Origin of the sequence: Nostoc sp. DedQUE05, from assembly GCF_034530955.1 — a bacterium.
GTDB lineage: Bacteria > Cyanobacteriota > Cyanobacteriia > Cyanobacteriales > Nostocaceae > Nostoc.
Genome location: NZ_JAVRCB010000028.1, coordinates 57,672 through 115,342 on the forward strand (window position 1 = coordinate 57,672; position 57,671 = coordinate 115,342).

General features: G+C 40.5%; 52 protein-coding genes and 3 pseudogenes (2 of these 55 cut by a window edge). 24 read left to right on the forward strand and 31 right to left on the reverse strand.

The window, feature by feature from the left end:
- From RMZ42_RS20745 to RMZ42_RS20765, 5 genes are all read left to right on the forward strand, one after another.
- Positions 1–948, forward strand: partial view of a lipoxygenase family protein gene (locus tag RMZ42_RS20745; RefSeq protein ID WP_322673175.1) — the 3' portion only. 693 nt of this gene lie to the left of the window's left edge; the window shows 948 of its 1,641 coding nt (coding positions 694–1,641); its start codon lies off the left edge, out of view; the stop codon is at positions 946–948.
- 29 nt (positions 949–977) lie between these two features.
- Positions 978–1,283 (forward strand): putative quinol monooxygenase, encoded by a 306-nt coding sequence (locus tag RMZ42_RS20750; RefSeq protein WP_322673176.1) that lies wholly within the window; start codon positions 978–980, stop codon positions 1,281–1,283.
- A 19-nt stretch (positions 1,284–1,302) separates the two neighbouring features.
- Positions 1,303–2,355 carry a saccharopine dehydrogenase family protein gene (locus RMZ42_RS20755; protein ID WP_322673177.1) on the forward strand — a complete coding sequence of 351 codons (1,053 nt, stop codon included), beginning with the start codon at positions 1,303–1,305 and terminating at the stop codon, positions 2,353–2,355.
- Positions 2,356–2,694: 339 nt separating this feature from the next.
- Positions 2,695–4,248 carry a cation:proton antiporter gene (locus RMZ42_RS20760; protein WP_322673178.1) on the forward strand — a complete coding sequence of 518 codons (1,554 nt, stop codon included), beginning with the start codon at positions 2,695–2,697 and terminating at the stop codon, positions 4,246–4,248.
- Positions 4,241–4,375: a hypothetical protein gene (locus RMZ42_RS20765; RefSeq protein WP_322673179.1), complete on the forward strand. Its 135-nt coding sequence runs from the start codon at positions 4,241–4,243 to the stop codon at positions 4,373–4,375. Before RMZ42_RS20760 ends, RMZ42_RS20765 begins: the two co-directional genes overlap by 8 nt.
- 105 nt (positions 4,376–4,480) lie before the next feature.
- Here RMZ42_RS20765 and RMZ42_RS20770 read toward each other — a convergent pair whose 3' ends face one another.
- The 6 genes from RMZ42_RS20770 to ruvC form a co-directional block, all read right to left on the reverse strand.
- Positions 4,481–5,035: a DUF3124 domain-containing protein gene (locus RMZ42_RS20770; protein ID WP_322673180.1), complete on the reverse strand. Its 555-nt coding sequence runs from the start codon at positions 5,033–5,035 to the stop codon at positions 4,481–4,483.
- Positions 5,036–5,487: 452 nt separating this feature from the next.
- Positions 5,488–6,165: a TrkA family potassium uptake protein gene (locus tag RMZ42_RS20775; protein WP_322673181.1), complete on the reverse strand. Its 678-nt coding sequence runs from the start codon at positions 6,163–6,165 to the stop codon at positions 5,488–5,490.
- A 163-nt stretch (positions 6,166–6,328) separates the two neighbouring features.
- The gene (locus RMZ42_RS20780; protein ID WP_322673182.1) at positions 6,329–9,334 is read right to left on the reverse strand and encodes an MFS transporter; all 3,006 of its coding nucleotides are present in this window, start codon (positions 9,332–9,334) and stop codon (positions 6,329–6,331) included.
- Between the two features lie 388 nt (positions 9,335–9,722).
- Positions 9,723–10,256, reverse strand: coding sequence for a translation initiation factor IF-3 (infC, locus tag RMZ42_RS20785; RefSeq protein ID WP_322673183.1), 534 nt, complete (start codon positions 10,254–10,256; stop codon positions 9,723–9,725).
- A 236-nt stretch (positions 10,257–10,492) separates the two neighbouring features.
- Positions 10,493–10,627, reverse strand: coding sequence for a hypothetical protein (locus RMZ42_RS20790; RefSeq protein ID WP_322673184.1), 135 nt, complete (start codon positions 10,625–10,627; stop codon positions 10,493–10,495).
- A gap of 32 nt (positions 10,628–10,659) precedes the next feature.
- Positions 10,660–11,151 carry a crossover junction endodeoxyribonuclease RuvC gene (gene ruvC / locus RMZ42_RS20795; RefSeq protein WP_322673185.1) on the reverse strand — a complete coding sequence of 164 codons (492 nt, stop codon included), beginning with the start codon at positions 11,149–11,151 and terminating at the stop codon, positions 10,660–10,662.
- A gap of 174 nt (positions 11,152–11,325) precedes the next feature.
- Here ruvC and RMZ42_RS20800 point away from each other — a divergent pair, with 174 nt between their 5' ends.
- Entirely contained in the window at positions 11,326–12,726 is a 1,401-nt protein-coding gene (locus RMZ42_RS20800; RefSeq protein ID WP_322673186.1) for a gluconeogenesis factor YvcK family protein, read from the forward strand.
- 72 nt (positions 12,727–12,798) lie between these two features.
- Positions 12,799–13,254, forward strand: coding sequence for a tRNA (adenosine(37)-N6)-threonylcarbamoyltransferase complex ATPase subunit type 1 TsaE (gene tsaE, locus RMZ42_RS20805; protein ID WP_322673187.1), 456 nt, complete (start codon positions 12,799–12,801; stop codon positions 13,252–13,254).
- A 913-nt stretch (positions 13,255–14,167) separates the two neighbouring features.
- Here tsaE and RMZ42_RS20810 read toward each other — a convergent pair.
- A pseudogene (locus RMZ42_RS20810) lies at positions 14,168–14,366 on the reverse strand (Tn3 family transposase); the annotation flags it as partial.
- Between the two features lie 107 nt (positions 14,367–14,473).
- The gene (gene topA / locus RMZ42_RS20815) at positions 14,474–16,639 is read right to left on the reverse strand and encodes a type I DNA topoisomerase (protein WP_322673188.1); all 2,166 of its coding nucleotides are present in this window, start codon (positions 16,637–16,639) and stop codon (positions 14,474–14,476) included.
- 432 nt (positions 16,640–17,071) lie between these two features.
- Here topA and RMZ42_RS20820 point away from each other — a divergent pair, with 432 nt between their 5' ends.
- From RMZ42_RS20820 to RMZ42_RS34770, 3 genes are read left to right on the forward strand one after another with little or no spacing between them, the layout of a single operon-like run.
- Positions 17,072–18,436 (forward strand): AAA family ATPase, encoded by a 1,365-nt coding sequence (locus tag RMZ42_RS20820; protein ID WP_322673189.1) that lies wholly within the window; start codon positions 17,072–17,074, stop codon positions 18,434–18,436.
- Positions 18,433–18,855 (forward strand): DUF4435 domain-containing protein, encoded by a 423-nt coding sequence (locus tag RMZ42_RS34765; RefSeq protein WP_416211827.1) that lies wholly within the window; start codon positions 18,433–18,435, stop codon positions 18,853–18,855. Before RMZ42_RS20820 ends, RMZ42_RS34765 begins: the two co-directional genes overlap by 4 nt.
- Positions 18,856–18,876: 21 nt before the next feature.
- Positions 18,877–19,320, forward strand: coding sequence for a hypothetical protein (locus RMZ42_RS34770; protein WP_416211828.1), 444 nt, complete (start codon positions 18,877–18,879; stop codon positions 19,318–19,320).
- Positions 19,321–19,332: 12 nt separating this feature from the next.
- Here RMZ42_RS34770 and RMZ42_RS20830 read toward each other — a convergent pair whose 3' ends face one another.
- Entirely contained in the window at positions 19,333–20,250 is a 918-nt protein-coding gene (locus tag RMZ42_RS20830; protein ID WP_322673190.1) for a DUF928 domain-containing protein, read from the reverse strand.
- A gap of 429 nt (positions 20,251–20,679) precedes the next feature.
- The gene (gene ftsH, locus RMZ42_RS20835) at positions 20,680–22,569 is read right to left on the reverse strand and encodes an ATP-dependent zinc metalloprotease FtsH (protein WP_322673191.1); all 1,890 of its coding nucleotides are present in this window, start codon (positions 22,567–22,569) and stop codon (positions 20,680–20,682) included.
- 394 nt (positions 22,570–22,963) lie between these two features.
- Here ftsH and RMZ42_RS20840 point away from each other — a divergent pair, with 394 nt between their 5' ends.
- Positions 22,964–23,509, forward strand: coding sequence for an NADPH-dependent FMN reductase (locus RMZ42_RS20840; protein WP_322673192.1), 546 nt, complete (start codon positions 22,964–22,966; stop codon positions 23,507–23,509).
- A 48-nt stretch (positions 23,510–23,557) separates the two neighbouring features.
- On the opposite strand, the gene RMZ42_RS20845 is transcribed toward RMZ42_RS20840, so the two are convergent.
- The 4 genes from RMZ42_RS20845 to RMZ42_RS20860 form a co-directional block, all read right to left on the reverse strand.
- On the reverse strand, positions 23,558–24,676 hold the full coding sequence (locus tag RMZ42_RS20845) for a ferrochelatase (RefSeq protein WP_322673193.1): 1,119 nt from the start codon (positions 24,674–24,676) through the stop codon (positions 23,558–23,560).
- A 273-nt stretch (positions 24,677–24,949) separates the two neighbouring features.
- Complete coding sequence (locus tag RMZ42_RS20850; protein WP_322673194.1) at positions 24,950–26,446, reverse strand: DUF3137 domain-containing protein; 1,497 nt, start codon at positions 26,444–26,446, stop codon at positions 24,950–24,952.
- On the reverse strand, positions 26,412–26,999 hold the full coding sequence (locus RMZ42_RS20855) for a hypothetical protein (RefSeq protein WP_322673195.1): 588 nt from the start codon (positions 26,997–26,999) through the stop codon (positions 26,412–26,414). Before RMZ42_RS20855 ends, RMZ42_RS20850 begins: the two co-directional genes overlap by 35 nt.
- Before the next feature lie 11 nt (positions 27,000–27,010).
- Positions 27,011–27,568 (reverse strand): LemA family protein, encoded by a 558-nt coding sequence (locus tag RMZ42_RS20860; protein ID WP_322673196.1) that lies wholly within the window; start codon positions 27,566–27,568, stop codon positions 27,011–27,013.
- A 192-nt stretch (positions 27,569–27,760) separates the two neighbouring features.
- Between RMZ42_RS20860 and RMZ42_RS20865 the strand changes: the two genes are divergently transcribed.
- The 3 genes from RMZ42_RS20865 (at position 27,761) to ilvB (ending at position 31,858) form a co-directional block, all read left to right on the forward strand.
- Complete coding sequence (locus tag RMZ42_RS20865; RefSeq protein WP_322673197.1) at positions 27,761–28,354, forward strand: hypothetical protein; 594 nt, start codon at positions 27,761–27,763, stop codon at positions 28,352–28,354.
- A gap of 219 nt (positions 28,355–28,573) precedes the next feature.
- Positions 28,574–29,836 (forward strand): MFS transporter, encoded by a 1,263-nt coding sequence (locus tag RMZ42_RS20870; protein ID WP_322673198.1) that lies wholly within the window; start codon positions 28,574–28,576, stop codon positions 29,834–29,836.
- 126 nt (positions 29,837–29,962) lie between these two features.
- Entirely contained in the window at positions 29,963–31,858 is a 1,896-nt protein-coding gene (gene ilvB / locus RMZ42_RS20875) for a biosynthetic-type acetolactate synthase large subunit (RefSeq protein WP_322673199.1), read from the forward strand.
- A gap of 107 nt (positions 31,859–31,965) precedes the next feature.
- Here ilvB and RMZ42_RS20880 read toward each other — a convergent pair whose 3' ends face one another.
- On the reverse strand, positions 31,966–32,091 hold the full coding sequence (locus tag RMZ42_RS20880) for a DUF4351 domain-containing protein (RefSeq protein ID WP_322673229.1): 126 nt from the start codon (positions 32,089–32,091) through the stop codon (positions 31,966–31,968).
- A gap of 1,046 nt (positions 32,092–33,137) precedes the next feature.
- Positions 33,138–34,172, reverse strand: coding sequence for an L-histidine N(alpha)-methyltransferase (gene egtD / locus RMZ42_RS20885; RefSeq protein WP_322673200.1), 1,035 nt, complete (start codon positions 34,170–34,172; stop codon positions 33,138–33,140).
- A 710-nt stretch (positions 34,173–34,882) separates the two neighbouring features.
- Here egtD and RMZ42_RS20890 point away from each other — a divergent pair.
- Positions 34,883–35,644 carry a DNA polymerase beta superfamily protein gene (locus tag RMZ42_RS20890; protein ID WP_322673201.1) on the forward strand — a complete coding sequence of 254 codons (762 nt, stop codon included), beginning with the start codon at positions 34,883–34,885 and terminating at the stop codon, positions 35,642–35,644.
- Between the two features lie 240 nt (positions 35,645–35,884).
- On the opposite strand, the gene RMZ42_RS20895 is transcribed toward RMZ42_RS20890, so the two are convergent.
- The 3 genes from RMZ42_RS20895 to RMZ42_RS20905 all read right to left on the reverse strand — a co-directional run bounded on the left by RMZ42_RS20895 (position 35,885) and on the right by RMZ42_RS20905 (position 38,278).
- Positions 35,885–36,265 (reverse strand): DUF423 domain-containing protein, encoded by a 381-nt coding sequence (locus tag RMZ42_RS20895; protein ID WP_322673202.1) that lies wholly within the window; start codon positions 36,263–36,265, stop codon positions 35,885–35,887.
- 129 nt (positions 36,266–36,394) lie between these two features.
- Positions 36,395–36,874, reverse strand: a complete 480-nt coding sequence (locus tag RMZ42_RS20900; RefSeq protein WP_322673203.1) for a hypothetical protein — start codon at positions 36,872–36,874, stop codon at positions 36,395–36,397.
- A gap of 420 nt (positions 36,875–37,294) precedes the next feature.
- A complete protein-coding gene (locus RMZ42_RS20905; RefSeq protein ID WP_322673204.1) occupies positions 37,295–38,278 on the reverse strand; it encodes a helix-turn-helix domain-containing protein in 984 nt (327 codons plus the stop codon).
- Positions 38,279–38,645: 367 nt separating this feature from the next.
- Between RMZ42_RS20905 and RMZ42_RS20910 the strand changes: the two are divergent.
- The 4 genes and pseudogenes from RMZ42_RS20910 to RMZ42_RS20925 all read left to right on the forward strand — a co-directional run.
- Positions 38,646–39,806: pseudogene (locus RMZ42_RS20910) on the forward strand (AMP-binding protein); the annotation flags it as partial.
- Positions 39,807–39,920: 114 nt separating this feature from the next.
- Positions 39,921–40,256: an AMP-binding enzyme gene (locus RMZ42_RS20915; protein ID WP_322673230.1), complete on the forward strand. Its 336-nt coding sequence runs from the start codon at positions 39,921–39,923 to the stop codon at positions 40,254–40,256.
- A 414-nt stretch (positions 40,257–40,670) separates the two neighbouring features.
- Positions 40,671–41,039: a hypothetical protein gene (locus RMZ42_RS20920; RefSeq protein ID WP_322673205.1), complete on the forward strand. Its 369-nt coding sequence runs from the start codon at positions 40,671–40,673 to the stop codon at positions 41,037–41,039.
- A gap of 249 nt (positions 41,040–41,288) precedes the next feature.
- Entirely contained in the window at positions 41,289–41,720 is a 432-nt protein-coding gene (locus RMZ42_RS20925) for a GFA family protein (RefSeq protein WP_322673206.1), read from the forward strand.
- A gap of 78 nt (positions 41,721–41,798) precedes the next feature.
- Here the strand turns inward: RMZ42_RS20925 and RMZ42_RS34775 are convergent.
- A pseudogene (locus tag RMZ42_RS34775) lies at positions 41,799–41,970 on the reverse strand (efflux RND transporter permease subunit); the annotation flags it as partial.
- An 880-nt stretch (positions 41,971–42,850) separates the two neighbouring features.
- Here RMZ42_RS34775 and RMZ42_RS20930 point away from each other — a divergent pair.
- A complete protein-coding gene (locus tag RMZ42_RS20930; RefSeq protein ID WP_322673207.1) occupies positions 42,851–43,207 on the forward strand; it encodes a hypothetical protein in 357 nt (118 codons plus the stop codon).
- Between the two features lie 190 nt (positions 43,208–43,397).
- Here the strand turns inward: RMZ42_RS20930 and RMZ42_RS20935 are convergent, their stop codons facing one another.
- From RMZ42_RS20935 to RMZ42_RS20945, 3 genes are all read right to left on the reverse strand, one after another.
- Positions 43,398–43,745: a cupin domain-containing protein gene (locus RMZ42_RS20935; protein ID WP_322673208.1), complete on the reverse strand. Its 348-nt coding sequence runs from the start codon at positions 43,743–43,745 to the stop codon at positions 43,398–43,400.
- Complete coding sequence (locus RMZ42_RS20940; protein ID WP_322673209.1) at positions 43,742–46,636, reverse strand: glycerol-3-phosphate acyltransferase; 2,895 nt, start codon at positions 46,634–46,636, stop codon at positions 43,742–43,744. The genes RMZ42_RS20935 and RMZ42_RS20940 overlap by 4 nt, the downstream gene beginning before the upstream one ends.
- Positions 46,637–47,025: 389 nt before the next feature.
- Positions 47,026–47,166, reverse strand: coding sequence for a hypothetical protein (locus RMZ42_RS20945; protein WP_190240958.1), 141 nt, complete (start codon positions 47,164–47,166; stop codon positions 47,026–47,028).
- Between the two features lie 305 nt (positions 47,167–47,471).
- Between RMZ42_RS20945 and RMZ42_RS20950 the strand changes: the two genes are divergently transcribed.
- The gene (locus tag RMZ42_RS20950; RefSeq protein WP_322673210.1) at positions 47,472–48,437 is read left to right on the forward strand and encodes an SGNH/GDSL hydrolase family protein; all 966 of its coding nucleotides are present in this window, start codon (positions 47,472–47,474) and stop codon (positions 48,435–48,437) included.
- Between the two features lie 295 nt (positions 48,438–48,732).
- Here the strand turns inward: RMZ42_RS20950 and RMZ42_RS20955 are convergent, their stop codons facing one another.
- The 5 genes from RMZ42_RS20955 to RMZ42_RS20975 form a co-directional block, all read right to left on the reverse strand.
- The gene (locus RMZ42_RS20955) at positions 48,733–49,626 is read right to left on the reverse strand and encodes a lysophospholipid acyltransferase family protein (RefSeq protein WP_322673211.1); all 894 of its coding nucleotides are present in this window, start codon (positions 49,624–49,626) and stop codon (positions 48,733–48,735) included.
- 120 nt (positions 49,627–49,746) lie between these two features.
- Positions 49,747–50,370 carry a class I SAM-dependent methyltransferase gene (locus tag RMZ42_RS20960; protein ID WP_322673212.1) on the reverse strand — a complete coding sequence of 208 codons (624 nt, stop codon included), beginning with the start codon at positions 50,368–50,370 and terminating at the stop codon, positions 49,747–49,749.
- Positions 50,371–50,417: 47 nt separating this feature from the next.
- Entirely contained in the window at positions 50,418–50,912 is a 495-nt protein-coding gene (locus RMZ42_RS20965) for a DUF1772 domain-containing protein (protein WP_322673213.1), read from the reverse strand.
- Positions 50,913–51,164: 252 nt separating this feature from the next.
- Positions 51,165–52,841, reverse strand: a complete 1,677-nt coding sequence (locus RMZ42_RS20970) for an alpha-amylase family glycosyl hydrolase (RefSeq protein ID WP_322673214.1) — start codon at positions 52,839–52,841, stop codon at positions 51,165–51,167.
- A 430-nt stretch (positions 52,842–53,271) separates the two neighbouring features.
- Positions 53,272–53,703, reverse strand: coding sequence for a nucleoside deaminase (locus RMZ42_RS20975; protein WP_322673215.1), 432 nt, complete (start codon positions 53,701–53,703; stop codon positions 53,272–53,274).
- 15 nt (positions 53,704–53,718) lie between these two features.
- Here RMZ42_RS20975 and RMZ42_RS20980 point away from each other — a divergent pair, with 15 nt between their 5' ends.
- A complete protein-coding gene (locus RMZ42_RS20980) occupies positions 53,719–54,642 on the forward strand; it encodes a nucleoside hydrolase (protein WP_322673216.1) in 924 nt (307 codons plus the stop codon).
- Positions 54,643–54,799: 157 nt separating this feature from the next.
- Here RMZ42_RS20980 and RMZ42_RS20985 read toward each other — a convergent pair whose 3' ends face one another.
- The 3 genes from RMZ42_RS20985 to RMZ42_RS20995 form a co-directional block, all read right to left on the reverse strand.
- The gene (locus tag RMZ42_RS20985) at positions 54,800–55,135 is read right to left on the reverse strand and encodes a hypothetical protein (RefSeq protein WP_322673217.1); all 336 of its coding nucleotides are present in this window, start codon (positions 55,133–55,135) and stop codon (positions 54,800–54,802) included.
- A gap of 8 nt (positions 55,136–55,143) precedes the next feature.
- Positions 55,144–55,527 carry a hypothetical protein gene (locus RMZ42_RS20990; protein ID WP_322673218.1) on the reverse strand — a complete coding sequence of 128 codons (384 nt, stop codon included), beginning with the start codon at positions 55,525–55,527 and terminating at the stop codon, positions 55,144–55,146.
- A 220-nt stretch (positions 55,528–55,747) separates the two neighbouring features.
- Positions 55,748–56,299 carry an NUDIX hydrolase gene (locus RMZ42_RS20995; RefSeq protein ID WP_322673219.1) on the reverse strand — a complete coding sequence of 184 codons (552 nt, stop codon included), beginning with the start codon at positions 56,297–56,299 and terminating at the stop codon, positions 55,748–55,750.
- 128 nt (positions 56,300–56,427) lie between these two features.
- Between RMZ42_RS20995 and RMZ42_RS21000 the strand changes: the two genes are divergently transcribed.
- Both RMZ42_RS21000 and RMZ42_RS21005 read left to right on the forward strand, forming a co-directional pair.
- The gene (locus RMZ42_RS21000; RefSeq protein WP_322673220.1) at positions 56,428–57,480 is read left to right on the forward strand and encodes a dipeptide epimerase; all 1,053 of its coding nucleotides are present in this window, start codon (positions 56,428–56,430) and stop codon (positions 57,478–57,480) included.
- On the forward strand, positions 57,464–57,671 hold the 5' end (the start) of the coding sequence (locus RMZ42_RS21005; RefSeq protein ID WP_322673221.1) for a DUF1611 domain-containing protein. Its footprint extends 839 nt past the window's final position; the window shows 208 of its 1,047 coding nt (coding positions 1–208); it begins with the start codon at positions 57,464–57,466; the stop codon falls past the right edge of the window. Before RMZ42_RS21000 ends, RMZ42_RS21005 begins: the two co-directional genes overlap by 17 nt.

Sequence of the window (57,671 nt, forward strand, 5' to 3'; positions counted from 1 at the left end):
TGCGTTCAAATTGCTGATGGCAACCATCAAGAATTGGGTAGTCATTTTGCCTATACTCATGCAGTTATGGCTCCCTTTGCGATTGTAACTGCGCGGCAACTAGCAGAAAATCATCCCATCGCCTTACTGTTAAAACCCCACTTCCGTTTCATGCTATTTGATAACGATTTGGGACGTACTCAGTTTTTACAGCCTGGAGGCCCGGTTGATGAGTTTATGGCAGGTTCATTGGCGGAGTCTCTTGGATTTGTGGCAAAGGTTTATGAAGAATGGAGTGTGGAAAAGTTTACCTTTCCTCGGTTAATAAAAAGTCGTCAAACAGACGATCCAGAAATTTTACCGCACTTTCCTTTCCGGGACGATGGCATATTAATTTGGAATGCTGTCGAAAAGTTTGTGGCTGAATACTTGCAACTCTATTACAAAACCTCACAGGATATCAGTGACGACTATGAGTTGCAAAATTGGGCTAGAGAATTAGTAGCTCAAGATGGTGGTAGAGTCAAGGGAATGCCAGCCAAGATTGAGACTCTAGAACAACTGATTGAAATCATCAGTGTGGTAGTATTCACTTGCGCTCCTCTACACTCTGCTTTGAATTTTTCTCAGTACGAATATATGGCTTTTGTACCCAATATGCCCTATGCAGCCTACCACCCAATTCCAGAAACTAAAGGTGTAGATTTGGAAACTATCATGAAGATACTTCCTCCTTTTAAACAAGCTGCCGATCAGGTGATGTGGACTGAGATTTTAACATCGTACCACTATGACAAATTGGGTTTTTATGATGAGGAGTTTGCCGATCCATTGGCGCAGGAAATTGTGGTGCAATTTCAACAGAATTTGCACGAAATAGAACGGCAAATAGATATTAGAAATCAAACTCGTCCCATACCTTACAACTACTTCAAGCCTTCGGAAATTATTAATAGCATTAATACTTGAATTAGTTTTACTAAAAAAGAGGAATCACAATGTCAAATCAGAAAGTAACCGTCACCGCTCGATTAAAAGTGAAGCCAGGTTTAGAAGACAATTTTAAGCAGGAATTTCAACCTGTAATAGCTCTTACACTTGCAGAAGAAGGTTGTATTAATTACGATTTGCACCAATCTGCTGACGACCCATCTTTGTTTCTGTTGCATGAAAACTGGGTCAGCCAGGAAATTTTAGCTCAACATCTACAGCAGCCGTATATTAAAGCTTTGAACGAAAAGTCAGAACAATTTTTAGTTGAACCACCTGAAGTCAGGTTATGGCAGCAGATTGCGAACAATTAATTCCTAGCTGGTGATAATAATGACATCAAGGGTGTTATTGTATGGTGCAACTGGCTATGCTGGAAAACTCATTGCTGAATCTGCTAAAAATAACGGACTGGAATTAATTTTAGCTGGACGCAATCAAAGTTCACTAGCAGCTGTAGCCAATGAATTAAGTTTGAACTTTCGGGTTTTTGGCTTAGACGATCCGCAGGCGATCGCTCGCTCTCTTGAGGATATAATTGCTGTCATCAACTGCTCTGGGCCTTTCTCCAAAACCTCAAAGCCACTTGTCGATGCCTGCCTCCAAACTAAAACTCATTATTTAGACATAGCTGGCGAAGTACCTGAATTTCAGGCGCTACAAGCACGAGATACTGAGGCTAAAAGTGCAGGGATAATGCTTCTTCCTGGTGTGGGATTTGGTGTTGTCCCTACTGATTGTGTAGCTGCTTACCTGAAACAGAAGTTAGCAGCTGCAACGCGACTGATTTTAATCTACGAAACAGTGGGAGGCGTATCTCAGGGAACTGCAAATACAGTACTGCCAACTTTACATCATATCGGGGTAGTCCGAGAAGCAGGTAAGCTCATCTCATCTCGCCCAGCATCGAAAAGACGTAAAGTTGATTTTGGTTATGGGCCCGAGACAGCAGTAACAAACCCTTGGCGTGCTGATATTATCACTGCGTTTCAGACTACGGGTATTCCTAATATTGAGGTTTATACCGTATTTCCTAATCCTGTGGGCTTCCTGATGGAGTCGAGCCAGTATTTGGGATGGTTATTTAACTCGTCTCTATTCCAAAGTGCTTTAGCAAGTCTAATTAAAACTCTACCCACTGGGCCAACGGCAGCAGAACGAGCCAAGGGGCAAGTTAGAGTAATTGGTATTGCTGAGGATGAAACTGGTCAACAAGTAACTGCAAAGCTTTTAGGGCCGGAAGCATACGATTTTACGGCGTTGGCGGCTGTAACAGTGAGCAAACGTGTGATTCAAGGCGAAGTTAAAGTAGGATTCCAGACTCCTGCATCTGTATATGGGGCAGATTTTGTCCTTGAAATTCCGGGAGTTATCGGGTTTCAGTAAAGATACAACAGAAAGCTGGGTTTTTTAGGCTTGATAGCGAAAAAACCTGGCTTTTTTTTTCTGACTTTGTGCATTTATTTTAAACCGTTTTGTTCACAAGGTTAGTGGAGAAAGTGCGAGGTCTTCTCTACGAGAGGCTTTGCCAACGACGGGTGGTTCCTGAGCGCAGCCGAAGGACTGCGCCTACGCTTTGACTCTGGGTTTGCTGGTAAGATTGCCGAGCTATGGTAGTGAGTACTGGCTCGTTCTATTCTGAACCCACACCCTGAACTTGCTAATTTGGCATGAATGAAGAGAGAATCTATCAGTCAAGTCAAATTAACTCTCTAAAACGCAATAGTGGATGTTACCGAATTAGTCAAAGTTTCAATTATTCTTTTGGTTGTGGCTACAGGTGTAGCTTTGCTGTCCCGGCGGTTGGGAATCCCTTATGTTACGGGTTTAGTAATAGCAGGTTTGCCCATCACTGAGTTATTGTCTCGTCGGATTGGTTTAAGTCCAACCCTTGTTTTGGATCTTTTCCTGCCAATTCTCATCTTTGAAGCTGGTATTAATACAGATGTCAGTCGCCTACGCAGCACCTTTAAACCAATTGCCCTACTAGCTGGGCCAGGGGCTGTGATTTCCAGTGCGATTATTGCTGTCCTGTTGAAATTTGTCCTGGGACTGAGTTGGATACCTGCATTATTTGTCGGAGTAATTCTGGCAAACACTGATACTGTTTCCATGATTGCTGTATTTAAGGATATACCAGTACCCTCGCGGCTTTCCACCATTGTTGAAGGAGAAACTCTATTCAATGATGCCGCTGCCCTAGTTTCCTTCAACCTGATCGTGCAAGTATATTCAACAGGCTCACTCACATTTGTAGAGGGAATCCAACAACTGCTATTTATCTCTCTAGGAGGCTGCGTTGTGGGTTTAGTCTTGGGCTACTTGAGTATACCTGTATTCGCCCGTTTAGATGATGCCCTTGGCAGTCTTTTGCTGACAGTCGCAGTTGCATTAGGAACTTTTCAGGCTGGGCAATTTCTCGGTGTATCAGGCCCTGTGGCTGTAGTTGTTGCTGGATTGATTTTCGGGAATTTTGGGCTTTCTCGGAATACTTCTGCTTCTAGCCGCATCACTTTATTGAGTTTTTGGGAATATGCCAGTTTTACTGTCAACACCTTTATTTTTCTGTTGATTGGTGTAGAAATAAATTTGGTAACACTCTGGAAAACTTTACCTGCAATTCTACTTGCAGTTTTGGCTTTTCAAGTCGGGCGAGTTCTTACAGTTTATCCGCTACTAGCATTAGTTCGTTGGATTGACCGTCCAATTCCGCTGCGCTGGCAACATTTACTGTTTTTAGGCAACATCAAAGGTTCACTCTCAATGGCTCTGGCATTGAGTTTACCTACAACACTGCCAGGGCGAGAAGTTTTGATAGCTATAGTCTTCGGCTGTGTGCTGGTGTCGTTAGTGGGACAGGGTTTAAGTTTGCCTTGGGTGGTTAAACGCTTAAAGTTATCTAAATTTTCTGAAGTTCAGCAACAGGTTGAAGAGTTGCAAGCCCAGCTGATGACGGGTAAGGCGGCACAAGATGAATTAGATAGCCTATTGAAATCAGGGGTATTACCAAAAGCCGTTTATGAAGAGATGCGTTCAGCTTATCAGGTACGAATTGCCGGTGCAGAAAAAATACTGCGGGAACTATATAATCGTCGCCCTGATGAGGTGGAAGGTAGAAGTGGCAAGAGCAGTAAACTTGAAGCTATTCGCCGACGTTTACTCTTGGCAGAAAAAGGAGCGCTCAATGAAGCAATGCGGAAGCGAATTCTCTCAGAAGAAATTGTGCGTGGGCGGATACAAACTCTTGATGAACAATTATTGAAATTAGAGGATGATTAAAGATGGGGCATTGGGCATTGGGCATTGGGCATTGGGCATTGGGGATAGTCTGGCCTTCGTGAATGAACCTTTAAGCTTCGTTGATGAACCTTTGAGCTTCGTTGATGAACCTTTGAGTTTTGGCTGATTAGTATCTGTTGCCTCCAGCTATAGATGCAGTCTGAAATTTAATGAATGCATTCCCGTGCGGAACATGGGAACGAGGAAATGATAAATTAGCTTTTTAAAATTTCTATTTTAAAGGCGATCGCTTATTGTTATTTTGACTTTTAATTACCCTACTAGGACTGATAAAAGAAATTCCTTGTTGAAAGTCAGTACCAATCATGACTGCCTCTACTATCGGTTCGGATATTTCGGTTTGGGCTACCCATTCGACAATGAAGTTTGCGCCTAAACCTCCACTGGTGTCATTTCTATTGATAAAAAAATCTGTCGAAGCTAGGGCATCAAGTTGAATAGGGCGCTCTAAATACTGTTTAACTAGTTTCCCTTCTGAGTTATAGTAGCGCACAGAAGTAATAACGATCGGATTAGTCAAATCTGTATTCCGAATACTAAGCGTAACTGCTAACTCAAAAATCTCTTGGCGATTGTGATGATAGATATGAGAGTAGACCGGAACATAAAGAGTTTCACCGCTGGCTATCTTAAAATTCTTATCCAGCGTCACTGTTTTTTGCAATGGGGCTGCTGGAATGGCATCGGGTTGTGATTTGGGTGTTGATTGACAAGATACAAGAAAAATAAGAGCGATCGCTAAAATAATATATCTATACAGCTTCATCAAAACTCACCATTTTTTTATTATCGTAAATCAAGGGGTTTAAGAACCCAACCATTAGACGTAGTGCAGAGGCAAAGTGGCTCCGACTCCAGTCAGTTTCTGTAAATAGACGACGCGGTAGGAGCGCAAGGCCTTGCGCCCCTACAACAGATGTAGTTCAAATATATGAAAACTGCTGTAAGAGGATGTTTGAAAAGTCCTCTTATCGGTATCAAAAGTTTTAGATCCCCCTAAATCCCCCTTAAAAAGGGGGACTTTGATTCCGGTTCCCCCCTTTTTAAGGGGGGTTAGGGGGGATCAACAAGTGCCTAAAATCACAGCCAAAGACTTTTCAAACAACCTCTAAATCCCCGTCTGAAAATGTCTTGAATTTTGAATTTTGAATTTTGAATTTTGAATTGTTAAATGTGTAGCTAACCCTACCTAATAAACAGTTTAGGTAGGAACTGTGCTCAACATTTTTGTTCAATAAAATCAATGACTTGATGTAAGCATCTTGGTTTAGTCACAATCAGCACAGTTGAATGAGGTTCCAGTATTGTACTGCCGTTAGGAATCATCAAATCTTCGTGGGGATGAGATTGATAGCCAATAATTAGCGAACCAGTAGGGAATTGTGAATCTTGAGCAATTTCGGCAACGCTACGACCAGCAACATAGCAATTGTTGGGGATGGAAAGTTTCAGAACCTCAATCTGTCCCTGCTCAAAATGCATCATTGATTCTACTTGTGGATACTCAATGGCGTTCACCATTGTTGAAACTGATAGTTCAACAGTACTGACAATATGGTTGGCTCCAGCTATCCGCAATGGTTCGACAAAATCGGGGTGGCGCATTCGGCTCAAAATATGGGTGACGCCGTAGTGTTTAGCAAGAGTTACCATTGCCAAGTTTAAGGCATCACTTCTGAGAACTGCTGCCAAGGAACCGGCTTTGCGAATCCCAGCTTCTAACAATACTTCTGTACTCACAGCACTGCCTTCAAAAGCCATTGCTCCTACTTGTTCGCGGGCGTAGCGGCAAGCGATAGGGTCAATGTCAATTACAGCAACAGTATGCCCTAGTTCTACTAGTTTTTGCGCTAAACTTAAGCCGACTAAGCCTGCTCCACCGATGAGTACGTACATGATTCCTGATATTCTTTGAATTTTTACTTCAGTTTACAGGTTAACAAATAGTCATTTGTCATTTGTCATTTGTCATTTGTCATTAGTTATTGGGCATTGGGCATTGGGCATTGGGCATTGGGCATTGGGCATTAATTCTACTTCTACAGCGATTGGAGGATTTTTAATTGTAATTTTTGAATTGGTATTTTTCGATTAACTCTTTAACTTGAGCGGACACCAAAGGATGTGGATCTTTTTGTAGCTGGGGGAGGATTTGCAGGAGAACGCGATATGAAACCATATTTAAATATGCGATCGCAGCTTCTCTGACAAAGCCGGTGGGATGACGCAAACTCACTAATATCTCAGAACTGGTCAGTCGGATGCGTGTCACTTGAGCATAATGAAAACAGCAAGCTAGACACCAGTCAGAAAGGAAATTACCTAACATCAGCAATCTGTGGAGGCGATCGCTAACTACCATGTTCTCATATTCTACGATCTTGGCTTCGACAAGATATTGCAATTTTTCTGCCTGTGGTCGATTATCTAAAATATTCAGCAATAAAGATTTTGAAGATAAAGTTACGGTATGCTCTAAGATTTCTAAGCCCCGCGCTAAGTTTACCACTGAGAGCGATCGCAGATTGAAGGATGCTGCCTGCATCTTTTCTGGCGAGTAAAGCAGTTTCAGTAATAGTAGCAGCCGCTCTTTCACATCCAATTCCAATTCTAGAAGGGCGCGTTGCAATAATTCCGAGACAATCACAATCCTTTGATTGGATTGATAATTTTCTTTTTGGTCTAATGTTTGGAAGTCAATATATGCAGCGTAAATTTCACCTAAAAATTTTAATTCCTGCTTAATTAAATTTTCTACCCGACTTTCATAAAATCGATCTACTAAACCTTTAATTCCTGGTTGTTTGTGGATTTTTAGTAAGCTGCGGAGAATATGATCCCTAGTAGTACCCCAGGATATTTCCAAGTTTTCCCATAAAGTCTCCAATGCTTGCTGAGTTCCTACTTGAGCAATAGTGCGCCAAGCATACATCCGCACTACTTCTGGTTTGTAAATATTGGTAGCCAACCGCAACAGCATTTCTAAAGCTTCATTTTCTAGCCGCACTAAAGCTGACATGGCTGTGCTGCGGGTTGATTTGTAATAAAGGGCTGCAATCAGTGCCGAATAATACTCTTCTAAATGGGTGGCTGAAATCATTTCTAATACGGCACAGCGCACCCGTAATGACTCATCTTGTAATAAATTCGGGATATGAATCCGCAATGCCTGCAAATAAACTGCTTCTCTGAGCGCTCTGACTCCATTCATCCGTTCCCGTTCTTGCTTATGAGTCAGCATCCGGCGCATGGTTTGGGTAGCTGCTACCTTTTGCATGGGCGTTCCCTGGCGTAAGACTAAAGCGGCGGCGGTGGCGCGGATGAGTGAGTTTTGCCTGGGGTGTAAATATTCTTCTAAGAGGCTTAAATTAGGATTTGGTTCAGCCAGCCAAACGTAGCGTAGCGCTAAAGCGAAAACTTCAGGGTTAGTTTCTTGGGATTCTTCTAACAAAGGACGGATGGCGGCTAAATAAACCGGGTTTACACCTCCCATCAGCATCACTTCCAAACTTTGGCGCTGCAAATCTGGGGTTAACTTCACTAGTAGCGGGGCTAAAACTTCCGCCGCTCCTTGAGAGTCAATTTGAGCTAAAAGTTCAATACAAGAGCGCTTATCAGCCTCACTACCTTTTTCTGCTAAAGCTTTGACTACACCCTGTTTGAAAAATCGCAAGCCGACATTGCTTGCACTCAAATGACCCCGCGCTACACTCAAGACTAACAGTTCCACATAGCGCGATCGCAATTCCCAAACTACTTTTAAACAAGTGCCAGCTATCAGCATGGTTTCTGCTACTAACACCCATTTTTGTAGTGATTCGGGTACAAACCGCCCACAAAACAAGATAGTCACAAAAATTAGCGCTCCTGTCAAACCTGTAGCGATCGCTTCGGCGGTTCCGCCAGATAAAGTCTGCATCCGGCTGCGAATTCCCTCTGGAATCGGTTGGTACAGGATGGGGCCGCTACTCATCACAAAGGTGTAGCGCAGAAGTTCATCGCAGAATTTGACAGTTATCAAACCCCAGAAAAAACTTTGCGATTGCATGGCTGGAATTAAATGCAGCAATACCAGCACTCCTGGGAGTGAAAAGCCGACGGTGATTGGTAAAAGCGTCGCAGTGAAAAATACCCCCATGCGTTCGATGAGTCGGCTGGAAAAAAACCATTGCAACAACAACTCACACAGTCCCAACATCCCACCAAAAAGACCCAAAAAGCTTGCAAGTTCTCGGTCGCTCAAATTGGATTGGAGTTCGCGCAGATACTGAAAATCTATTAACAATCCAATAACTTGCAACAGTCCCACAAAAGCAAACAACTGCCAGACGTACCGCTTCAGGGGACTTTTAATGAAACGCTCTCGTGAAACTTGTTGTTCAGGAGCTAGTCTTTGTGGGGTTTCAGGAAAAGCTGCTCGATAATGATGAGTTAAATAGAATAGAATTCCCGATCCTAATAAAATCACCATACAGGCGATGAGGATGATCTTATTCAGCGTGGTGTATTGCACTAGCCAAGGCAAACTAAAGCCACTGATCACATCTGCTACTAAAAGCCCACTACTCACCAGTGGGTAAGTCCGTTTAATCTCCCGAATATTAAATATTTGATTGGCGACAATGGAGGTGTTGAGGTCATTGACCACATAAAGTGCATCTACCCATAGCCGCAGCAGAAATGCCGAAATCACTGCTAGGTAGGAAAAATGCGATCCCCAACGTAATACAATTAATAAAACTAATGGCATCAACATACAAGGTGCGATCGCCACAATTACCCGACGTAAGGGAAAAATCTTTTGCAGCCAAGAGTATAAAAAAACCAGTCCGGCACTCATTGCCGCACTAGCAATGTACATCCACGGCAGTAGATGAGTCCCATATTCATCCAAAAACAGCGCCACCGTACTGTCTTCTGCCCACCGCAATCCTACAGATACAATTGTGTAAAAAAGAAACATTATCTGGGTTCGTTCGCTCTCCTCTGGTCGGAGATTCACCCACTGTAGTAGTCGTGGTAAAGCAACTTTATTTGCAGCCAACCAGTGATTTTTCAGTTCCATGCAGTTTTATTTTCTGGTAGTATCACCGCGCAATGGGCATTGGGCATTGGGCATGGGAAAGAGGACTTGGGGACAAGGAGAATTGGGGACAAGGGGAAAGACTTGTTGGTAGTTCTAAACTTTTGTCACCTTGTCACCTTGTCCCCTCTGCTCCCCTGCCCCTCTGCCTCCTCATCCCCTGGAAATAGCAAAAGTCCTGAGCAACTGAGTATTATGTTTCCCACTCAGGGTTCAGGACTATCGATTTTAGATAAATTTAAACGCTTTCGTAAGACTGCACAGCTAACTGTGCGCCCAAAGCGTATATTGCATTCAAATGAAAGATGAAAAAATCCCCCGACTTCTAGCCAGGGGATTTTCAAACTTGGTCTATTAAACAGTTAGAGAATTATTTTTTAGGCGAGATGAGCATCATCATGTTTCGTCCTTCTTTTTTAGGCGCTTGTTGAAGCTCACCAAAAGGCTCTAAATCCGTTGCCATTCGCTTGAGCAAATCTTCTGCTAGGTCGCTGTGTTGAATTTCTCGACCCCGGAACATCACAGTTGCTTTGACTTTATCGCCATCTTTCAAAAAGCGCTCTGCTTGCTTAACACGCACGTTATAGTCGTGTTCTTCTATTTTGTAGCGCATCTTAACTTCTTTGACATCAGCCGTGTGCTGCTTTTTCCGGGCTTCCCGCGCCTTTTTCTCCTGTTCAAACTTGTATTTCCCGTAGTCCATAATCCGACAAACTGGCGGGTCAGCTTTATCGCTGATTAGCACCAAATCTAGCTCTTTTTCTTCTGCTAGTTGTAGTGCTTCCTGTGGGAGCATAATTCCCAGTTGGGCACCGTCAGTGTCAATGACCCGAATTTTCGGGAAGCGAATTCGTTCGTTAATTTGGGGCAGATCGCGAGTTCTTTTCTTCTCAATCACAGCCATTATGATTAGTGGGAGCTCTTAAATGAAGGATTTAGTGTGGTCTAAATTGCTATGCCTCAGAGGCAAAATACAGAAGTAACTCAGGACTGAAAACATAGTCTCCAGTTCTAGGGTAACTAATCTATAAAATAGTTGCCTCGTTGTATTTGTCATTTTACTCAGTCTGAGAGAATTTCTCTGCAATAGTTAATCTAAATTAGACAACCCAGACTCATATTAAATATTATTACAATTATTTAGCAAGACTTTTTGCGATCGCGTAACCGCCCTTTCCGGTGGCGATCGCATTGAGCAACATCATCAGGACTAGCCCCTGAGCGTTTTCTGAAAGAGAGTCCAGTATTGGTGTTGTGGGCTTTTAGAGAAAGCACGATTTCCCCAAACCCAAATCTTTGATGAAAACCTACAGCTGATAAGAAGCCGTTAAAGCTACTGCCAAAGCATCCGCAGCATCATCCGGCTTAGGAATTTCATCTAAATCCAACTCCCGCGCCACCGCTTCTTGCACTTCTGACTTATCAGCATTGCCATAGCCTGTTAAAGCTTGTTTAATTTGAGCCGGAGTAAACTCTACATAAGGAAGACGACGCTGCCCCAACACTAAAATGACTATACCCCGCGCCTGTGCAACCAGGATAGTACTTGACATACGATAGAAGAAGAGTTTCTCGATCGCCACTAAATCTGGTTGAAATTCCTCGATCAGGGTGTGTAAATCATCAAACAAGGTACATAAGCGCTGTCCCATTTCTACATCTGCTGACGTTTTAATTACTCCAAAATCCAGCATATTTACTGTAGTCTCTTGCACCTTTTTGAGATTTTGTGTGTAGCTAATTGCCCCAAATCCTAAAATTGCCAGTCCTGGATCTAATCCTAAAATTCGTTTTTCCATTAAATTCACTTTTACCAAGCCAGGGTATTGTTTAATTAGAAATCCTGGCAATCTTCACGACTTGCTCTTAGTCTAATAGGATTGATAAATATAATAGTTTCACGCCTGGTCTTTTAAACCAAGCGGTGTAAATTTTCTGTTAATTATTGTTTGTAGCACTGCTCCAAATCAGGTATGTCAATTGGTTTTCTCAGACAAGCCCTCAACGCCCTGCAAAAGCAGTCGCGCTCTCGTACTTATCGGGTTAACCAGTGGTTCAAATGGTTATCCCCTGGACTATCAGTAAAACGTTGGTTGTTAATTAGTGTTGGAGGTGTACTGCTGGCGAGTTTGGGGTTAGCCATTTGGATTAAGCTAACCCCAATTTTTTGGATGATTGAGTTGGTTAGAGGTTTCTTGGGAGTCATCACCAACCTCTTACCGAACTATATCAGTGGGCCTTTGGTACTGCTTGGCGGTTTGCTATTAGTGCTTTGGGGGCAAACTCGCACAGTAGGCTCAATTACTAAGGTACTAAGAGCAGAAGGCGGAGAGGAACTCATTGATGTCTTGCTAGCCCATCGTCGATTGTACCGAGGCCCAAAAATAGTGGTAATTGGTGGTGGTACGGGACTTTCTACGTTGTTGAGAGGACTGAAAACCTACAGCGCTAATATTACTGCAATTGTTACTGTCGCCGATGATGGTGGATCTTCTGGGCGTTTGCGTCAAGAGTTTGGAGTGCTACCACCAGGGGATATTCGCAATTGTTTGGCTGCACTAGCAGATGAAGAAAAGTTATTAACAGAATTGTTTCAATACCGTTTTCGGGCTGGGGATGGGTTAACTGGCCACAGTTTTGGCAATTTGTTTTTAACGGCAATGAGTGATATTACTGGAGATTTAGAACAAGCAGTTGCAGCTAGTTCTAAAGTTCTAGCGGTGCGAGGACAAGTACTACCAGCAACTCTCAGTGATGTTCGCCTCTGGGCAGAATTAGCCGATGGTCGTCGGATTGAGGGGGAGTCTAGTATTCCCAAAGCTGGCGGTAAAATTGTCAAAATTGGCTGCATTCCGGCTAATCCTCCGGCGGTACCAGCAGCTATTAAGGCAATTAAAGAAGCTGACTATATCATTATTGGCCCAGGTAGCCTTTATACAAGCCTAATTCCTAATTTATTAGTACCAGAAATTGCCGATGCGATCGCTCAATCAGATGCCCCCCGTATTTATATCTGCAATATAATGACTCAACCAGGAGAAACTGAAGGCTACACTGTTGCCGATCACATCAGAGCAATTGATGCTGCTTGCGGACAAAGACGACTATTCGATGCTGTATTAATACACAAAAAATCTCCTTCGGAGCAATCACTTATCCGCTACGCCCAACAAAACTCCCATCCCGTTTTCCTCGATAGAGAAGCCGTAACTCAATTAGGGCGACGGATTGTTCCAGCTAATGTTTTGTATGAAGATGAAACAGGTTTTGTACGTCACAATCCGCAGAAACTAGCACAAGTGTTATTGCGGTGGTACGGTAGAAGTCAGTCCCTTCGGGGAATTCAAAATTCAAAATTCAAAATTCAAAATTAAGGAAGATGAAAATTTGTCATTTGTCATTTGTCATTTGTTTAGACTAATTCAGTAATACCCAATACCTCAATCATGAAAATTTTTCTTGCAGATACAGAAGCGACGCTGCGCTTAGGTATTACTCTTGGCGAATCCCTGACATCGGGGAGTGTAATTTTACTAGAAGGTGATTTAGGCACTGGTAAAACTACTTTAGTTCAAGGCATTGGTAAAGGTTTAGGAATTGCTGAACCCATTGTCAGTCCCACTTTCACGCTGATTAATGAGTACACTGAAGGACGCTTTCCTCTTTACCATCTGGATTTATATCGCTTGGAACCGCAAGAAGTCGCAACTCTAAATTTAGAAAGTTACTGGGAAGGTGTTGAAGTGATACCAGGAATTGTGGCAGTTGAATGGGCGGAACGATTGCCCTACAAACCAGATAGTTATCTCAGCGTGAGTTTGACTTATGGACATGAAGGCACTCGTCAAGTCGAACTCACATCATTCAATTGTGCCATTAGCAAAGTCATTGCCGCAATTTAAGCTCATCCCCCGCCTAAAGTACGAGGGATTTCAGTTTTTTGACCCAACACTCAAAAATTCCTGCAAATAATCGAGAGAGAACTTTACACTAGTCCTATCTGCCACTACCACGTTCGCCACCGTCAGTTCCTAACATTGCGATCTCAACCAAAACAAAAATATTTAATCAGCTTTTTTTCAATAGAAAACTGGTAGCCAGCTTTGCTGACACTTGCTCCTATAAATTTAGAAAAGTTGGCAACACACTGGCTTTCTTTAAAAGAGAGAGTATTTTTTCCTTCACTCCCTTAAATCCAGGCGGGGTTATTTTATCCGAATAGTATTGAACCTAAAGTGATTCTTAACTAAACAGGATATATGAATCAAGCAAGTGTAAATAAACTGTTGTTGGGGTCAATGAGAGTTTTGAGAGAACTTAGTCAGCTTCGATTGAACCCGATTAGTTGTCTACTGTAGTTCAAAAAAGGAATCTAAATTATTTAGCAGCGAACGCTAGTAGAAAAAGTTAAGGAATTATAAATTTATGTATAATTTTAACTTTCCTCACACTTAGTATTCCCAAGTTAAGTTCACAATCTATACAAAAAAATAAAGTATTTTATAAATTTACAAAATTAGTTCTAATAATTTTAATTAGCAATAAATTATTATATTCACATCTGTAATTAGCACCGATCTCAATAAAATATTTAACTAAAATATCTCGTATTTATACATATTTTATCTAGAAAGACAAGACACGAAAAAAGCAAACCATCTAAAGATACAGGGTTTTATCTGTGGACTAAACTTTTTGTTACACCTATCACTTCAGAATCAAGTAAAAATGCTTAATCTACGACTAAACGCCGTAGAATTAAGCATTTTTGCAATCGGTAGAGTCTTTTGTCAAACAAGTGGGGGTCATGACGAAGTACAGTTCATATTTGGTTCCATCTGCTGCTGTTGAGCCATCACCCCATAATGGCAAGTTCAAGACATTGACATTGTAGCGGTTAATTATATCGGTCAATGCTGCGTTTAGTTTATCCGCCTTCACATAACGACGATTGACAAACGAAAGCTCTCTCTACTCCTTGCATATGTCGTGCTGCTTGTGTTGGCCCTAAGTTAACGTCAGTTCGACAAGCCCTTTTTTGACCTCTCCCCCAACCCCTCTCCCTGTCGGATAGGGGAGCCAAAACCCTTTAGTATTAAGTAAAAATATCAGCAGTGTAGTCTAACAATTCAATTCCCCAAACTTAGGACTCCACCACCCTTTTTGTGTGCTGAAATAAGCCACATCTTTATGTTTGGTATCCTTACGAAATTGGGCATTAGAACATCGCAACATTGTCTTACTCTGCCCCTCTTTGATATAACTGTACTCCTCTAGAGGTTTTTTACATACTGGGCAGGGATATGCCGTCGTTTTGACAGGAGGCTTTTGTTGATTTTCAGTTTGGACTGTTTTAGCTTGTGGTGGCTGCCAAGTTTTGTTAAAGTCGCTCCAAAATAGCACGACATTTTCACAACCTTTTGTGCATTTGAGGAAATATTTCTTTTTGACCTTACTGCTCGGAATTTTGGCGAGAAAATTTTTGCATTCAGGGCATCGAGTCTTGGAAGTTTCATATTTGCGCTCAGTTATTACATTAGCTTTACCTATTGAGGAACTTGGAACTATAGTTTTAGCTTTGGAGAGTGCTGGTATAAAGTAATGCTGATTCCAACTAGTTAAATAATGCTGCCAAGAATTCTTTCCTTCAGAAATGGCATCAAGGGCATCTTCCATTTTCGCTGTGAATTCTGCCTCTAGTAAATCCGGCAGTGCTTTGAGCAAAAATGCATCAACTTCTAACCCTAACGCTGTCGGTTGCAGATGGTCTTTTTTCAACTCAACATAATTTCGTTTTTTTAAGGTAGCAACAGTAGGAGCATAAGTACTTGGGCGACCAATTCCTTTACGTTCCATCAATTGCACTAATTTTGGTTCGCTATAACGGGGTGGTGGCTGCGTCTGCTTCTTTTCATGTCCAGCATTCTCTAGTTTCAATGCTTGTCTCTGTTGTAGTGAAGGTAAAACACTATCCTTGCTGAGATTGTTCCAGTACCGAGCATAACCATAAAATTCAATCACTTGCCCTCTGGCTGACCACAGTAGGGAACCAGACTGAGTAATCACCAAAGTTTTACGCAATTGAGCAGCACGACACTGAGAAGCAATTGACCGTTTCCAAATCATCACATACAGATTAAACTCATCATCAGGAAGTTCTAAACGCAACTGAACTGAGGGACGAAATACATCGGTTGGACGAATCGCTTCATGTGCTTCTTGAGCCGATTTGCTACTGCGATGCTTGGCGACTTGCTGCGGTACATTCGGCGGATCGTTTTGCTCTAACCATTTACGGGCGCTGGCACAAAATTCTGGACTCAGCATTACTGAGTCTGTTCGCATATATGTGATAAGCCCTGCCTCATACAGCTTTTGGGCAACAACCATAGTTTTATCGGGAGCAAACCTCAGCTTTGAACCGGCTGCTTGCTGAAGGCTGGAAGTTGTAAATGGTGGAGGTGGCTGGCGATTAACGATTTTTCCTTCAAAATGAATCACCTGATGAGGATGTCGCTGTGCTTCTTCAACTAAACGTGTCGCCTCTGCTTCGGAAAGAACACGTTTGGATTCTGGTGTTTCTGGACTATTACCTACCTTCGCGTCATCATGAGTTTCAGTTTCTTGTTCTGCTGCATCTTTTGCAGAATCGACCGTCCCTTTGTAAAAAGCCCGAAATCCTTCCGCATAATCTACCCAGACACTCCAGTAATCTTGGGGGACAAAAGTCAGAATTTCGTTTTCTCGCTGACAAATCAGGTGCAATGTCGCGCTTTGAACTCTGCCAACACTCTTAGCACCGTTATTCAATGCCCAAACTAAAGGACTACCCTTATAACCTACCAACTTATCTAAGCAATCTCGGCACAGCCCAGCACCGATTAAATTTTGGTCTAGCTTTCTAGGATTAGCGATCGCACTCTGTACCGCCGATGCTGTAATCTCAGTATAAATTACTCGTTTTGGTTCCCTTAAACCCAGCGTTTCTTTGAGATGCCAAGCGATCGTTTCACCTTCCCGGTCTGGGTCAGTTGCTAAGACAACTTCATCAACCTGCTTCACCGCAGACTTGAGCTTCTGGATTGTTTCTTTCGCTCGTTGGTCACGCGGGATGTAGTTGCATCGGACATTATTGCCATCCATGACAAAGCCCAAGGAATCGTCCCCTTCATTGCTGAGTTCTCGGATATGACCACAACTTGCGAGAACTTTCCAATCTGAACCCAGAATTTGACTGAGTTTTTTAACTTTTCCGGGAGACTCGACTACAAGCAGGCGTTTGATCATAGCAACTGCATTCTTGATTCTGAGTAATACACTGGCAATTGCTTTTGAGTGATGGCTGCACCAACGCCAAAGGCGATCGCCTATTCTCGTGATATGGATTTTCTAAAATACTGTACCAAAAAGCTTGGAAAATTGCTCAACTCAGTTTAGAGGTAATTATCTTAACACGATACCTGTATTGTGCGATCGCTCCTGGAATTGGCTCAAATACTATGATGTTAGCCTCAATAAACTAGTTAAACAGCAGAAAATCTGTATATCCCGCAAGGTGTGCCGGCTACTCTTCGGTAACGCCTAAAAGCGAATCGACGACCAAAACTTTCTAATAAAGAGGACACAAAAAAATGCTACTCTGTGTTTCTTGTACTTTCCAGAGAAAGATAGAAGTTACAATCAAAGTCATGAAGCCAATGCCTATAGGACTAAATGACCATGCGAATTAAGGAAATTTCTGTCAGTGGCTTATTTGGAATTTTTGACCATGTGATTCCATTGAATATAGATGAACGAATCACCATCATTCATGGACCAAATGGTTTTGGAAAAACAGCAATGTTAAGAATTTTGAATAATTTGTTTAACTCTCGATACGCAGAATTGAGAACTATCCCGTTTAGAAAATTTAGAGTTCAATTTGATGATCGTACTAGTGTTGAAATAATCAAAGATTACGAGAATGTAAGAGACTCAAAAACTAAAAATATTGTTTTCAACTTTTATAAACCTGATTCAACACCAGCTTCTTTTTCTTTAAAGCGAGTAAATATTCGTTCTGATAGAAACATTTTCATTAGTCCTGCTTCCGAGGATGTAATACCAGACAGAGAATATATATATCCTCTAAGATTAATGAATCTTTCCTATGGAAGAACTTTTTCTTTAGAAAAATATGAAGAATATCTAGAGGAGTTAGATAGTTTATCGTCCTCAAATTTGAAGTTACAAGAAGAGCCTGATTGGCTAAAACAATTAAAAAGCAATATTCATATTCGGCTCATTGAATCACAACGGTTACTTAATTTTGTTCCTAACCGTTCTAGACAGTCTACTGAAACACCTTCAATGTTGTCAACTGTGTCTGCCTATTCTGATGAACTTGCTAAACTGATGCAAGATAAATTTAAGGAATACGGTACAACATCTCAATCTCTTGACAGGACTTTTCCAGTTAGGGTAGTTAAGCAACAGCCATCCACAGATTTAACAGATGAACAACTTCGTCATCAACTAAACGAACTTGAAGCGACTCGCTCTCGTCTCATAGAAGTAGGGCTTTTGGATAAAGATGAAGATACTGAATTTCAAATCCAGCCTCAAGATATAGATGAAAGTACCAAAAATGCTTTGTCAGTATATGTTCAAGATGTGGAAAATAAGCTAAATGTTTTTGCTGAAATTGCAAGTAAAATTGATTTACTAAGGAAAGTTATTAATAATAAGTTTGCATATTCATACAAAGAGATAAACTTTAGTAAAGAAAAGGGATTCGTTGTCACAACAAGTTATGACTCACCATTATCTAATTCAAATACTCTTTTACCAACAGATTTATCATCTGGCGAACAACATGAGTTAGTTCTTCTCTATGAACTACTATTTAAAGTCCAACCTAACTCTCTAGTTTTAATTGATGAGCCTGAATTATCTCTTCATGTAGGTTGGCAAGTTCAGTTTTTAAAGGACTTGCAAGACATTACACAGCTTGCAGATTTAAATATACTAATGGCTACTCATTCACCAGATATCATTCAAGATCGCTGGGATTTGACGGTTGAATTGAAAGGGCCACAAAAGTGAGAGATTTTCTAACAGTTGACCGTGTTGCTAACCAAATACGATTACGAAGAAGCACATATACTGGAACTTTTTTATTAGTGGAAGGAAGTTCTGATAAAACTTTCTATAAGCGATTTGTTGACCAATTAGTTTGTGAGTTAGTCGAAACATCGGGAAAACCCTCTAGTAAGCAGCGTGCTATTGAAATTTTAAAAATTTTGGAGCAATCAAATTTTCAGGGAGTTTTAGCGATTGTTGATGCAGATTTTGACCGCCTTGAAACTTTATTAAACACCAGTCATAATCTGCTTTGCACTGATAGCCATGACCTTGAAACAATGCTGATTAACTCACCAGCATTTAACAAAGTACTTGCTGAATTTGGTTCTGAAGAGAAAATTGCTCAGTTTAATCGAGACGTAAAATTAGTATTAGTTTAAAATGGGATGTCGGTAGGTTATTTGCTTTGGATCTCTAAATATGATGAATTAAATCTAACCTTTGAGGGTATTACATTTAGCAAGTTCATTGATGAGCAAACTCTGCAAATTGATGAACTCAAGCTGATTCAGGAGATTAAGAATAAATCCCAAGCTTTCTCTTTGGACGAAAAAAATTTGCAAAAACGGCTAAAAAGTCTGAAAAGCAAGAATCACGATCCTTGGCAAATCTGCTGTGGTCATCATTTGGTAGAAATTCTATCCTTTGGCTTACGCAAAGCACTTGGCTCTAACAAAGCTGCTGATGTTGAACCGAACAGTCTTGAGCGTAGTTTGCGGCTTGCTTATGAAGAAATCTACTTTCACCAGACACAACTCTACTTGGACATTCGTATATGGGAAAGTAGGAATCAGCCATTTAGAGTTTTGCGGAATGACACAACCAAGATTTTCCGAGATAAATAAGTAATTGTTAATTTATTTCTGAGCAGTACAACAGGGCAATAAAGGCTTGTTTACAACTTCTTTAATCTCTACTGAATTCAACAAATCTTCCCAATATTTCTGAACTTCAGGATCGTTAGGACGCTGGCGGCGTAAATTAGCTAAAGTTCTTAGAGAATCTTCCCAAAATCCAGCCGTTGCAAATAAAACTGCTCGATCCAAGTCTGTGTTTGGTTGGTTTAGCTGAAGAAATAGGTTTTCATCTTGCGATCGCACAATTGTACCTTCTACATAAGAGTCTTTATCGCGGTTATTAGGATCGCAAATCATCGAAAAAGTCCAATTATATTCTTTGCCTATTTGTAGAGATGGTTGATTGACAGGTACGTTTACACTAACAATACCATTCTGCCCAACAGGTTTGAAAGTTCCTTTATATAACGGGTCAATACTATCACCATCCCGCAAAACAAATTCTAGTGCTTGCACTGTTGTCGAGGTTTGAGGAAGGTAGAAAAAGAATGTCGGACGTTCTGCTGTGGTTCGTTGAGCTTCCTTATCTGTTGGTGTCAAGGGAATAAGATATTGTCCAGTTTGAAAGCAACTTCCCCGTGTTCCTGCTGACCTTACTCTACCAGGTCTACCTGGAACAAAGGCGATCCGATTTCTACTGCTACCGCGTTGAATATAACCTGTAACATTTCTAATTGCAGCAGTAGCATACCTATCTCCAGGACGTAGCCGCTCTGCTTGCTGAAAATTCAATAAAGCTTTTCTATAATTTCTTCGTTTGGTTTCATTGTAGCCATTCAGCATATATTGAGTGTAAGCAGATTTTGCTTGTACCAGTTGATAAACTGATGTTGCCAAAACTTGAGTAGTCCTTACAGACTCGAAGGGGAGAAATGCTAAAGCAGCAAGCAGATAACTTGCCCAAAATCTATATTTCATAATATTTATGTTAACTTGTAGTACATTATTTATGTATATATAATACAATAGCCTAAGCTTTACAGTGACAAGACTTTATTGTACATTCAAGGGTTTAAGACCCCAACCATACACGTAGCATATTTTGAGTCTGGGTTTAAATCCCTAACTCAAAATGTCTTGAATGCGTGAATTTTGAATTTTGAATTGTTAAATGTGCTACTTTCAGGAAAAGCTGAGGTAGTATTGTAATTTTTTTACAACAAAATTCCCAACTTTTTTCAGAAGTCGGGAATCTTAACCTTTGGATTTTCAGTAGTCTAAAGTTAATAGACTATTAGCTTTTGCCTATTCCTTAATAGACATCTGGTGAAATTAAAGATGCGCTATCCAGAACCCTTGTAGAGACGTAGCACTGCTACTTCTCTACATTATTTCTCACTCATATTTTTAATGAGGTACAGCCAATTGTTCATCGCCTACCTGAACATGATCGGTAACAATTTTGCGGAATACATCACCTTCAATTGTTTCTTGTTCTGCTAGCAAATCTACTAAACGCTCCAAAACTACACGGTTTTCTTCCAACAGTTCTTTGGCCTTAATGTAGGAATTGCTAACAATTTCGCGCACTTGTGAATCAATTTTGGCAGCAATTTCTTCAGAATAGTCTGATTTATTCATCCAGTCGCGTCCTAAAAATACCTCTCCACTCTGATTTTCCAAGGACAACGGGCCTAATTCTGACATTCCGAAGCGTGTCACCATCTGCCGCGCCATCCCTGTGACGTGTTGCAAGTCATTGCTTGCACCTGTGGTCACTTCTGGCTTCCCAAAAACAATTTCCTCGGCAGCGCGACCACCCAAAGTAGCAGTAATCCGGGATTTGAGTTGAGAACGCGAAATTAACCCCTGTTCTTCGTTGGGAGTAAACCAAGTTAATCCCAGTGCTTGTCCCCGTGGAATCAATGTAACTTTCTGCACAGGATCGTGGTCTTTGAGCAATGTGCCTACTAAAGCGTGTCCAACTTCATGATAGGCAATCAAGCGCTTGCTCTTGCTGTCTACTAAGGCGGTACCTTCCATACCTGCAACAACTCGGTCTACAGCAGCATCAATTTCTAAAAGAGTGACAGCTTCTTTACGTCTTCTAGCGGTGAGAATAGCGGCTTCGTTGAGTAAGTTAGCTAAATCTGCGCCAGTAAAACCAGGAGTGCGGCGAGCGATCGCTTCTAATGATACGCTAGGATCGATTTTCTTATTCCGCGCGTGGACTTGCAAAATTTCTAGTCGCCCTTTGAGATCGGGTGGATCGACCATCACTTGTCTGTCAAAGCGTCCCGGTCTGAGTAAGGCTGTATCTAAAACATCTGGGCGGTTTGTGGCAGCAATAATAATGATACCTGTGTTACCTTCAAAACCATCCATTTCGGTGAGCAGTTGGTTCAAGGTTTGTTCGCGCTCGTCGTTACCGCCACCGATCCCAGCACCCCGTTGTCTACCTACTGCGTCAATTTCATCGATAAATATTAGACAAGGGGCATTATCTTTGGCTTTCTTGAAAAGGTCGCGCACGCGAGATGCACCCACACCTACGAACATTTCTACAAATTCTGAACCGGAAATACTGAAGAATGGTACACCGGCTTCACCTGCGATCGCTTTTGCTAGTAAAGTTTTACCAGTACCAGGAGGGCCAATTAACAGCACTCCTTTGGGAATCCGTGCGCCTACAGCAGTAAATCTTTCTGGCTGTTTCAGGAAAGTCACCACTTCTTCGAGTTCTTCTTTCGCTTCTTCAACCCCGGCGACATCTTCAAATTTCACTCCAGTTTTTGCCTCCATTTGGAAGCGAGCTTTGGATTTACCGAAATTCATTGCTTGGCTAGAAGCATTAGTAGAGCGCCGGAGGAACAATAGCATTAAAGCCACCAGTGGCAAAATCCACATCAAATTAATCAACAGTCCAACAGCAGCTCGACTGTTAGCAGAGGAAACTTCGCCAAAATCAACATTCTTGTCTTTGAGAATGTTGACTAACTCTGTGTTTTGTGCCAAAAGTCTCACCTGTTGCGGTGGTGTATTATCTTTTTGTCCCTTGAGATAAACCTTTGCTAGCTGTTCGGTTTCGTCAAGCTCTACTTTCTCGACTTCTCCCGCCTTCACTTTCTTGATCAAGTCACCATAATTTAGAGAAGCGGTTTCTGCCTTTTGTGCCATGACAGGAGTACTTCCGAAAATTCCTGGCAACATAATCAAACTAGCAGCAATTGCACCAACCCAAGCAACGCGCTTTGAGGACTGCCTTTTTATCAATGCTTTTTTTCCCGAATTTGTCATAATAATTACCCTTTGTCTGCTGGCACAAGTTAAGCGCTGGTTTTATGCCTATTCTTCTATCAAAAATTGTAATAACTGGAAATTACACTTTTCTTATCTAGTCTAACTTCCACACAAAAGCATTCCCAAGTTTCTTCAGGCTATTACATAAAGTTGAGCGATCGCTATCTAGATTTATGCAGTTGTTAAGACTAGACATTGGGTACAAGAGGCAAAGGTGCGCAGATAGGGGAAAACTTCCTCCTACTTTTCCCCTGCTCCCCTACTTCCTCAATCTCCAGTAGATATTAATTTGACACATTTCGGCACAAATCGCTAAGATAAACATAGTCATAACGATTCCGCTTTTAAGAAATCTGGTGATAGTAGCTAGTTAATAGTTTGTGGGTTAATTATGGTGAAAATTATTGGCATTGGTGGTAGTTTAAGACCCAACTCTTATACCCAGCTTGCTTTAGAAGTTGCAGCGCAAAGGGTTGAAGCTGTAGGCGCAGAGGTAGAAATTCTCGATTTACGGCAGTTGCAGCTACCATTTTGCACTGGCGCAAAGGAGTATCCAGAGTATCCAGATGTTCAGCGCTTGCAAAATACAGTTAGTCAGGCTGATGGATTAATTTTAGCGACACCTGAGTATCATGGTGGCGTTAGTGGTGTCCTGAAAAATGCCTTAGATTTGATGAGTTTTGACCAACTGTCTGATAAAGTCACAGGATTGATTAGTGTTTTGGGTGGTCAGTCTAATAGCAATGCCCTAAATGACTTACGGTTAATTGTACGATGGGTACATGGTTGGGTGATTCCCGAACAAATTGCGATCGGACAAGCTTGGGGTGCTTTTAGTCCCGAAGGAAAATTAGTAGATGAAAAGCTCTCTCAAAGATTCGATCAATTTGCTCAGAGTTTAGTTGATAACACTCGCAAATTACAGGGCGTAAATTAGTTGTAGGATGGGCAAAGCTTTGCCCACCCTATTAAACTCAAACTTTACTTAATGATGGTGGTGGTGATGATGGTGATCCCCAGCTAGTTGGGGATTAACTGCTAAAGGTTGCTCTGACAACAACTCTGCTATATGAGTATCAGCCCATTGCGCCGCCATTGCCAAAAATTCTGGATGGTCGTTGACGCAAGCCATTTGCACGTAGTTCGTGCCAGGATGCTGTTTCTCTAAAGCATGGATGATATGGTGTACATCCAATAGAGTTTCGTGGTTTTCTGTGGCAAAGCCAATTGGCATAAAAATTACCACTTTCGCACCCAATTGGATCAGGTTATTTGCAGCTTGCTCTGCATTTGGCTGTGTCCAATCAATTAAGGGTGTGTCATGATTGAGCCAACCCACGGAGATTAAGGGATAGCGGTTAATCAACTTTTCCCGAACCAAGTCGTACATTGCTTCACTTTCGGCAATCCCAGAAGTAAAGCCTTTAGCTTTGTGGGGACAGCCGTGATTCATTAAGACAATACCGATTTGAGAAGGTAGATAAGCTCCGGCTAACTCAGCAATTTTCTCCTCAACCAGATGAGCCATCAAATCGATATAAGCTGGTTCGTTGAAGAAAGAAGGAATGTAGCGCTGTGCTTTAACCCAATGTTCTTCACCATCAGCCAACTCAACCAGAGCGTTGTTAACTTGCTCGATCGCAATCCCACTAGTAAAAATAGAATCAACAACCAGCAGTGGGTAAATCAGCAGCTTCTCGAAACCTTGGTTTTTGATTTCTGCCAAAACTTGATTGGGTAGAAAAGGAGCGCAAAAGTTGAAAGCCTTGAAAACTTGAACCTTCTCGCCCCATTTTTCTTGTAAATTCTTCTCAATCCCAGCACGCTGCTGTTCAAAGATGGCATTGTGTGGGGAGATAAAATCGTGATGTGTGTGTCCCCACTCATGGCGGTCAAATAGCGCCAAAAGCTTTGCCAGAGGCGGATAAATCCAGGTTGGCACTGGTGCAAATTTTGCTGTAAGTAGATTTAAAGCCTGTTCGTTATAGTTGGCGAAATCTTCGTAGCTTTCGACTTCGCCGTAGCCCATAAGCAATACGGCTACACGGTCTTTACCTGATAGATGCTCGTGGGTGTGTTGTACTTTTTCCGGCGTGGCAACCACAATTAATTCCTCAATATAACCAGAGTGCAGAGAAATATAAAGTTAGAGAACAGTTTGCACATTTTCCCTACTTATAACTTATTATCCCATCCAGGGGGATAGGATAGGTGGGAAAATCAAAATAATACATCAAAAGACATATAAAACTTATGTAGGGCATTGGGCATTGGGCATTGAACCAATGCGGTATCTGCTATCGTGCTGGAATAGCGAAAGTGCTTAAGATGCCAAAAAGCCGCGTTTTCAGTGAAATTAATTTGGTGTAGCTTTTTGCTAAATACGTCTATCAAGATTTAAATCTTCAACAATGCCCAGCATCAAGTTAAGAGTTTCAAAATATTCCCTTAAAGACGCAAAGCTTAACACACTTTTATATAGATTAGGTTCAAATATATTATTTTCTACTGCTTCTTCAATGGCTACGTATATCATGTCATCAACAAAAGAAATATAAATATTTCTATTGGTTTTCTTGCGAAAATTAACTATTTTATCCATTAAACTAGTAGATAAAATATAACGGGCTTCTATTTGATCGTCCCCATAAACAATAAAGAATTTAGCAAATTCTGGATCTTCTAATTTAATTTCATCTTTGTTAGCAATATTAATAGTATTAATATTAGCCTTAATGAATTTTGGCTGAACGATTGTAACAGTCCGCAGATTTGTTTGAAATTTAGCTTGAAAAAATAATCCTTTAAAAACTACACTTGCACGAGTGAAGTTATTTCTAAAAACCTCAGCTTCAAATTTTTTATATTCAATGTTTTTACCTTGCAAAATACTGCCAAGTATATATGGAATTATTTTTAATAACCTTACAAGTAAGAAAAATGTATAAGATATAAATGGTGGAATAATAGTAAGATGATACAAGGCATACCAAGTTGAGTAAGTTGTGTCTTCTTGCAAAATTGTAATTGATGGAATATCTAGAGGATTTGTCCGAGAGTGCTTCAACTCTGATTCTGCGCGAATATTAGAAAAGTGGATATCAACACCATTGATTTTGCCATAAATATAATCATCTTGTATAATATTGTTTGATTTTACAATTCCTTGAAACAATTGGCTGTGGTTGAAGCTATCTGTAATATTTTTGATATCTATAGGTGAAGAATGATTTATATACCTTAATGTTTCTTTTTCATGAATAAAAGTGAATAATTTTTCAGGCATTTTTGATTTATAGGGGCTAAAAAATGTTTCAAATGCTGCACCATAAAAAATTATCCAAGCCCAAAAAAGTAACAAAAAGACTAATAAATAACAGAAAAAGAAAATGATAAATCCAAATGGTATTAATATTATTAATTCAGATCCAACCTTAAAAGACAAACTAGTTTCGCTAGAAACTTTAATAAAAGGAGATATAAATGTAAAAAACCTAATTAGTATAATTGCAAGAGATAAAAAAACTAGATGAGCAGTAACAATAGATAATAAAACTTGTTTTCTATAAGTTTCAAGTGTTTTTAATTCACTCAATAGATTTTTCTGACAAAATACTTTGAATTCTTTTAATGTTTTTGGCGTAAACTTTTCAAGAGCTGGTTCGGGTTCTTCTGGCAAGGTTTCGCTTGGTGTTTGTAGCTTAAGTTCTGATTCGGTAGGGTTTTGTGAAGTCGCAGACACATCAATAATATTATCTGTAAATAAAAGTCGCCTTGCCCATTTTCGTGTTGGTTCGTGTTCATTAATCAGGAGTTGCTGACAAAGAGCGATCGCCTGATTAATTTGCCCATTTTCGTGTTGGTTCGTGTTCATTAATCAGGAGTTGCTGACAAAGAGCGATCGCCTGATTAATTTGCCCATTTTCCTGATATGCTTTTATCAGTAATTTGTGTGCTTTTAAATATTCTTTCGTGGTCGGAGAAGCGGCTTGCCAGAAAATTTTAAATGCTCTAATTGCTTCTTTATAGCGTTTTTTAGTAAGAGCTTCATACCCAGTGTTTATAAGTTCAGTCGCTTGTGCAGGGGTGAGTGAACTTTTAGGTGAATTTAGTGATGATTTTTGTTTTGTAGGTTTAGCTTCTGAAAATACTTCGGCAAGATAGTATTGTGCTAATATCTGAGTTGTTTTATGTTTACTGTTGCTCAATTCTTGGCATAATTTAATTGCTTGATCAAAGTGACTATTATAGAGGTATGCGTCTAAAAGCAATACTCGTGCATATAAATATTCTTTTGTATTGGTTTCTGTATTATCTTGGAAAAAAAATTCCAATCCCTGAAGCGCTAAATTGTATTTTTTATATTGTAATAGTTTAGCTATTCCATTTAATAATTCCTGATTTTGTGCAGAATTAAATTTTGGCATTTTTTTTTAAATTACTTATGGTTTATTTCAATATTTACATTGTTTTTTGCTTGTAGATTAGCTTGAAACTGCAATTTTAGTTTATACTTCATCCACGAAGCTATAATATTTGTTGGAAACATTTCTACGGCGTTATTATATTCAGTTACGGCAGAGTTATAGAATCTTCTGGCGGCGGAAAGTTGTTCTTCTACTTCACTTAAGGAATATTGTAATTGGATAAAATGGTCGTTTGTTTTTAATTCGGGATATGCTTCAACTATTACTATAATTTTACTTAACATTATCGAAATTTGGTCTTCTACAGCAACTCGGCTATTGTCGCTTAAGTTTTTTGAAGTTGCTCTACTTCTGAGCCTACTAATTTCTATCAATGTTTTTTGCTCAAATTGCATATATATTTGAGCTAAGGTAACAAGTCTAGGTATCAAGTCGCTTCTTTTTTGCAGAATTACATCAATAGTAGAAAATGCATTATGAACTTGATTCTTTTTCTTAATTAAACTATTATATAGAATAATAAAAATACTTAAAACTAAAATTAAAAAGCTAATTATAAAAATAAACATTTGACTGATTAGATTAATCTAACATTATTTATAATTCAAATTAATAGTTTTTTAGAATAGTATTCTTTCGGAAAAATATGTAAAGAGGCTATAATTTCCTCAGTAAAAGCAAGGTAATATATATAAACTCCTTGATTTTTGAAAAAAACTCTGTACATCGTAAGACTCAAAAAATCAAAAATAGTGTTATAGATGAGTATAATTATTTGCCCTGGAATTCATGAGCCAGAGTTAACTGAAAGCTTTAGAGTAGAATTGTTAGATGTAGTTGGTAATAGCGCGATCGCACCTAATCCCCCAAATATCCTGGTTTATCCGGGTAAAGATTTTTTAGTTTTATCAGCATTTCATATTTTGCAGTTTTTGCGCGTTAGCCTAGCTCACCGCAGGTATGGCTTGACCGACTCTATAAAATCACCAATTATATTTATTAGCTTTAGTGCTGGGGTAGTTGGGGCAATAGGGGCAGCACATTTGTGGCAACTCTTGGGTGGTCGTGTGAAAGCGTTTATTGCTATAGATGGATGGGGAGTACCACTACAGGGAAATTTCCCGATTCATCGGATAAGTCATGATTATTTCACTCATTGGAGTTCATGTTTACTTGGTAGTGGGCAAAATAACTTTTATGCAGAACCAGGAGTCGATCATTTGTCCATCTGGAAATCTCCCCAAACTGTACAAGGCTGCTGGGTAGATTCATCCATCGAGATTATTCCACCCAAAGGTCGTCTGACAGCAGCTGAATTTTTGCTTATGCTGTTAAAGCACTATGAAGCAAATTAATCCGGACAACAGAATTAGGAGTTAGGAGTTAGGAGTTAGGAGTTTGGAGTTAGGAGTTTGGAGTTTGAAGTTAGGAGTTAAGAGTTTGGAGTTTGGAGTTTGGAATCAACATTTATTCTCCCCTCTGTCTAATGCCCAATGCCCCATACCCCATGCCCCATGCCCCATGCCCCATGCCTCATACCCCATGCCCCATGCCCCATCTACCCAAAGTATCTAATGTTTCCAACTGAACCAGCTGCTGTTAATAACGGGTTTAGCGCACTGCTAAAAAACCGTGGTTTTATGCTCCTGTGGATTGGGCAACTTCTGTCCCAATTAGCAGATAAGGTCTTCTTCGTTTTGCTGATTGCTCTGCTGGAGAACTACCCACCGCTTCCTGGGTTGGCACAAAACTCAATGTACTCAACCTTGATGCTGTCCTTTACAATCCCAGCAATTTTGTTCGGCTCTGCTGGTGGTATCTTTGTTGACCGATTGCCAAAAAAGCTGATAATGGTCGGCTCAGATGTCGTGCGGGGAATATTAACGCTGTGTCTTCCCTTGTTACCACGACAATTCCTGATTTTGTTAATCCTGACTTTTGCTATTTCCACGGTGACGCAGTTTTTTGCACCAGCCGAGCAAGCAGCAATTCCCTTGTTAGTGAAGCGAGAAAATTTGTTGGCAGCTAATGCGCTGTTTAGCAGCACGATGATGGGAGCTTTAATTGTTGGTTTTGCCATTGGAGAGCCGATTTTGAGTTTGTCGAAAAGCTGGATGGGAGAAGAATACGGTCAAGAGCTTGTGGTTGGTGGATTATATATATTATCGGCTGCAATTATGCAGCCAATTAAGTTTAAAGAAGACAAACCTCACCGGGAACATCGGGCATCAAATCACCCTTGGGCTGAATTCACTGAGAGCCTGCGCTATCTCAGGAAAAACCCTTTGATCTTGAACGCTATGCTGCAACTGACAACCTTATATTGTGTGTTTGCAGCCTTAACAGTGCTGACGATTCGATTAGCTGAGGAGTTTGGTCTAAAAGAAAAACAGTTTGGCTTTTTCTTGGCAGCAGCAGGCGTGGGTATGGTCTTTGGTGCGGCAATTTTAGGTCACTGGGGTGATAAATTGCATCGCAAGCCTCTACCTTTAATTGGATTTTTGATGATCGCACTAGTTTTAGGAGTGTTCACTTTTACGCACAACTTGTTGCTGGCGCTAGGACTCTGTGCATTTTTGGGTATAGGTGCTGCTTTAATTGGTGTCCCCATGCAAACTTTAATTCAACAGCAAACACCACCGACCATGCACGGTAAAGTATTTGGCTTTCAAAATCATGCCGTCAACATCGCTCTGGCATTACCTCTGGCGATTACTGGCCCATTAACTGATGCTCTGGGCTTGCGATTTATACTAGTAGGAATGAGTATTGTTGTCGTGGTTGTCGGTGTTTGGGCTTGGAAAAATACCCGCAATGTCTTGCAAGACGTAATTTAATTAATGTAGGCTAATAATCTAGCTTTATATCTAATATATAAAATTCTCAGAATTTAATTGGACTTTTCCATTAAAATGAAATCTTAACTACAGAATTCAGCATTAACTTTAGCTATAGTCTGAGGTTTGACCGTGCGATCGCTTTCCCCAATTAGTCTCCCACAAATCGAGAATCACAAACAGTCTCGTGCTTCTAGTCCGCCAGTCGTGCCCAAACGTGCATCTGGCGGTTTTGCTCTGCTTGACAGCCTTCATCGCCACGGCGTTGATTATATTTTTGGTTATCCTGGTGGGGCAATTCTCCCAATTTACGATGACCTATATAAGGTGGAAGCAACTGGTGCTATGAAGCACATTCTCGTGAGACACGAGCAAGGCGCAGCCCACGCTGCTGATGGTTATGCCCGTGCTACAGGCAAAGTAGGAGTATGCTTTGGTACTTCTGGCCCAGGAGCAACTAACTTGGTGACAGGCATCGCCACCGCCTACATGGATTCAATCCCGATGATTGTAGTCACGGGACAGGTAGCACGTCCGTCGATTGGTACAGATGCGTTTCAAGAAACTGATATTTACGGAATTACCCTCCCAATCGTCAAGCACTCGTATGTGGTGCGCGATCCCAAAGATATGGCGCGAATTGTCGCCGAAGCATTCCACATCGCTAGCACTGGGCGTCCGGGGCCAGTTTTGATTGATGTCCCCAAAGATGTAGCTCTAGAAGAATTTGACTATGTACCTGTAAAACCAGGTTCAGTCAAGTTACGCGGTTATCGTCCCACGGTGAAGGGAAATCCCCGACAAATTCATGCCGCAATTCAGTTGATTACTGAAAGTCGCCGTCCGCTATTGTATGTGGGTGGTGGTGCGATCGCAGCTGGCGCTCATGAAGAAATCAAACAACTAGCTGAATTATTCGATATCCCTGTCACCACAACTTTAATGGGGATCGGTGCCTTTGACGAACATCATCCCCTCGCTTTGGGAATGTTGGGGATGCACGGCACTGCTTACGCTAACTTCGCTGTTAGTGATTGTGACTTGCTGATTTGCGTCGGCGCTAGATTTGACGATCGCGTTACAGGTAAGTTAGACGAATTCGCTTCCCGCGCCAAAGTAATTCACATCGACATCGATCCAGCAGAAGTCGGCAAAAACCGCATTCCCGAAGTGCCCATCGTCGGCGATGTACGGAACGTGTTGATAGACTTGTTGCGTCGCTGCAAAGAAGCAGGGATTAAGGCTACACCAAATCAAAACCAAGAGTGGCTAAATCTAGTTAACCGTTGGCGCGATGAGTATCCTCTCATAGTGCCGCAGCATCCCGACAGCATTTCACCCCAAGAAGTAATTGTAGAAGTCAATAGTCAAGCACCCCACGCTTTCTACACCACAGATGTCGGACAGCATCAAATGTGGGCAGCACAATTCCTGAAGAATGGCCCAAGGCGCTGGATTTCTAGCGCTGGTTTGGGAACTATGGGTTTTGGCTTACCTGCGGCAATTGGCGCGAAAGTGGCGTTTCCTGATGAAGAAGTCATCTGTATTAGCGGTGATGCTAGTTTCCAAATGTGTTTGCAGGAACTAGGAACAGCAGCACAGTATGGAATAAATGTCAAGACAATAATTATCAACAACGGCTGGCAAGGGATGGTGCGCCAGTGGCAGCAAGCCTTCTATGGTGAACGTTACTCATGCTCCGACATGGAAATAGGAATGCCAGACGTAGAGTTATTGGGAAAAGCTTATGGCATTAAAGGCATGATAATCAGCGATCGCAGTCAATTAAAAGATGCGATCGCCGAAATGCTGGCACACAAAGGGCCAGTAATCTTAAATGTCCACGTCACCAGAGACGAAAACTGCTATCCAATGGTAGCCCCTGGTAAGAGCAACGCTCAAATGGTCGGCTTGCAGAAGCAACTGCCCAAAGCCGCAGCCGAGCCAGTGTATTGTAGCCATTGCAATGCCAAAAATGCTCCTACGCACAACTTCTGTGCTGAGTGTGGCACAAAGCTGTAACGGTTTTTGATAATTTCGACTAGAGAGGTAGGGGAGCAAGGATGAAGGGGAGCAGGATGCAGAAATTTCCCTAATTCCTGCCCCCTTTTCTCTTACGTAGGCATCCCTTAATCTTCCTGATGAGGTTGAGGTAAAAAGATATTTCCTAAATAATTCACTAAATCGCTTTGACTGTTGGAATCTAACAGCACCTCAGCTAATTCTTCTAATTGAGTAATCGATAATGTGCAAATCTGCTGTTATATTTCTGTTTTAATTGCAGCAAAGCGTTCTGAAAACTACTTATCAAACTTAGGTTTTATTAAAAATTCATATACTTTTTGCTTTAGTTAGTTAAATATGCGAGTAAGAGTTGATTTTAGATAAATCAGTTTTTTTTAAATTTCAGTAACATTCCTCTTTTATTAAAAAGTTAAATATAAATACAATATTAAAAGTTGTGCTGGCTTAGTTGATTAAAAAACGTCAATTATTCCAGGTGTATCTATTTGCTAACTTTTTTCAGACAGATTCAGTAGTCTTAAAATAACTGCTCTCTTTCTTTTATAAAAGAGAGTTGAGCTTCCTATTGATTAAGAAAAGTAGATTGTTGTTAGCGAATTAATGTACTAAGCATTAATAGTCTGTTCATTTGAAATCGCTGTGTTCAAGTTTATTGGACAACAGCGTTATGACTATATGGAAAAATTGCAGTTTTATTTCTAACTGAGAACAAACACAACTTCTTTAAGCTCTGAATACTTCTGAACGCATATAATCAATTCCAATCCCTATGCAACAATATATTTCTCATTTGCTCGTACTGGTATTAGGAACAAGTTCAACTTTCCTTGTTACTCCATCTCAAGCTCAAACTCCGGTAAAAACCAACAATCAAAATCTTAAGAATGTTACTTCCATATCTTCAAGTTCACCTTCGGCTACCCAATTAAGTGATTTTACCAATTCTACTAATAGCAAACCATCTCTTCTTTCTGAGGTAACTAATAACTCTTCTGCTACTAATACCAATATAACAGCAAATAAACCTCGTCCACGGGTTCCTATATTCAGCAGAATTTTTCCTACACCTTCGATGCAGCAATAATTAGCGATTAAATATTTAGTTTACTTGCTTAGGTCGATCAAAATTTGCATTCATACATTTTGACCTCTCTCCTTTAAGGAGAGAGGCTTTGAGCGTTACTCCCTAATGCTTTTAGGGAAGGGTTGTTTTTGTTAGCTATATATTGGACTCAACTGAGAACCACTATATATATCAGGCATACTCTGATTTGCTTTATGCTTGCAGCTGACAGAGTATTAAGCCAAACCATTGATTTGGATCTCTCCATACATGAAGAGGTAATAAACCTTGTGCAGTTAGTTGCTGTTTGATAAGATCAAGGTCAAATTTGCGGGAAATTTCGGTGAGGATAGTCTCACCTTGTGCAAAATTAACCTTAAGATTAAGAGCGCGTAATTCTACAATTTGCGATCGCAAGCTGCGTAAATGCATTTCTATTTGATGCTCGCTTTCATTGTAAAATGCTCGGTGTTCAAACTGGGTGGTGTCAAAGTTACCCTCAAACCGCTGATTTAAATGTTCCAGCATATTGAGGTTAAATGCAGCTGTTACTCCCTGGCTGTCGTTATAAGCTGGTTCCAAAATCTGTTTTGGCTTTCGTAAATCTATCCCCAATAAAAAATACTCACCTACTTGTAGAGCATTGGTAATTTGAGAAAAGAACACATCACACTCATCAGGGGTAAGATTACCTAAGCTGCTACCAATAAAACAAATCATCCGACTCGGTAATTGCGTTGGTAGGAGTTTTGCAAGGGCTAATTCATAGGTTCCCGCTAGTGCATAAACTTGGAGTAAGGGATAATCTTTTAATAACTGCTTGGCACTATTTTCCAACATACCTGCACTCACATCAATTGGTAGGTAATGCAGAGGATAGCCTAGTTGCTGATAGGCATCTAGTAAAATGCGGGTTTTACTAGAACTACCACTGCCAAGTTCTACCAATTCACAAACGCCAGTTATCTTGGCAATTTCACCAGCATACTGTTGTAAAATCGTTGTTTCTGTGCGTGTAAGATAATATTCTGGTAAATCGCAGATTTGCTCAAACAGATCGGAACCACGGTCATCATAAAAGTAACAAGGGGGTAGAGATTTAGGTGTTTGAGTTAATCCCTTCACTACATCACTCCCAACACTAGGTGCAACTATTTGAGTTGCTCCTACCAAACGTTCTATCTCCAAGCGTTTTTCAACGCTGCTTTGAGAAGTAACCTTGCTGTTAATAGCTTTAGATATCGACATGAAACCTCCGTTTGCTTGGCGTAATAGGTTACTTTGATAGCAGACCTTTACTCCAATCAGTGAAACACATAGCCATAGTTAATAAAATCATGCTTGAGCAATATAGCTCAAGCTTTCAAGCTATTTTTCAGCATTTTCCATTAAAATAGTAGCAAGTAAGTGCCTAAGTGCTATGTTCTCGCAGCGATAAAGATTTGATATAGGCAATATACCCCAAGTACCAGCAAATAGCAGATCGAGTCAACCCCTTCGGGGAATTCAAAATTCAAAATTCAAAATTCAAAATTATTATCCCCATAAATAAATTTAGGGGCTTGTACCATGAGTCTGTTTTGGTCAGAATGAAGTTGACTAAATAATGTGGCTTTGTCATATCTAGGACTTACGCATTGACAGAAAATCCTAAATGATAGATATGCCTTTCAAGGCTTTTAGCTAGATTTTTCAATTATCTTTTTGCGATCGCAATTAACAAAGGATGCTTTGTAAAAGCCTGAAACAACCTATTTACGTTAATACACAAGATGATTCATTTGTACAGTGCGTAACTCCTAATATCCTAAAATAGCGCAAAAGTTTTCGAGCGATATTCATCGTAGACTGGAGCAATAGCCTTTTTCACACTAAATTCACTCAATTTGAATCTCATAGTCTGCTCCCACACTAATGATGCTATTTTCTGGGCAAGCAATCCAATTACCTAGAAATATATGAATATTCCAACTTCTCTTAACACAATTATTAGGCAACAGCCTTACCCCTTTTTATTCGCCATCATCAGCGGTTCTCACTTATATGGCTTTCCCTCACCCGATTCTGATTATGACTTGCGTGGTGTGCATATTTTACCAGTTCAAGAAGTAGTGGGATTACAGACTAGAAATGAAACTATTGAAATTTCAGAAGTTCGCGAATCTTTAGAAATTGATCTAGTAACTCATGATGTCAAAAAATTCTTTTTGATGCTACTTAAAAAGAATGGTTATGTATTAGAACAATTGTATTCTCCTTTAATATTAATAACCTCACCTGAACATGAGGAATTGAAAATCATTGCTAAAAATTATATTACCCGTCATCATAGCTACCATTATTTTGGTTTTGCCGCAACACAATGGAAACTTTTTGAGAAAGAACATACACATCGAATTAAACCATTACTTTATGTTTACCGAGTTCTATTAACTGGTATCTATCTAATGCAAACAGGAGTAGTTGAGTCTAATTTAGTTAAGCTAAATGAGGTTTTTAATTTACCCTATATTTCTGATTTGATCTCCCAAAAATTAACAGATACAGAAAAATCTATTTGGTCAGGTATTAATGTAGCTTTTTATCAAAGAGAATATGAACGTCTGCATAATAAGTTACAAGATGCATATCAATCTAGCTCATTACCAGAAGCACCTTCAGCTAATGCAGATTTGGATAATTTGTTAATACGCCTGAGAACAAAGAGCTATAACTTATAAGCTTTTAACTCCTCATTACTAGCCTTTTTAAACAAGATAAATTTAGAAATTGAAAATTCGGCGTGATTTATAGATAACGGTATTAATTTATTTATATGCACGTTGTTAAAATTATGATTGATGAATTGACTAATATTATTTTTTGGAAAACATTTTTGTTGAAAATATGCTGTAAAGACAAGATAAATGATCCTCTAAAAAATGAAGTTAAGAGTTAAAAACTCCTAACTTCTAACTTTTTTACCACTTCAAATTCCAAGCAGCAAAAGCTAAAGCACCCCAACCTGCAAGAAAGGCTGTGCCGCCTAGTGGTGCGATCGCTCCCAAGGATTTAATACCGGTTAAGCTAAGGGCGTACAAGCTACCTGAGAAAATAGCAATGCCAATAATAAATAGCCATCCACTGGCTACGAGTGTGGGTTGAGGCGACTCGGTACGACTAATTAGTATTGCTACTAGAAAAAGTGCCAGAGCATGATACATTTGGTAACGAGCGCCAGTTTCAAAAATTTCTAGCGATCGCTCACTAATCTTTTCCCGCAGGGCATGGGAAGCAAAAGCACCAGCAGCAACCGACAAACCGCCTAAAATGGCAGCTACGCTCAAAAAAATCTGCGTCATGAGACCTAGCCGTAAGTTTGTAAAGTAGTCATTGGTCATTGGTCATTAGTCATTAGTAATTGGTCATTAGTGAATAACAAATAACAAATGACAAAGGACGAAGGACAAAGGACAAATGACTAATGACAATTAGACATCAAAATGATATGATACAGCCCCTTCTTCGTTCACCTTAAAATTTGCATTGAATTCTTTAGCTTTTTCATCTAAATATTGTCTGGCGTGGGCTGCGGGTAATTGTGACTGGATGGCAAAGCCTAAAACAGTTACGCGCCCGTGATTTTCTTGTAGCATCTCATAAAAAATCGATTGCAGGCGATCGCTAACTTGTTGATTAATTGCCTTTTTCTCCTGCCGACTTTGACGGTACAATCCCAATGCTAACCACGTGCCCAGTGTTAGGGTAGGGACACCAAAAATTAGACCACCAACAGCAGCATTATTATCTTCATAAGTAGCATTCGGTGCGTTAAACTCATACTCACCCGCCGGTATTGAGATGGCTTTAGGTGTAGCGAATTTTTCTAGTGCCGCTGTTGCTGATAGAGTTACAAACATGAATCCGAGTGTCAGTAGCCAACCGGCAGCTAATTTTTCAGCAGTTTTCATAGTTTCACTTCAGATTTACACTTTGCTTGCGATTTTAACCTGACTTTCATAAAGGTTCCAATATCTCAATTAACCTGACTTTTCACGTTATGTGGAAAAGTCTACCAAAAATCCCCTTACCGCGTCAGTAAAGGGGAAAATTCAAAATCTCTCTCCTAAAAGGAGAGATAAATAGAAGTGAGGTTTTTCAGATACTGTGAAAAGTCAAATCAATTAACTCCCAATTACAGTTTTTTAGCTTTTACACAATATTTTTTGCCTACGCAGACTATGCTCACCACTCATGATCGGAATGGAGTGGCGAGGACGGCGTAAGATTTAATAAAAGCTGAGTTCGGGATAAGCTGAAACTCTACATTAAACTGACTTTTCCCGAACTGAGGTCAATATTAAGATGTAATTGGATTGTGGTGCAGTTCGTTAATACGATCCTTCTGGTGGGGAAATATCAGATCCGACAGCCACACCAGTATTATTAATGGATTTAATCCCCGGTTTAACAGTAGGGGATTGTTGTTTTAACGATTGTAAAACCGAAGAAGAGTTATCTTGCTCAGTTGATATATTGGTATTTGCTTGTTGCTGGGACATCAAAGCTAATCCTCCCATTGCACCAGCAAGAAGAGCTGTATAACCTACATATAAATGCGTCGGACGAATTTCTAATCCCATTCCTTTTTTAGATTGGTACGAAAGAGGCTGAGTTACTGGTATAGCTGCTTGTACTGGCAAAGAAGCAGCTAAAGCAACACCATTAAGTCCTAAAGCATCTCCATAACGTCGGATAAATCCACGTACAAAAATGTCATCTGGCAATTCTTTCGAGTTGCCGTTTTCTAATGCCTCTATCAGCTCGGTTCGGATATGAGTGGAAAGCTGGATGTGGTCTAAAGAAAGCCCTTTGGACTGACGGTTTTTCTGGAGTTGTTGCCCGATTTGACGTAGGCACACCATACGTTGTTGGTCTGCTTGCAAGGCAAGTTCTGCTTGAGAAATTCTCTGATGATTCAGAAATTGCAGTGGTTTTTTCCACAGCGAATTTTCTGCTGCATTTTTAGAGGATTGTTCTTGTTGAGTACAATACTCTTGCTGTATCTCTGATGAAGAATTGACTGTTTCTGTAGCTTGCTTCGTATCTGTAGCTGTTTCAACTTTTTGCTCTTGTTGGGCAAATTGTCGAAATGCTAAACCAATCGCTTCTCTACCTACGGCTTTTAATAAATCTTGAGCTTGATCTGTTTCTTCACCTATTAACTTCTGCACAATCGCTAAAGCACGTCGATAAACTCGGCTACGATGCAGTTGTACTTCTATTTCTCCTAAAAGCGATCGCAACTCATCTTGAGAAATTTCAATATTTGGATTGCCCAGAATTTGCAAATAGTGTACAGAAGTAGTAACCATTGTGAAAACCTTTTATATTAACTCAATCAAAGAAATTTACAATCATATCTTCACTATTGTTTCCTAACTTCACCTTGGTTTTCCGGATATTAATTGTATAATTTAAATTTTTCAATCGATCGTCAACACTGGAACAAAGCCATAATAAATGCAGTCACCATCGTAAAAATGATACTGGCATCTCTGTGAGAAAAAACCTTGAGTGCCTACCATTTGCAAGTAACCGAAATCTCAAGGTAGACTGAGCCTGCCCCTGAGTCTAGTCTTATTGAATGCGATCGCGGTAGCTAAGTACTGTAAAAATCATGTAGTGTTTTATGACCGTATGGTATGCTCATGCAGTAAATAATTACTGTTAGCATTAGCCATGAACCCTGAAGCAGTTGACCGCAGCTTTCTCACACCTCTAACTTTTATTCAACGTAATGCTAAAGTCTATAGTCATAAAGTTTCTATTATATATAATCAAAAACGCTTCACTTACAGAGAATTTGCAGAGCGGATCAATTGTCTAGCCTCAGCACTGCATCATGCTGGACTTGAAAAAGGCGATCGCGTCGCTTTTTTTTGTTTCAATACTCCACCCATGCTAGAAGCCCATTTTGCTGTGCCTTTAATAGGTGGGATTCTCGTATCTATTAATACTCGTTTGGCTTCTCAGGAAGTTGCTTATATCTTAAATGATTGCGTTGCTAAATTTCTTTTTATTGATACAGAATTAACAAATATAATTCGACCTATTCAAAATAGTCTCAAAACTGTTAAGTATATAATCAATATCAGCGATAATCAAGGATTTGAACCGATAAATGGAGAGGATTATGAAGCATTTCTCCAAACTGGTAATCCAACTCCTTTGCCTTGGGTAATTACAGATGAAATGGATACGATTTCTATTAATTACACTAGTGGAACCTCTGGTAAACCCAAAGGTGTAATGTATTCTCATCGCGGTGCATATATTAACTCTTTAGGATAAATAATTGAAACAACACTAACACCTAACTCAGTTTATTTATGGACTCTGCCGATATTTCACTGCAATGGTTGGTGTTTTACTTGGGCGGTAACTGCTATCGGTGGTACTCATATTTGTTTGCGTAAGTTTAACCCTGGTAATATCTGGAAGTTAATTCAACAAGAAGGGGTAACTCATTTAAATGCTGCACCTGTAATTTTAATTTCTCTCCTCAATCATCCAGACTGTCCGCAATTATTAGCAAAACCTCTAACTATCACTATAGCAGGCGCACCACCATCACCAATATTAATTGAAAAACTTACTAAAATTGGCGCAAAAATTATTCACGTTTATGGTTTAACAGAAGTTTATGGCCCATATAGTGTTTGTGAATATCAATCAGATTGGAATAATTTAAATATTGAAAAACAAGCAAAACTTATGGCACGTCAAGGCGTACCTTATATCGGTGCAGATGGTTTGCGAGTTATAGATCGAAATATGAATGATGTCCCGGCGGACGGTGAAACAATGGGGGAAGTGGTAATGCGGGGAAATATGGTGATGACAGGCTATTATAATGACCCAGAAGCAACTGAAAGGGTATTTAGAGGAGGATGGTTTCATAGCGGTGATTTAGCAGTAATGCACCCTGACGGTTATATTGAAGTGCGCGATCGCATGAAAGATATCATCATTACAAATGGAGAAAATGTCTCTAGTATTGAAGTTGAACAATGTCTTTACCGCCATGAAGCCGTGTTAGAATGTGCAGTTATTGCTGTACCTCATGCCAAGCGGGGTGAAGTGCCAAAAGCTTTTGTTACCCTCAAAGAAAACGCGCAAGTTACAGAACAAAATTTAATCCAATTCTGCCGCGATCAAATTGCTGCTTTTAAATGCCCTACGACAATTGAATTTACGACTCTGCCAAAAACTAGTACTGGTAAAATTCAAAAGTATCTTTTACGAGAAAAAGAATGGATAGGTTATGAAAAGAGGATTTATGGCAGTTAGTTGCGATATCTAAATTCACTGCCAAGTTTACCTGATATTGTTATTGAAGGATATAAGCGGCTGAAGTTGCGAATCAGGCAAGGACTCCACAGCGCTGGTCTGTTCTACATTGAGATTGAGTCAGTCTCATACTGGGATAGCTGTTGCTAGATGTTTTTTCAGCTTCCCTGTAACCAACACCAATTAGACAGCTAGGGCCTGCAAAGGCGATTTTATAAAGAATTTTTAAGAAATTAATATTTTTCAGAAAAGGAAAGACCTAATGCTGAAGTAATTCTCAAAAGTTCAGAATCATAGATTTTGTAGTTTACACACACTCTAGTGTCTGAAAACCTTACATGGTAAAGTCTCTGATGTACTTCATCCATGTCGAAACCTAATTATTAGTTTTTCAATTTTTTGGAGGAGAGGAAAATGAAGAAGTTCAGCTGTTTGATGATTGTGGGGGCAATATTGTCGATTAGTGCGCCGGCAGTGGCTGAAAGTCGTGCCGTTAATATCAGTATTGGCAGTATTGGTGGTTCCTTAGATAATGCTGCTTTGCGAACAGTTCGCCAGGTTATCGGGTCTGCTGTCGGCACTAGTACCGTCGATAAATTCATTGTATATAGTCCCAGAACTGGATCTATTCCCATCGAAGGAGGTTTATCTGCTTGTGCTGAAGCTGGCTTCGGGATCAGCAATACAACATTTAATGCTTTTGTCCAGCAGTTGCGTTCAATTAATCCCAAACCAGGGACTTTCTACAATCTAGAACTTACCGCAAGCTGCAAACTGAAATAAGACGTTTGCACTCAACCACGGTAGGATGGGCTTCGTACCTCAGCCCATCCATCGAGTTAAACTCTACGCGATCGATGCAAAACTCCATATTTTGAAATTGGAGATGTAACATCAATGTTGATTTAAATCAGCGTCAAGAAGCGACTAGATTAGTTGTATCAGCCTCTAAACTCAATAGTGCAGATACTTCCAGCATAAAACAAAAAAGAATGTAAAAATAGAGCGCATTTTTGGGAGCAGAGAAACAATATGTCTAATGTGAGCATTGCAAAAGGTAGCTGCTTGTGCGGAGTAGTAAACGTTTCTACAACCCGTATGAGCGATCGGGTAGAAGCATGTCATTGTAGTATGTGTCGCAACTGGGGTGGAGGACCTTTGTTAGTAGTTGACTGTGAAAATGAGGTTAGCTTCTCTGGTGAACAATATATCGAAGTTTATCAATCTTCAGAATGGGCAGAGCGTGCATTCTGTAAGAAGTGTGGTAGCCATCTATTTTACAAATTCAAACAAAATAACCAGCATTTCATACCCGTTGGACTATTCGATAGCTGTGAAGGTCTTGTTTTCGAGCGTCAGATATTCATAGATGAAAAGCCCAAATATTACTGTTTTGCCAATGAAACCAAGAACCTAACAGGGGCGGAGGTATTTGCACAGTTTGCACCGCAATCACAGCAGTAAAGATTGGAGTTACTTTTTAGCATATCTGTGATTGTCTGAGCAATTATTGTCAGGAAAGCCTTGGTAAATGCCTTAACTTGTAGAAAATGCTAAACCTCCGGTTAAGGCATATTCCTAGACCTTGATACAGTTGAGATCCCTGTCCTAGAAAGATTGCCAAGGGAACCATGCCTAGAACGCTTGTACCTGCTGACATAATGATAATGATGGCACGGAGGCGATCGCGTATCGCATTGTAGAGCGATTCATCGTTCAGTCGCTTAGATCATTTCGCCTTACACTAAGTAATGTCGTATTTGCGACTAATCTCATACTCTAGCTTGTTCAAAGTTCACCTATTTTTTGTTAACAGCCACTCTATTAATTTATTAAGTGGTGAAACGCCGAGCGCGCCAATACTAATATCGTGTCCGGTTAAAGACTTATCATTAAGACGGCAGGGGAGCAGGGGTCAGGGGGAAAGAGGGTTTCCTGGTTTTTGCACAGATGTGGGAATTATAACTAATTAGGCGGACATAATATAACTCATCAATTACGGCTATTTTCAGGTAAATAGACCACGCGCTAGAGGCGCAAGGCCTTGCGCCCCTACGACAGGTGTGGTTCAAATACATGTACATGAAAACTGCTGTCAAGTCACTTTGACGCAGACATCAGGTCAATTGGAGTACAAAATACTAATAAACTTCTCTGTTTTGCCTTCACGTTTCGGTGTTTCGTGCAGCCTGTAGCAACTTCCGTCTTCCCTGTAAGAGCTTCTGCCTTCGCGTTTCGGTGTTTCGCGCAGCCTGTAAGAGCTTCTGCCTTCGCGTTTCGGTGTTTTGCGCAGTCTGTAAGAGCTTCTGCCTTCGCGTTTCGGTGTTTCGCGCAGCCTGTAAGAGCTTCTGCCTTCGCGTTTCGGTGTTTTGCGCAGTCTGTAGCAACTTCTGCTTTGACATTATCAGAAACAGACTTGCATTATATGACAATACGGTTCGGTTAAGGTTTTTTGATGAAAATTTTAGATTGCAAAGACGCGACAAATTGCATCTCTACATCTGGATTTTGGGCTATTCCTGATACACATTTACTTGCACTGTAAGATTTAATCGGATAATCTGAGCAATCGAGATTGTTTTTCAAGAAAACCAATGAACAAATTCATACTGAGTTTGCTTTCTTCTCCAGTGCTGATTAGCTCTCTTCTCTCTATGGGAGTAATGCTAAATCACGCACAAGCTATGGAGCCAGAACCAGGAGTCAAAAGCACAGATCGTCTATCTTGTATACGCAATAAACATAAAGTGGGTTTAGTATGTGCCAGGGCTTCTGTATTGGCTCAAATTCCTAACTATCAGCGTGAAATAGAGTTTTCTCAAGAAGATGCTCCCATGCTGGAGTTCAATGATGAAGAAAGCAATGTGGCAATCGACTTATTTGGTTGTGATTGTCCTGCTTGTATAAATTCTTTGCGTCAGATGCGCAACGCGACACCCTTGGTATATTAATAAATCATTGATTTTTGAAGACGCGATTTATCGCGTCTCTACATCAGGGTTTTGATTTGATCTGAAATGTATTGATTTATAAGCAACATCCGCAAACTTTTCTAAGGACATAACATTGTTATGTCCCCCTGCGTGTTTTATTCAAAATCAAATTAACCTCAATTGCTAGTTAACGATCCTAACTGAATGATTAGCTCGATTTTTCGACTCGCAAACCAAAGTATGTCAAAACAAGTTCGGTTGAGCCACTATTGACAACTTCGTGTACTTCTCCCGGTTCGATGGCTACGCAGTTTCCCGGAAGCAAGGGGTATTCTGTACCATCAATGTGAATTACTCCCAAACCAGCTTCTACAAAGAATACCTCGCACATATCTTGATGCGCGTGTGCTGGTGCGGTTTGTCCAGGAGCAAAACGTGCTTGAGAAAAGTTAGTTAGGTGAGGTAAATCGCCGAAGCGTAACATCACCTTTTTCTTGATTTCGGCATTGTGAGAAACCGACTCTTCAGGCAAATCTTTCAGGGAAGTGGTAATCATTCGGGTCTTAAATCATTAGATAATTCCACAATACCCCTAGACCCATCAATCCTGACTCGTTGACCATCTTGCAAAAGCCATGTAGCACCGCGAACATCCATCACGGCGGGAATTCCATACTCACGAGCAACGATCGCACCGTGAGAAAGTCTTCCTCCAGCTTCGGCAATTAATCCTCCAGCCTTTAATAACAATGGTGCCCAGCCGGAATCTGTGTAAGGTACTACCAGAATCGTATCTCGGTCAATGTTTGGAATGTCTTGTAAATTTCGCAACACTTTCACCCTACCTTCGGCTTGCCCATGACTGGCTCCAATACCTTGTAAAATTTGGTCAGAGTAAAGTTCAGAGGGAGCTAACGGGTGAGGAGGTGTATTGCCGTAGACTAAAAGAGGTATTTGAATAATCTCGCTATCTTGCAGGAATTGCGATCGCCTAAATTCTACTAACTTATCTAACTGCTCTATTAAGCTAGAATCTTCATCCACAATTAGACGCCGCACTTCATCAAAGTTGAGAAAAAAGATATCGCCTGTTTGCCTAAGTAAACCAGACTCTAACCAAATTTTCTCTAAAGCCACAAAACTCCAACGCAATTCAGCCAAAAGTCGGGAATAAACTTCGGTAACTCGTCCTTTTATATCCACACGCCGTTGCACAAAAGAGCGTTTGCGCTTACTTGCAAAGATACTATTAATCGCGTCTTTAGCACCTGATTGTGGTTCGTTCCCCTGCATTAACTGCACAAACATTTGCTGAATCATCTGGGGATTTTCCCGCCAAGTGGGAACGGAGATATCGGTTCCTACTTCGCTTAAGTAGCCGTAATCTTGAAGCAATTCGTTAAATGCTTGGAGGATTTTCTCTCCTTCGGGGGTTTGCTTTAATTGCTCAAATACTTGCTGTGGCTCAAACTCAACCAATACCTGCTTGGCATCTGTAGCGATCGCACTGAGCGATCGCAATGCTGCTACCTCTGGGGTGACGCTATGATCGATTTGCCCATCTTTTACCCGAAAAATCGCCTGTCTTAGGGCAGCACTCAAGGGAGCTAAAATGCTGTAATACGTTCCATGACGCAGCAACTCCAGAATAAAATCAACTCTTGCCAACAACGCGGGTGGTTCCAAGCTATCTATATCTGACTGCGCCAACTGCGACAACCCAGGAATGAACCGTTTGTGATAATCTTCCTTGAAGTCCTTTTCTAAATTTAATTCCCGCTTCAGCAACTTTCCTAGTCCTGGCAAATTTTCCCAAGTTGACTGCAAAGAGGGTTTACTTAATTTAGCTCCTCTGGTTAAAAATTCCAGACTTTCCGGCGGCAGTCCCATACGAAGAAAAATGTCTCCTAAGAGGGACGCATTAAAGTAAGCTCTTGAATAGTGCAGAGTTGCTGTTTTGGTGAAATCTAACCCCAAAGCGCGATCGCCTAAAACTAAAGTAAAAAATTCTCCCCAAACTCCACAAGTTAAAGGACGATTAATTGACCATGTTAAGGGGTGAATTACTCCAGGAATCACTTCAGCAGCGATTTTGCGTGTCCAAATGGGCAACAGAGTGGTGATCGGTCGAGATTGCAACACCCAAAGCGTTTGTCCGTCATAACTCCACTCGATATCTTGAGGAGTGCCATGATAACGTTTTTCGAGTCGGTAAGTAAGGTAAGCAACTTGCTTAATTAATGATTGTGGGACTCGTCCTTGACCCTCTAATTGTACAGAGTAAGAATTTTCTGTTTCAACGACAAAAGCGCGATATTGTTCTGGTGTGATTTTTCCTGAAACAACTTGCGTTGCGCTGCCTGGAAGGGCTTCAATGATGATCGCATCGCCTTGCTGGGTAATGGGATCGCGACTGAAAGCAACACCAGAATATACACTCTGGACTTGTTGTTGAATCAACACAGCCATTGCTGTATCATTTAAACCGCGATCGCGCCGATATTGGACAGCAGATGGATGATTGTAGGAAGCTTGAACTTGGGCGATCGCTTCTTGTAATGCCTCTTGGCTAGTAACATTTACAACTGTTTCATACTGTCCAGCAGCAGAAGCGTGTTCTGAGTCTTCTCCAATAGCGGAGGAACGCACCACCAAGGGAGATAATTCTGATGGTTGGAGAAATTCTGTTAACCCTTCTGGATTGTCGATAGGTACTAGTACCCATCCCTTCGGCACTGGATAGCCCCAGCGCTTAATTTGAGATAATGTTGCCGCCTTTTCTCCGACTATGGCAGCATTCAACTCTTCATCTAGAGAAACCATTGTGCGTTCGCCGCGTAAAAACTCCAACATCGCAAGAGATTCAGTTTGTGCCTCTTGGGCTGGCAGTTTCATATCATCAGCAATTTTGGTGTAAATCCAGCCCATTAAACCAGCTAAGGCCACAGCAGCAAGTATTCTGGGAATATCGCTAAAGTGCAGAAGTGCCACAAACAAAGGAAAAAGTAGCAAAACCCCAAATTTGACTAACTTTCTTGATTGCAGAATTGTAAAAGCAATACCTGCAAAGAAAGATACAAATATCGCTACCAGTGGATCGTGTACGACAAATCCCCAGACAACATTTGTCGTACCTGCTCCTCTGCCTATCCAGTATCTACCGATTACCAGAGCGATTAGGGCAAGCAATTCCCAAGACGATCCATCTGGGAAGAAAATGCGGGTGAGTAAGACTGCCGCAACTCCTTTCAAAGCTTCTGACAAGACTGCCAGAATTCCGACAATTTTACCCCCATGATAAAAGGCAGCTGATACACTAATGTTTCCTGTACCAACTTGTGATAACTGCTTCCGCGTCAGGGCGTAAGTTATCCATGCAATCAGGGGTAATCCGCCCAAAAGGGGGCAGATAATTAAAATAGCGAAAACACCCCAAGGTTCAAACATTCTGGAATTTGGATTTTAGATTTAAATTTTCCATCTAAAACCTCAAATCTAAAGTTTTGCTGAAATTTTTGATGGTTATAAAAGGGGCTTTTATCAAAGAGAATTCAGGAGTCAGGAGTCAGGAGGAGCCAGTGCGGTCTTGGGGTTTCCCGAAGTGGAGCAACTGGCGTTCAGAATGATGGCTAGAGGATGAACACGGGGTTTAAAAACAATCCAAATTATAGATTTATAAGTCTACAATCAGCTAGTAGTTTGAATTCCCCAAGGAAAAGCATTCTGGATTCTGGATTCTGGATTCTGGATTCTTTTTTAATTACTAGTTGCTAAATGGACACTTGGCTAAGACGGAAACCGTTTAAGACAAGTGTCCTTCTAGACTACTAATGGTTTTAGTTTAGCGCATAGGCAGCTTGCAGCGCCCAGATTACGAGAGCAGCGATCGATCCCAGAAGCAACACGGTAGAGATAGTGACTACTTTTGGGGAATCTGCACCCTTAAATTTCATAATTCCGCGATTTAAGTCGGACACAGCTTCTAATCCTCTGTTGTTGGAGCATAAAATATTTGTCCGTCTTGATTGTAGTCCCTCTCTTTGCAGATGATGTTAAATTCACTTTAAAAATTTAGAAGTGGGGGGGACTGGGGACTGGGGACTGGGTACTGGGGACTGGGAGACAAGGGAGATAAGGAGATAAATAAAACTCTTAACTCCTAACTCTTTAACTCCTAACTCTTAACTCCTAACTCTTAACTCTTAACTCCTAACGCCCAATGCCCAATCCCCAATCCCCCAGTATCATTGAAAAGCAACTCAGTATAAGAGGGTGTGAGTAGGTGAAAATAGCACTGAGCGTAATTTTGGCGGTGGTTGTGGGATTGTTTCTGGTAATTGAGATTGGACTGCGATCGCTATTTGGTTTTGGTAATCCCCTGATTTATATTGGCGATGAGCAAATTGGTTATTTGTTGGCTCCTAACCAACGGACTCGTCGTTTTGGGAATCGGATTGAAATTAATGAATATTCTATGCGAGGTAGTCCGATAAAAAAGCTACCTGCACCTTCTGGGCTGCGAATTCTCCTCTTAGGTGATTCTATTGCTAATGGTGGCTGGTGGACAGATCAGACTAATACAATATCTAGTTTGATGATGCGTTTTCTAGCATCATCTACTAATAGTAATTATCAGGAAGTAGAAGTATTAAATGCTTCAGCAAATTCTTGGGGGCCAAGAAATGAATTAGCTTATTTGCAGAAGTTTGGCACTTTTAACGCGCAAGCAGTGGTGTTATTAATTAATACCGATGATTTGTTTGCTACTCCTCCTACTTCATTACCAGTAGGACGCGATCGCAATTATCCCGATCGTAAACCTCCCCTGGCATTAGTGGAAGTGTGGCAGCGTTATATCGTCAAGCAAAAGCCAATTCCTGAACTACAAGCCGTGCAAAAAGAATCAGGCGATCGCGTGGGGATTAATTTGGAGGCGATCGCTAAAATTCAAGCCTTGACTCGCCAATCCAACAGCAAATTTCTGCTGGTGATGACTCCTTTACTGCGAGAAATTGGTGAACCAGGCCCCCGCGATTACGAAATTAAAGCACGTCAGCGCTTGAGTGATTTTACCAAAGCACAGCAAATTAACTATATAGACTTTTTACCGAATTTCAATTCAACTACCAACCCCCAAGGTTTGTTTCACGACCACATTCACCTCAACTTGCAAGGAAATAAATTTGTCAGTGAAGTTATGGAGCGATCGCTTTTGGAAATACTGGCATATTCGTCACCTCGCCACTAATATTCGTGTTTAATATCAAGTCCGGCTAATTAGTTTTAATTCCCGAATCTATGCAGAAAGCCCCTCTGCTCCTCTGCTCCCCTACTCCCCTGCCCTCTTAGAGGATGTTTGAAAAGTATTTTTGGTAACTTCTAGACCTCTGAAACCTAACCCCCCTAGCCCCCCTTTCCTACAAGGGAATGGGGGTTTTAAAGCCTCTCTCAGTTTCGGGGAGAGGAATGGAAGTGTGGTCTCTGGTATACTTTACGACTTTTCAAACAACCTCTTAATGATAAGTCTTTAACCGGACATGAGATTAGCTAGATTTCTGAGTATCTCTAACCAAATTATTTAACTCTTCTTGCATTTGACTTTGAACTATTTCATAACAAGCATTCACATAGTTACGATCTCTAGCTGCATCTTGACCATATCTTTCAAAAATAATTGGATGACAGATACGAGTATGAATTTGCACAGGTAAAGGAATATTTGGCAAAGGGCCAATAGACAAGCCCCAAGGCAAACCTAAGTAAATTGGGAAAACACCAGGGTCAATTTGATATAACCACGGCAATCCCCACTGATGCAATTGTTTGACGAAATCATAGCAATCACATAAGACTATCAAGCTATCATGAGCGCCTACCGAGATTACAGGAACAATCGGAACTTCTTGTTTTAAAGCCAGTTTGACAAAGCCCTGATGACCGGCAAAATGAATTTTATAGCGTTGGCTATGAGGACGAAACATATCATATTGTCCACCAGGATATACCAGAACGCTAGCACCCCGATCGAAAGCCGCGCTAGCCATTTTGGGATGTGCAACAATTCCTCCGAATTTCTGGGCTAATCCTGCTATTTCTGGACTCACTTTCCAAGCGGAAGGGTGCATTAAACCATACACCAAACGCTCGGTTCCAAATCTCGAAAACCAATCGTACATCATCATGATTAAATCTGGAGAAGCCATGCCCCCATTGTGAGAGCCAACCAGTAGTACTTTCCCTGTTGTTGGGATGTGATGCCATCCATCAGTTTTTACTTGAAAGTAATAACGGTAAAACCATTCCCATACAGGCATCAGTAATTCAATAAACTGAGGATCTCGCTGTGTTAATGACTGATGAATCTTTTTTGAGAATTCTGATGTTAAAGAATTGTCAGCGCTGACAGAAATTTTCTCTACCTGTTTTGGAAATTCCATAAAAATATGTTAAGTCTAAATTGAAAAAACTACATTAGAAATATCAAGAATTACGGCTTCGAAATTATTTTTTTAGTCGTATTTATCCTTTAAATATAGGCTTTAACCCAGTCAAAAAAATTACTTTCTAAACAAAATTGATACAAGTCTGGGTGGTTTATTTTGATCTTTTTCATGCCACCACTCTTTGAAGTCCTCAAGTTGGAAGCCATGAACTTTCGCTGTGTTAAAAAAGTCTGATAAATGATGCACAAATGCCAGAATTTCAATGGACTCTTGCTGTCTTTGAAAATTAGCTTTTGTTCCTTGATATTGCTTGCATGGATGAAGCTCACAGATGAAAAAGTATCCTCCTTTAACTAAGACACGAGATGCTTCTGAAAATATCAAGCTGAGGTCTTCGATGTGTTCTAGAACAAGATTACAAGTGACTAAATCGGCAGACTCATTATGACAAGTCCATTGCTTAGTAATGTCTTCGGTAATAAACACTACATTCGCAGACCTCACTTTCTCTTTTGCCTTTTCGATCATCTGTGCTGAAAAATCAATCGCACAAACTTTCAGAGCAATTTGTGAAAGTAAAAGCGTATTTTTACCTGTGCCACAGCCAATTTCTACGACTGATTTACACCTCAAACCCATCAAGGTTTCTCTGGTGACGATTCGATCGAGATCGCGCGTCAGATTTTCGTCAGCATCGTATGTGGCTGACCAATTATCGTATGCTGCTTGAATACTCATATAGCTTCATTTTACCCAGCAAAGGGTATTATACATATCGATCGTTTCTATTTCACCGTGCGATCGCACAGTCCGAGTATAACTGCTGCCGCAAGTGCTGCTATTGTCCGAACGTGGTTCCAGAACGTCCAATTGGTAAGATATTTAGCCCATAGGTTCGCGCCTTCAGTGCTATCCGGTTTGGCGATCGCTAAGGCATCATTGAGTGGCACATTGAAAGCGATCGTCACTAGAACGGTGCCAATCAGATACAGGAGGCTACCGACAAGCAAATAGGCAGCACCAGGTTGATGCCACTTTAATACCGAGGAAATCGCTAGAAAGATGCAAGCCATAGCCGTTCCAAAGAGTGCCAACATGAACAACGGATTGATCGCAGTGATATTGATCGATTGCATGGCGATAATGCCCTCCTTTGGCTGGAGTCGTGCAAGGGCATTCATCACGAAAGTCGAGAAGGCAAAGAAGACGCCAGCCACAAGCGCACAGCCTAGTGCTGTGAAAAGCGTCAAAGGAAAGCGCAAATTGTCAACAATTACCATTAAAGCCTCCTGTTAATACTGCCCAACGCCTTGTTCACAGTAGATGATTGGTCTTTCAAGACGCGATAAATCGCGTCTCTACAATCTGGGTTTTGGGCTGATCCGATCGCACACGATATTATTTTATTTGCTGTTGCTCCCATCGCTAGTCTTATTACTGTGTTGCGACGCAAGCAGTTTGTTTTACAAGCGATCGCACTGCTTGCGACAATGTATTTATAACCTTTTGACATTAACGACCTACAGACTACATTACTGTGAATTTGAAACAAATATTTTAGCTGTATAGCTTGGTAAGTCAGTAACTAAACCATCCTCTTTAGATTTCACTTCTTGATTGCTAACCCAATCTCGCCAATACTCAGCAGTTGGAAAGTCTGAAATTTTATATTGATTTAGATTTTGGTCGGAGAAATTTACCACGACAACGACATGAGAATTCTGCTTATCCCAACGGGTGTAAGCCAGCACTTTCTCAGCTGCATTTTCGTAGAAAAACTTAATATTGTCACTTTGCAAAGCTGGATTTTGCTGGCGTAGAGCAATCAACTTTTGATAATACTCAAATAAATCATGATTCTGGCCGCTTGACAATAAAGACCAATTAACCTTGCGCGGCTTAGTCACATCTTCGCTTTTTTGCTGATATTCGCCAAACTCTTCTCCCATCCACAGCATCGGTATACCCATCGCTGTCATTAACACAGCAGCAGCTAACTTAGCTCGTTCAAATGCGGGTGTGTCAAAGATGCTACAATTGCCTAATTCTCGTAATACACGTTCGCGATCGTGGGTTGCCAAATAATTAATTACATTGGTAGCGATCGCATAACCCTGCTGTTTAGCATCTAAAATCTGCTTGAATTGTTCTAATTCAAATGATTTCCCACAAATATATGGAACTAGAAAGTAGCGAAAACTCTCATGCCAACAAGCATCTAATGGGCCATCTGGCTGGACTACAGTCTTTGTATCGGGAATGTGTTCAGCAATGTTGTAAAACTGTTTGGGCGCAGCATAATTTTTCGCTTCCTTAGTCAGCCAGTTGAAAAATTCAAAGTTAGCCAATTGCCGCACTGCATCAAAGCGAATTCCATCAATGTGATACTCCTGAATCCAAAATTTTACCACATCGCCGATGTATTCCCATGCAGGTTTAATATTTAAATTTTTGTCGTAATTATCATAGTTTAACTCTGGCCCCCAGTAATTATCTGCGTCTTCAGGATAATGTTTGTGTTCGTAATACCAGTAATTTCGATCGATTAGTATTAAAGGGCATTCTTCATCTGTATGGTTATAAATTCCATCCATAAAGACGCGAATGCCTCTACCATGACACTCGTCAATCAACCGCTTTAAATCTTCTGTTGAACCGTAACTAGATTCTGTAGCAAAGAAGTGGCGAACTTTATAGCCCCAGTTATAATCACCAGGGTACTCATTAACTGGCATTAATTCAATTGCATTAATTCCCAATTCGCAAAGATAATCTAACTTAGCAATTATCCCTAAATATTTGCCTCGCTCGTTAGAATCAACTTCATCACCAGTAAAATCGGCAACGTGTATTTCATATATGACTAATTCTCGGTTATCAGGCAACGGCATTTCATTGTTTTGCCAAAGGTAATTATCAACAATGTGTTGTCCATCTTGAATGCGTACTATGCCGTATTTTTCTGTTTCATCAACATCTGTCGCTTTAGGATCGATGATATCTATCCATTCATCAACTGCAAAATTTGGGCTTTTGGTTTGAATGCGAAATTTATATTGATAAACACCGTTTTCTAATTTTATTTTCGTGCGAAAATAACCATCTTCACCTTTTGACATGGGAATTTCTTTCCAATCTGAAAAAGACCCAATTAAAGCTGCTCCTTTGTTGCGAGGAGCAAATAAGGAAAATTCAGTTAAATTTGCCATTTTCACACTTTTAAATTTTAGCTAGTTATAGTAACTAAAATTATTGTGTAATATAAAATAATTAGTAGCTTCTTTCTTAAGTATTATCAATATTTTCCTAATTTCCAGGACTTCAGACAGATAGTGCGATCGCTATGATTTTAGAGGTGCAATAGCTATCTAAATCATAACTACTTATGCGGACATGATATGATAGTTTTGCTCAATTGTATCTGGGGTTTCGTTCTCAAATTTGATTCCATACCTTCTGGAATTAAATTTCTATTTCAAGACAGTAAACGCAGTGATTATTTTCTGGCATCACATTACTCTTGCTACTGGCTGATTTTTAAATATCTATCCTTAAAAAATGGATAGTGGGTAGTAGGAAGCAGAGGAGGATAGATAATTAATGACAAATGACAAATGACAAATGACAAATGACAAATGACTATTTACCAATATCTTCATTCCAAAGTTCGGGGTTAGTTTCAATAAACTCACTCATCATTTGTTCGCATTCGTCAAGATTAAGATCGATAACGTCCACACCGTGAGATCCCATAAATTCTTTAGCACCAGGAAAAGTTCTAGATTCTCCAGCGATGACTTTTTTAATGCCAAATTGTACCACTGCCCCAGCGCAGAGGTAACACGGCATTAAAGTTGAATAGAGTGTAGTACCTCTATAACTGCCAACTCTTCCAGCATTGCGGAGACAATCGATTTCGGCGTGGGTAACGGGATCGGCGTCTTGCACGCGTTTATTGTGTCCTCTGCCGAGAATTTTGCCATCCTTGACAAGAACCGAACCAATAGGAATTCCACCTTCTTGTCTACCTTGTTTTGCTTCTTGAATTGCAGCTTCCATAAACTCATCCATATTAATTCTCCTTTTATGACAAAACAACTTGTATTAATGGATCACGATGGCGGTGTAGATGATTATCTGGCAACTATGCTGCTGTTGACGATGGAGCATATTGAACTCCTTGGTGTTGTTGTCACTCCAGCAGATTGCTACGTTCAACCGGCTGTTAGCGCCACACGTAAAATTATAGATTTGATGGGATTTTCTCATATCCCGGTGGCAGAAAGCACTGTGCGCGGGATCAATCCATTTCCTACTCTCTATCGCCGTGATTCGTTTATCGTTGACCATCTCCCCATTCTCAATCAAAGCGAAACCATCACTACGCCATTAGTTGCCGAAACAGGTCAAGATTTTATGATACAGGTGCTACGCGACGCCTCAAGTCCCGTAACGTTGATGGTAACTGGCCCTTTGACGACGGTAGCAGTGGCTTTAGACAAAGCACCAGATATTGAAGCCAAGATTCAAAAGATTGTGTGGATGGGGGGTGCGTTGAATGTTGGCGGTAATGTGGAAAAAAGTCTGGAAGCAGGACAAGATGGTTCCGCCGAATGGAATGTTTATTGGGATGCAGTTTCAGCAGCACGGGTATGGCAAACCCAAATTGAAATTATTATGTGTCCTTTAGATTTGACTAACAATGTCCCAGTTACATCGGAGTTAGTATATAAAATGGCACGACAACGCCACTATCCCATCTCTGATTTAGCCGGACAATGTTATGCACTGGTTATTCCTCAAGATTATTATTTTTGGGATGTCTTAGCAACAGCTTATCTAGGACATCCAGAATTTTATCAATTGCGCGAATGGGAAACAGAAATTATCACCACTGGTCTTAGTCAAGGGCGTACTAAAGTAGTTCCTGGTGGTCGGAAAATTTATGCAATGGATAAGGTAGATAAAGAGGCTTTTTATGCTTACATCTTGCAGCAATGGGCAAGGTAGAAAACTAAAAATTAGCTGACGTGCATACTCAAACTTGCTACCGAAAACTAACGACAAAGCTCACCAGTTGCAGACAAATTCTGCAACTCAACCGACCATATTGGAGCATTTCGGTGCAAATATTTTTTTTGAGTAAGACACTATTTCAGACTGAAAATTAATCATAGCGTGCCTTTTTAGATTTAATCACCTCAATTACATCATCGTGTCTTTGCCCCTCAATAATATCCTTGAGATGAATTTGCCCATTAATATATTGAACATGGATACGCCAACCTGAGACTTTATCGATATCAGCACGATAAACTGCCTGCTTCACACCTTTTACTTTGTGCAGCCTCGTTTTTGGAAATTTTCTTGTTCTGTGACACTCATTATCTTCAAGTTCTGCCAAAGCTTCAAGAAAAGCAATCTTTAGCTCGTCATCTGGCAAAATCTTCATAGCTTGATAAATAATGCCGTATTCATCACACAGAGTAAGGGTTTGTGCCATAAACCAACTTACGAAATCCGGGCAGTTTCTTGATTGTGGTGGAGTAATTCTTGATACAAAGACTCTGCCACACTTTTATATGCCTTATCAAGATCATCGTGTTTGACCACTCGAAAAAGAGTAAAAATAACTTGCCCAAAAATTGGATCTTCGTCAACTGTCAAAATCACCCTTAGTTTCTGCGAAACCCTTAGTGTGTAGAGTGAAGATTCATAGCCATTAATATCTGACGGTAGAGGAAGACGACGCAACTTACGATAAACGTCAGCATTTTTAGTTGGGAAGAGATTAGCACAATCATTAATTTTTTTAATCGTTGCGGCTTTTCCCTCTTCACTCAGCTTGCCAAGATCCTTTTCAAAGCTTCTTGTTGACTCAATTAGAACATCCACGTTACAAACCACCAATTTGAATTTAGCTACTTGCCCTCTATCTTTAGCATAGTAACAGTTATATACAGAAAAATTCTGTACATTATTCTTACAAGGACATTATATGGAAACTTTATTAATATTATTCTATACTCTAGCGTCCACAAAAAGTTGCTGTAAAAGTTTCACAATGCAATTCGTATCAAGTATTTGTTTCAACAGAAAAGAGGTATAATGATTATTAATAATTAATCAATTTTAAACCTAAAAAGAGAGCAGCTACAGTTCCAGCAACAGAAATTTCTCCCTGAATAATTTTCTCTAAAATTGATTCTACAGGAATTAATACGACTTCAATATCTTCTGTAATATCTAGTTGTTGCTCTCCGACTTTGCTCGCATTTTCTGCTAAAAATAAATGTATTTTATTGGTATCTTTACTCGGCTTATCGTATAAAGTTCCAATTTTTTTAAATTCTTGGGGAATATAACCAGTCTCTTCTCTCAGTTCTCTAATTGCTGCTATTTCTGCACTCTCTTTTGTCGGATCGAAATTCCCTGCTGGCAGTTCCAAGAAAAATTCACCTACGGCGTGTCTATATTGCCGGACAAAAATAATTTCTCTATTACTAGTGATAGGTAAAATCATCGCAACTTCAGGCTTAATACTGACAAAATAATCATCTATAATTTTACCATTTGATAATTCTATTTCATCTTGCCTTACCTGACACCAAGGATTATCTAAAACCATTTTTGATTTTAAAATCTTCCATTTCTTTAAGTTGTTCATAAATAAAAATAATCTATAAAAACTTTAGTCGTTAATCAATGAATGTAAAAAAGTATAACAGATGTATCCGATAATCTAAATTTTGAACTTACACTGGCTTTTGCAATAACATAATATGTAAAATAAGTATGCAAATAAATGTAAAATTATTTACAGTAAACAAGAGATTTCCGCTGACTATTAGTCGAGGTACAACGGCACAGACAACAAATGTATGGGTGAGAATTTCACACGATCGCATCGAAGGCTGGGGGGAAGCATCGCCATTTGGTGTGGGTAATCATCGGCAATCAACTGATGCAATCAAAGATACTCTAGAGCAAGTTGTGCCTCTGTTACAAGCATTCAGTCCCTTACAACGTCAGGAAATTGAGCAAGTTTTAATACAAAATCAAATTCCTTCTGCTGCAAGAGCTGCCTTGGATATGGCAATGCATGACTGGTTGGGTAAGTGCGTAGGATTACCCTTGTGGCAACTTTGGGGACTCGATCGCAATCAAATAGTCCCGACTTCAGTCACAATTGGGATTAATTCACCTGAAGGCGCTAGGGCGAGAGCGCGAGACTGGTTACAATTTACAGATGTCCGTCTTTTTAAGGTGAAGCTAGGTAGCCCAGATGGCATAGATGCAGATCAAAAAATGCTTTTAGCAGTGCGAGAAGAAGCACCCGAACTAGAATTTTTTGTTGATGCCAACGGGGGTTGGAGTTTAGAAGATGCGATCGCCATGTGCAATTGGCTGGCTGATTTAGGTATAAAGTATGTAGAACAGCCATTGCCACGGGGAGAGGAATCAAGTTTAGCAAAACTCAAACAACACTCTCCCCTACCTATCTTTGTCGATGAAAGTTGTTTCACCAGCGCTGATATTGCCGATTTGGCAAATTACGTGGATGGCATTAATATCAAACTAATGAAATCAGGGGGGCTAACAGAGGCAATGCGAATGGTACATACAGCACGAGCATATCGGTTGCAAGTAATGTTCGGTTGCTATTCTGACAGTTCGCTAGCTAATACAGCAGCATTACAGCTAGCGCCACTAGCTGATTATTTAGATTTAGACAGTCACCTGAACTTAATTGATGACCCTTTTACGGGTGCATTGCTAAAACAAGGAAAAGTTTTGCCAAACGATTTACCAGGTTTGGGAGTACAACACAGTGCGTCTACCACTTAATCAACGAGTAGCTATCTTGCTACATGAAGGGACTATTGGGACTCACGGCAAAACAGGGCTAGCAATTTTACGTTACAGTGAAGCCCCAATTGTAGCCGTAATCGATCGCGAGTGTGCTGGTAAATCTCTACCAGAATTAACAGGTATCAAGCGCGATCTGCCGATTGTGGCATCGGTAGCCGCAGCCCTAG

What these genes read in the sequence shown, in the direction of transcription:
- RMZ42_RS20970 (WP_322673214.1), bottom strand. Translation starts at nt 52,841, where the DNA reads ATGGCAAATTTAACTGAATTTTCCTTATTTGCTCCTCGCAACAAAGGA.
- RMZ42_RS20965 (WP_322673213.1), bottom strand. Translation starts at nt 50,912, where the DNA reads ATGGTAATTGTTGACAATTTGCGCTTTCCTTTGACGCTTTTCACAGCA.
- topA (WP_322673188.1), bottom strand. Translation starts at nt 16,639, where the DNA reads ATGATCAAACGCCTGCTTGTAGTCGAGTCTCCCGGAAAAGTTAAAAAA.
- RMZ42_RS20930 (WP_322673207.1), top strand. Translation starts at nt 42,851, where the DNA reads ATGAACAAATTCATACTGAGTTTGCTTTCTTCTCCAGTGCTGATTAGC.
- RMZ42_RS20960 (WP_322673212.1), bottom strand. Translation starts at nt 50,370, where the DNA reads ATGAGTATTCAAGCAGCATACGATAATTGGTCAGCCACATACGATGCT.
- RMZ42_RS20915 (WP_322673230.1), top strand. Translation starts at nt 39,921, where the DNA reads ATGAAAGATATCATCATTACAAATGGAGAAAATGTCTCTAGTATTGAA.
- RMZ42_RS20800 (WP_322673186.1), top strand. Translation starts at nt 11,326, where the DNA reads ATGTCAATTGGTTTTCTCAGACAAGCCCTCAACGCCCTGCAAAAGCAG.
- RMZ42_RS20860 (WP_322673196.1), bottom strand. Translation starts at nt 27,568, where the DNA reads ATGTTTATTTTTATAATTAGCTTTTTAATTTTAGTTTTAAGTATTTTT.
- RMZ42_RS20890 (WP_322673201.1), top strand. Translation starts at nt 34,883, where the DNA reads ATGAATATTCCAACTTCTCTTAACACAATTATTAGGCAACAGCCTTAC.
- RMZ42_RS20925 (WP_322673206.1), top strand. Translation starts at nt 41,289, where the DNA reads ATGTCTAATGTGAGCATTGCAAAAGGTAGCTGCTTGTGCGGAGTAGTA.
- RMZ42_RS20975 (WP_322673215.1), bottom strand. Translation starts at nt 53,703, where the DNA reads ATGGATGAGTTTATGGAAGCTGCAATTCAAGAAGCAAAACAAGGTAGA.
- RMZ42_RS20900 (WP_322673203.1), bottom strand. Translation starts at nt 36,874, where the DNA reads ATGAAAACTGCTGAAAAATTAGCTGCCGGTTGGCTACTGACACTCGGA.
- RMZ42_RS20855 (WP_322673195.1), bottom strand. Translation starts at nt 26,999, where the DNA reads ATGCCAAAATTTAATTCTGCACAAAATCAGGAATTATTAAATGGAATA.
- RMZ42_RS20755 (WP_322673177.1), top strand. Translation starts at nt 1,303, where the DNA reads ATGACATCAAGGGTGTTATTGTATGGTGCAACTGGCTATGCTGGAAAA.
- RMZ42_RS21000 (WP_322673220.1), top strand. Translation starts at nt 56,428, where the DNA reads ATGCAAATAAATGTAAAATTATTTACAGTAAACAAGAGATTTCCGCTG.
- RMZ42_RS20830 (WP_322673190.1), bottom strand. Translation starts at nt 20,250, where the DNA reads ATGAAATATAGATTTTGGGCAAGTTATCTGCTTGCTGCTTTAGCATTT.
- RMZ42_RS20750 (WP_322673176.1), top strand. Translation starts at nt 978, where the DNA reads ATGTCAAATCAGAAAGTAACCGTCACCGCTCGATTAAAAGTGAAGCCA.
- RMZ42_RS20995 (WP_322673219.1), bottom strand. Translation starts at nt 56,299, where the DNA reads ATGAACAACTTAAAGAAATGGAAGATTTTAAAATCAAAAATGGTTTTA.
- RMZ42_RS20840 (WP_322673192.1), top strand. Translation starts at nt 22,964, where the DNA reads ATGGTGAAAATTATTGGCATTGGTGGTAGTTTAAGACCCAACTCTTAT.
- RMZ42_RS20935 (WP_322673208.1), bottom strand. Translation starts at nt 43,745, where the DNA reads ATGATTACCACTTCCCTGAAAGATTTGCCTGAAGAGTCGGTTTCTCAC.
- RMZ42_RS20895 (WP_322673202.1), bottom strand. Translation starts at nt 36,265, where the DNA reads ATGACGCAGATTTTTTTGAGCGTAGCTGCCATTTTAGGCGGTTTGTCG.
- tsaE (WP_322673187.1), top strand. Translation starts at nt 12,799, where the DNA reads ATGAAAATTTTTCTTGCAGATACAGAAGCGACGCTGCGCTTAGGTATT.
- RMZ42_RS20920 (WP_322673205.1), top strand. Translation starts at nt 40,671, where the DNA reads ATGAAGAAGTTCAGCTGTTTGATGATTGTGGGGGCAATATTGTCGATT.
- RMZ42_RS20865 (WP_322673197.1), top strand. Translation starts at nt 27,761, where the DNA reads ATGAGTATAATTATTTGCCCTGGAATTCATGAGCCAGAGTTAACTGAA.
- RMZ42_RS20980 (WP_322673216.1), top strand. Translation starts at nt 53,719, where the DNA reads ATGACAAAACAACTTGTATTAATGGATCACGATGGCGGTGTAGATGAT.
- RMZ42_RS20870 (WP_322673198.1), top strand. Translation starts at nt 28,574, where the DNA reads ATGTTTCCAACTGAACCAGCTGCTGTTAATAACGGGTTTAGCGCACTG.
- RMZ42_RS20940 (WP_322673209.1), bottom strand. Translation starts at nt 46,636, where the DNA reads ATGTTTGAACCTTGGGGTGTTTTCGCTATTTTAATTATCTGCCCCCTT.
- egtD (WP_322673200.1), bottom strand. Translation starts at nt 34,172, where the DNA reads ATGTCGATATCTAAAGCTATTAACAGCAAGGTTACTTCTCAAAGCAGC.
- RMZ42_RS20765 (WP_322673179.1), top strand. Translation starts at nt 4,241, where the DNA reads ATGATTAAAGATGGGGCATTGGGCATTGGGCATTGGGCATTGGGCATT.
- infC (WP_322673183.1), bottom strand. Translation starts at nt 10,256, where the DNA reads ATGGCTGTGATTGAGAAGAAAAGAACTCGCGATCTGCCCCAAATTAAC.
- RMZ42_RS20955 (WP_322673211.1), bottom strand. Translation starts at nt 49,626, where the DNA reads ATGGAATTTCCAAAACAGGTAGAGAAAATTTCTGTCAGCGCTGACAAT.
- RMZ42_RS20780 (WP_322673182.1), bottom strand. Translation starts at nt 9,334, where the DNA reads ATGGAACTGAAAAATCACTGGTTGGCTGCAAATAAAGTTGCTTTACCA.
- RMZ42_RS20820 (WP_322673189.1), top strand. Translation starts at nt 17,072, where the DNA reads ATGCGAATTAAGGAAATTTCTGTCAGTGGCTTATTTGGAATTTTTGAC.
- ftsH (WP_322673191.1), bottom strand. Translation starts at nt 22,569, where the DNA reads ATGACAAATTCGGGAAAAAAAGCATTGATAAAAAGGCAGTCCTCAAAG.
- ruvC (WP_322673185.1), bottom strand. Translation starts at nt 11,151, where the DNA reads ATGGAAAAACGAATTTTAGGATTAGATCCAGGACTGGCAATTTTAGGA.
- RMZ42_RS20905 (WP_322673204.1), bottom strand. Translation starts at nt 38,278, where the DNA reads ATGGTTACTACTTCTGTACACTATTTGCAAATTCTGGGCAATCCAAAT.
- RMZ42_RS20775 (WP_322673181.1), bottom strand. Translation starts at nt 6,165, where the DNA reads ATGTACGTACTCATCGGTGGAGCAGGCTTAGTCGGCTTAAGTTTAGCG.
- RMZ42_RS20770 (WP_322673180.1), bottom strand. Translation starts at nt 5,035, where the DNA reads ATGAAGCTGTATAGATATATTATTTTAGCGATCGCTCTTATTTTTCTT.
- RMZ42_RS20985 (WP_322673217.1), bottom strand. Translation starts at nt 55,135, where the DNA reads ATGGCACAAACCCTTACTCTGTGTGATGAATACGGCATTATTTATCAA.
- RMZ42_RS20850 (WP_322673194.1), bottom strand. Translation starts at nt 26,446, where the DNA reads ATGAACACGAACCAACACGAAAATGGGCAAATTAATCAGGCGATCGCT.